Origin of the sequence: Streptomyces huasconensis (assembly GCF_021028635.1) — a bacterium.
Lineage (GTDB): Bacteria > Actinomycetota > Actinomycetes > Streptomycetales > Streptomycetaceae > Streptomyces > Streptomyces huasconensis.
Genome location: NZ_CP086119.1, coordinates 6,589,217 through 6,646,887 on the forward strand (window position 1 = coordinate 6,589,217; position 57,671 = coordinate 6,646,887).

40 protein-coding genes (2 of these 40 running past the window's edge) are annotated in these 57,671 nt (G+C 73.7%); 15 read left to right on the forward strand and 25 right to left on the reverse strand.

Going from position 1 to position 57,671, the window contains the following annotated elements:
* The 7 genes from J2N69_RS29435 to J2N69_RS29465 all read right to left on the reverse strand — a co-directional run.
* A protein-coding gene (locus J2N69_RS29435; protein WP_230903386.1) for a hypothetical protein crosses the window boundary here: on the reverse strand, window positions 1–845 show its 5' portion. Its footprint begins 430 nt before the window's first position; only the first 845 of its 1,275 coding nucleotides appear in the window; the start codon lies at window positions 843–845; the stop codon falls past the left edge of the window.
* Between the two features lie 180 nt (window positions 846–1,025).
* Window positions 1,026–2,336 carry a M28 family metallopeptidase gene (locus J2N69_RS29440; RefSeq protein WP_230903387.1) on the reverse strand — a complete coding sequence of 437 codons (1,311 nt, stop codon included), beginning with the start codon at window positions 2,334–2,336 and terminating at the stop codon, window positions 1,026–1,028.
* A gap of 219 nt (window positions 2,337–2,555) precedes the next feature.
* Window positions 2,556–2,945 (reverse strand): D-ribose pyranase, encoded by a 390-nt coding sequence (rbsD, locus tag J2N69_RS29445; RefSeq protein ID WP_230903388.1) that lies wholly within the window; start codon window positions 2,943–2,945, stop codon window positions 2,556–2,558.
* Complete coding sequence (locus J2N69_RS29450) at window positions 2,942–3,901, reverse strand: ribokinase (RefSeq protein ID WP_230903389.1); 960 nt, start codon at window positions 3,899–3,901, stop codon at window positions 2,942–2,944. The genes rbsD and J2N69_RS29450 overlap by 4 nt, the downstream gene beginning before the upstream one ends.
* A gap of 103 nt (window positions 3,902–4,004) precedes the next feature.
* The gene (locus tag J2N69_RS29455; RefSeq protein ID WP_230903390.1) at window positions 4,005–5,951 is read right to left on the reverse strand and encodes an ABC transporter permease/substrate-binding protein; all 1,947 of its coding nucleotides are present in this window, start codon (window positions 5,949–5,951) and stop codon (window positions 4,005–4,007) included.
* Complete coding sequence (locus tag J2N69_RS29460) at window positions 5,941–7,482, reverse strand: sugar ABC transporter ATP-binding protein (protein ID WP_230903391.1); 1,542 nt, start codon at window positions 7,480–7,482, stop codon at window positions 5,941–5,943. Before J2N69_RS29460 ends, J2N69_RS29455 begins: the two co-directional genes overlap by 11 nt.
* Window positions 7,479–8,561, reverse strand: coding sequence for a LacI family DNA-binding transcriptional regulator (locus J2N69_RS29465; protein ID WP_230903392.1), 1,083 nt, complete (start codon window positions 8,559–8,561; stop codon window positions 7,479–7,481). The genes J2N69_RS29460 and J2N69_RS29465 overlap by 4 nt, the downstream gene beginning before the upstream one ends.
* A gap of 192 nt (window positions 8,562–8,753) precedes the next feature.
* Here J2N69_RS29465 and J2N69_RS29470 point away from each other — a divergent pair, with 192 nt between their 5' ends.
* Complete coding sequence (locus J2N69_RS29470) at window positions 8,754–9,341, forward strand: GNAT family N-acetyltransferase (RefSeq protein ID WP_230903393.1); 588 nt, start codon at window positions 8,754–8,756, stop codon at window positions 9,339–9,341.
* 249 nt (window positions 9,342–9,590) lie between these two features.
* Here J2N69_RS29470 and J2N69_RS29475 read toward each other — a convergent pair whose 3' ends face one another.
* The 3 genes from J2N69_RS29475 to J2N69_RS29485 all read right to left on the reverse strand — a co-directional run bounded on the left by J2N69_RS29475 (window position 9,591) and on the right by J2N69_RS29485 (window position 13,018).
* Complete coding sequence (locus J2N69_RS29475; protein WP_230903394.1) at window positions 9,591–10,859, reverse strand: DUF1266 domain-containing protein; 1,269 nt, start codon at window positions 10,857–10,859, stop codon at window positions 9,591–9,593.
* Window positions 10,860–10,937: 78 nt separating this feature from the next.
* Window positions 10,938–12,230: a cytochrome P450 gene (locus J2N69_RS29480; protein ID WP_230903395.1), complete on the reverse strand. Its 1,293-nt coding sequence runs from the start codon at window positions 12,228–12,230 to the stop codon at window positions 10,938–10,940.
* Window positions 12,227–13,018 (reverse strand): alpha/beta fold hydrolase, encoded by a 792-nt coding sequence (locus J2N69_RS29485; RefSeq protein ID WP_230903396.1) that lies wholly within the window; start codon window positions 13,016–13,018, stop codon window positions 12,227–12,229. The genes J2N69_RS29480 and J2N69_RS29485 overlap by 4 nt, the downstream gene beginning before the upstream one ends.
* 169 nt (window positions 13,019–13,187) lie before the next feature.
* On the opposite strand from J2N69_RS29485, the gene J2N69_RS29490 reads away from it, so the two are divergent.
* From J2N69_RS29490 to J2N69_RS29505, 4 genes are all read left to right on the forward strand, one after another.
* Window positions 13,188–15,677 (forward strand): GTPase-associated protein 1-related protein, encoded by a 2,490-nt coding sequence (locus tag J2N69_RS29490; RefSeq protein WP_230903397.1) that lies wholly within the window; start codon window positions 13,188–13,190, stop codon window positions 15,675–15,677.
* 133 nt (window positions 15,678–15,810) lie between these two features.
* The gene (locus J2N69_RS29495; protein WP_127911390.1) at window positions 15,811–16,470 is read left to right on the forward strand and encodes a vWA domain-containing protein; all 660 of its coding nucleotides are present in this window, start codon (window positions 15,811–15,813) and stop codon (window positions 16,468–16,470) included.
* Window positions 16,467–17,378 (forward strand): protein phosphatase 2C domain-containing protein, encoded by a 912-nt coding sequence (locus tag J2N69_RS29500; protein ID WP_230903398.1) that lies wholly within the window; start codon window positions 16,467–16,469, stop codon window positions 17,376–17,378. The genes J2N69_RS29495 and J2N69_RS29500 overlap by 4 nt, the downstream gene beginning before the upstream one ends.
* A 34-nt stretch (window positions 17,379–17,412) precedes the next feature.
* The gene (locus J2N69_RS29505; protein ID WP_230903399.1) at window positions 17,413–18,762 is read left to right on the forward strand and encodes a serine/threonine protein kinase; all 1,350 of its coding nucleotides are present in this window, start codon (window positions 17,413–17,415) and stop codon (window positions 18,760–18,762) included.
* 21 nt (window positions 18,763–18,783) lie between these two features.
* Here J2N69_RS29505 and J2N69_RS29510 read toward each other — a convergent pair whose 3' ends face one another.
* The 10 genes from J2N69_RS29510 to J2N69_RS29555 form a co-directional block, all read right to left on the reverse strand.
* Window positions 18,784–20,895, reverse strand: a complete 2,112-nt coding sequence (locus J2N69_RS29510; protein WP_230903400.1) for a hypothetical protein — start codon at window positions 20,893–20,895, stop codon at window positions 18,784–18,786.
* A 3-nt stretch (window positions 20,896–20,898) separates the two neighbouring features.
* Entirely contained in the window at window positions 20,899–21,390 is a 492-nt protein-coding gene (locus tag J2N69_RS29515; protein ID WP_230903401.1) for a hypothetical protein, read from the reverse strand.
* Entirely contained in the window at window positions 21,387–22,691 is a 1,305-nt protein-coding gene (locus J2N69_RS29520; protein ID WP_230903402.1) for a hypothetical protein, read from the reverse strand. The genes J2N69_RS29515 and J2N69_RS29520 overlap by 4 nt, the downstream gene beginning before the upstream one ends.
* 99 nt (window positions 22,692–22,790) lie before the next feature.
* Window positions 22,791–24,734, reverse strand: coding sequence for an Hsp70 family protein (locus tag J2N69_RS29525; protein ID WP_230903403.1), 1,944 nt, complete (start codon window positions 24,732–24,734; stop codon window positions 22,791–22,793).
* Window positions 24,731–26,875 carry an Hsp70 family protein gene (locus J2N69_RS29530; protein WP_230903404.1) on the reverse strand — a complete coding sequence of 715 codons (2,145 nt, stop codon included), beginning with the start codon at window positions 26,873–26,875 and terminating at the stop codon, window positions 24,731–24,733. Before J2N69_RS29530 ends, J2N69_RS29525 begins: the two co-directional genes overlap by 4 nt.
* Window positions 26,872–27,333 (reverse strand): nucleotide exchange factor GrpE, encoded by a 462-nt coding sequence (locus tag J2N69_RS29535; RefSeq protein ID WP_230903405.1) that lies wholly within the window; start codon window positions 27,331–27,333, stop codon window positions 26,872–26,874. Before J2N69_RS29535 ends, J2N69_RS29530 begins: the two co-directional genes overlap by 4 nt.
* Window positions 27,326–27,703 carry a hypothetical protein gene (locus tag J2N69_RS29540; protein WP_230903406.1) on the reverse strand — a complete coding sequence of 126 codons (378 nt, stop codon included), beginning with the start codon at window positions 27,701–27,703 and terminating at the stop codon, window positions 27,326–27,328. Before J2N69_RS29540 ends, J2N69_RS29535 begins: the two co-directional genes overlap by 8 nt.
* Entirely contained in the window at window positions 27,700–33,468 is a 5,769-nt protein-coding gene (locus tag J2N69_RS29545; protein ID WP_230903407.1) for a CHAT domain-containing protein, read from the reverse strand. Before J2N69_RS29545 ends, J2N69_RS29540 begins: the two co-directional genes overlap by 4 nt.
* Complete coding sequence (locus tag J2N69_RS29550; RefSeq protein ID WP_230903408.1) at window positions 33,465–35,465, reverse strand: hypothetical protein; 2,001 nt, start codon at window positions 35,463–35,465, stop codon at window positions 33,465–33,467. The genes J2N69_RS29545 and J2N69_RS29550 overlap by 4 nt, the downstream gene beginning before the upstream one ends.
* 691 nt (window positions 35,466–36,156) lie before the next feature.
* Window positions 36,157–36,636, reverse strand: coding sequence for a hypothetical protein (locus tag J2N69_RS29555; RefSeq protein ID WP_230903409.1), 480 nt, complete (start codon window positions 36,634–36,636; stop codon window positions 36,157–36,159).
* Window positions 36,637–36,848: 212 nt separating this feature from the next.
* Here J2N69_RS29555 and cyc2 point away from each other — a divergent pair, with 212 nt between their 5' ends.
* On the forward strand, window positions 36,849–39,014 hold the full coding sequence (gene cyc2 / locus J2N69_RS29560; RefSeq protein ID WP_230903410.1) for a germacradienol/geosmin synthase Cyc2: 2,166 nt from the start codon (window positions 36,849–36,851) through the stop codon (window positions 39,012–39,014).
* A gap of 206 nt (window positions 39,015–39,220) precedes the next feature.
* The gene (phsA, locus tag J2N69_RS29565) at window positions 39,221–41,218 is read left to right on the forward strand and encodes an O-aminophenol oxidase PhsA (protein ID WP_408056826.1); all 1,998 of its coding nucleotides are present in this window, start codon (window positions 39,221–39,223) and stop codon (window positions 41,216–41,218) included.
* Here phsA and J2N69_RS29570 read toward each other — a convergent pair.
* Window positions 41,192–41,929 (reverse strand): CTP synthase C-terminal region-related (seleno)protein, encoded by a 738-nt coding sequence (locus J2N69_RS29570; protein WP_230903411.1) that lies wholly within the window; start codon window positions 41,927–41,929, stop codon window positions 41,192–41,194. The genes phsA and J2N69_RS29570 overlap by 27 nt on opposite strands.
* A 171-nt stretch (window positions 41,930–42,100) precedes the next feature.
* Between J2N69_RS29570 and J2N69_RS29575 the strand changes: the two genes are divergently transcribed.
* The 3 genes from J2N69_RS29575 to J2N69_RS29585 all read left to right on the forward strand — a co-directional run bounded on the left by J2N69_RS29575 (window position 42,101) and on the right by J2N69_RS29585 (window position 45,082).
* The gene (locus J2N69_RS29575; protein ID WP_230903412.1) at window positions 42,101–42,970 is read left to right on the forward strand and encodes a LysR family transcriptional regulator; all 870 of its coding nucleotides are present in this window, start codon (window positions 42,101–42,103) and stop codon (window positions 42,968–42,970) included.
* A gap of 49 nt (window positions 42,971–43,019) precedes the next feature.
* Window positions 43,020–43,793 carry a PDZ domain-containing protein gene (locus J2N69_RS29580; protein WP_230903413.1) on the forward strand — a complete coding sequence of 258 codons (774 nt, stop codon included), beginning with the start codon at window positions 43,020–43,022 and terminating at the stop codon, window positions 43,791–43,793.
* 134 nt (window positions 43,794–43,927) lie between these two features.
* Complete coding sequence (locus J2N69_RS29585) at window positions 43,928–45,082, forward strand: aminopeptidase P family protein (protein WP_230903414.1); 1,155 nt, start codon at window positions 43,928–43,930, stop codon at window positions 45,080–45,082.
* A 9-nt stretch (window positions 45,083–45,091) separates the two neighbouring features.
* Here the strand turns inward: J2N69_RS29585 and J2N69_RS29590 are convergent, their stop codons facing one another.
* Window positions 45,092–46,105, reverse strand: coding sequence for an aldo/keto reductase (locus J2N69_RS29590; RefSeq protein WP_230903415.1), 1,014 nt, complete (start codon window positions 46,103–46,105; stop codon window positions 45,092–45,094).
* A gap of 63 nt (window positions 46,106–46,168) precedes the next feature.
* Window positions 46,169–47,914, reverse strand: coding sequence for a malto-oligosyltrehalose trehalohydrolase (gene treZ / locus J2N69_RS29595; RefSeq protein ID WP_230903416.1), 1,746 nt, complete (start codon window positions 47,912–47,914; stop codon window positions 46,169–46,171).
* 152 nt (window positions 47,915–48,066) lie between these two features.
* Here treZ and J2N69_RS29600 point away from each other — a divergent pair, with 152 nt between their 5' ends.
* A complete protein-coding gene (locus tag J2N69_RS29600) occupies window positions 48,067–48,618 on the forward strand; it encodes a DUF1707 and FHA domain-containing protein (protein WP_127909319.1) in 552 nt (183 codons plus the stop codon).
* A 151-nt stretch (window positions 48,619–48,769) separates the two neighbouring features.
* Here J2N69_RS29600 and treY read toward each other — a convergent pair whose 3' ends face one another.
* Window positions 48,770–51,253, reverse strand: coding sequence for a malto-oligosyltrehalose synthase (gene treY / locus J2N69_RS29605; RefSeq protein WP_230903417.1), 2,484 nt, complete (start codon window positions 51,251–51,253; stop codon window positions 48,770–48,772).
* A gap of 81 nt (window positions 51,254–51,334) precedes the next feature.
* Between treY and J2N69_RS29610 the strand changes: the two genes are divergently transcribed.
* Window positions 51,335–52,639 carry an MFS transporter gene (locus tag J2N69_RS29610; RefSeq protein WP_230903418.1) on the forward strand — a complete coding sequence of 435 codons (1,305 nt, stop codon included), beginning with the start codon at window positions 51,335–51,337 and terminating at the stop codon, window positions 52,637–52,639.
* Between the two features lie 28 nt (window positions 52,640–52,667).
* Here J2N69_RS29610 and glgX read toward each other — a convergent pair whose 3' ends face one another.
* Window positions 52,668–54,776, reverse strand: coding sequence for a glycogen debranching protein GlgX (gene glgX / locus J2N69_RS29615; RefSeq protein WP_230903419.1), 2,109 nt, complete (start codon window positions 54,774–54,776; stop codon window positions 52,668–52,670).
* 157 nt (window positions 54,777–54,933) lie between these two features.
* Here glgX and J2N69_RS29620 point away from each other — a divergent pair, with 157 nt between their 5' ends.
* The 3 genes from J2N69_RS29620 to J2N69_RS29630 form a co-directional block, all read left to right on the forward strand.
* A complete protein-coding gene (locus J2N69_RS29620; protein WP_127909321.1) occupies window positions 54,934–55,722 on the forward strand; it encodes a Tat pathway signal sequence domain protein in 789 nt (262 codons plus the stop codon).
* A gap of 109 nt (window positions 55,723–55,831) precedes the next feature.
* A complete protein-coding gene (locus J2N69_RS29625; RefSeq protein ID WP_230903420.1) occupies window positions 55,832–57,142 on the forward strand; it encodes a copper amine oxidase in 1,311 nt (436 codons plus the stop codon).
* 104 nt (window positions 57,143–57,246) lie between these two features.
* A protein-coding gene (locus J2N69_RS29630) for an SAV2148 family HEPN domain-containing protein (protein WP_127909322.1) crosses the window boundary here: on the forward strand, window positions 57,247–57,671 show its beginning. Its footprint extends 826 nt past the window's final position; only the first 425 of its 1,251 coding nucleotides appear in the window; the start codon lies at window positions 57,247–57,249; its stop codon lies off the right edge, out of view.

The window sequence follows — 57,671 nt, forward strand, 5'->3', positions numbered from 1 at the left end:
ATGCCCCGCCGCTCGGCGGCGGCCAGCCACGACCGGACCTGCCAGTCGCCGTGCCCGGCCCAGACGTTGGGGTGCACCAGGACCGCTATGCGGTACCGCGCGGGTTCCAGCTCCGTCAGGAGCCGGGGCAGGAGGGCGTCCAGACGGTTGAACGACGAGCCGAGCCCCCACGTGGAGGAGACGAGGATCAGCCGCTGCCCGCGGCGCAGGCCGAGGGCCGTGCGGTAGTGGCGGCGCAGCGGCAGGCTCGCCACGACCCGGTCGTAGCTGGCGTCGCCCACCACCTCGCTGACGGGCAGCGCCTCGGGGCAGGTGCGGGCCAAGGTGGCCAGGTCCTCGGAGTGGGCGAGGGCCAGCGCCTTCGGCACCACCTTGCCGTCACGGGTCAGGTACTGCCGTCCCAGCTCCCCGACGGTGCGCGGCGCCCCCGGGTCGCGGTCATCCGTCGTACGGGACAGCTTGATGTGGCCCGCGCCGTGCGGCATCCGCAGGAGGGGGCCGCGCAACCGGTCGATGCCCTGTGAACCGGCCGCGAGCACCAGGTCGAACTCCTGGCGCACCGCCTCCTCCCAGGGCAGGGCGGTGCTGTTCAGCGCGCGCAGGATGCGTTCCGCTCCCGCGTTGAACGCGTGCGGTGCGATGGTGAAGTGGATCTGGATGCGCAGGTCCGACTCCAGCAGCGGGAGCACGTCCCGCAGCCGGCTGCCGTAGACCTCGGTGTGGACGACGACGAGGACGCGCTTGCAGTGGGTCAGGGTCAGCCACTGCGAGCCGTGCCCGGGTCCGGAGAGGGCTCCGGACCCGGGTAACGGCTCCGTGGAGGTGGTGCTGTGCTCAACCGCCATGGTGTCCCCCGGTGGTATGGGCTCCCGTTGGGTGTTCGGGCTTCGGCCGAGGGATGCCCCGAGGTCCGGGCGGAAGGCTTGCACGGTGCTTGCGGAACCCTTGCAGCGCGTGTTCTGGCGGCGGGAGATTCTCGCGGCGCGGCCTCCTCGCGGGGAGGAGGCGCGCTGCCCGGGCGCGGGCTAGAAGGTCAGCTTCCAGCCGTTGAGATACCCGGTGTCCTGCGCCGCCACGTCCTGCACCCGCAGCTTCCACGCGCCGTTCGCGGTCTCGGCGGACGCGTCGACCGTGTACGTCGCGATGACGTTGTCCGCCGAGTCGTTGCTGCTGGAGTTCTTCAGGCGGTACGCGGTGCCGTCCGGGGCGAGGAGGTCGATGACCACGTCACCGCGCCAGGTGTGGCGGATGTCGACGTCCACCTTGAGGGCGGCCGGGGCGTTGCCGGTGCGGCCGGCCACGTTCACCGTCGAGGTCACCGCTGCGCCGTTGTCCGGGATGGCGACGTCCGTGGTGTTCTCGTACGCGTCACCGGGCGGGACCGGGGTGTCGGTGCCGAGGGTCCATACGGCGTGGGCGATGGCGTCGCTGTTGCGGTCCAGGGCGGTGTCGTTGATGTTCGTCGTCGTGTCACACGACGAGTGGTAGCAGCGGTCGAAGGCCTGGCCCGCCGTGCCGCCCCACTTCTGCGCCTGCGCGCTGGACTTGGCGCGCTCGGCGCCGCTGAACAGACCGCCGACGGGGATGCCGACGTTCTTGAACGGGGCGTGGTCGGAGCGGCCGTCACCCTCGGTCTCGATCTCCGTCGGGACGTTCAGAGCGGCGTAGTAGTCCTTGAACGTCTTCTCGATGACCGGGTCGTCGTCGTAGACGAAGTAGCCGGCGTTCGGCGAGCCGATCATGTCGAAGTTCAGATAGCCGCTGACCTTCGAACGCTCCGTGGTGGGCAGGTTGTTGACGTAGTACCGGGAGCCGACCATGCCCAGCTCCTCGGCGCCCCACCAGGCGAACCGCAGGTGCTTGGCCGGCTTGAGCTGGGCGCGGGAGACCGCGAGCGCCGTCTCCAGGACGCCCGCCGAGCCCGAGCCGTTGTCGTTGACGCCGGGCCCGGACGAGACGCTGTCGAGGTGCGCGCCCGCCATCAGGACCTTGTTCGGGTCGCCGCCCGGCCAGTCCGCGACGAGGTTGTAGCCCGTGGCGCCGCCGGACGTGAACTGCTGCACGGTCGTGGTGAACCCGGCCGCGTCCAGCTTGCCCTTCACGTAGTCGAGGGAGGCCTTGTAGCCGGGGCGTCCGTGGGCGCGGTTGCCGCCGTTGGCCGAGGCTATGGACTGGAACTGGGTCAGGTGCGCCTTGACGTTGGCGAGGGGGAGGTCGGGGGCCGCGAGCGTGGGAGAGGGGGCGGCGGGCGCGGCGATGGCGGGAGCGGCGGTGGCGAGCAGGCCGCCGATGGCCACTGCGGCGGCACCGACGGCCGCACGTCTGGAGAGATTCATGTGTGGGGCTCCGTATTCCGAACAGCGAGGGGGACGGAACGTACGAGACGCCCCGCGACGCGGGTGCCGCGGGGCGCCTTTGGAGCTGTGCGTTGCCTGATGTTGAGGGCGGGACGATCTGCCGTCAAGACCGGAAACCGGTCAGAATACGGTCAGCTGCGTTCGTATAGCGGACGGCTCTTCGGTCTCCGCTCGGTGCCGGCCGGCGTTAGAAGAAGATCAGAAGAAGACTCCGCACCTCAACAGCACATTCGCGTACGGTCGGGCCTCGCCGGTGCGGACCACGAGGCGGGCGCCCGCCGAGAGGCGCTTCAGCTCCTCGTGGGCGACCAGCTCCAGCACCGGCAGGCTCTCGCGCAGCAGCAGCGCCGCGTCCGGGTTGGCCTCCTCGATTTCGCGCGCCGCCGTCCCGCCCTCCACCACCAGCTCGGCGAGCAGGCCGTCGAGGACCTCCGCGAAGGCGGGGACCCCGGCGCGGAACGCCAGGTCCACCACGCGCGGCCCCGCCGGGATCGGCATGCCCGCGTCGCAGACCATGACCGTGTCGCCGTGCCCCAACTCGGCCAGCGCGCCCGCGAGATGGCGGTTCAGGATGCCCGACTTCTTCACGGAGCCGGGACCTCCGGAGCGTCCGGAGCGGCCGTGGGGAGTTCCGAAGCCGTCGGGTAGGAGTCCTGCGCTCCCTTACGGGTGACCGCGGCCGCACCCACCCGGGCCGCGTACGCGGCCGCCGCCGGCAGCTCCTCGCCGAGGCCGAGCCGCCAGCCCAGCGCCGCGGTGAAGGCGTCGCCCGCGCCGGTCGTGTCCACCGCGTCGACCTTCGGACTCGGCACCCGTACGACGTCGGAGCCGTCCGCGGTGAGTGCGCCCGCCGCGCCCAGGGTGATCACGACCGACCGGGGGCCGAGCGCGAGCAGCCCCCGCGCCCACTCCTCCGGAGCGTCCCCCGCGTCGGCGCCGAGGATCACGCGCGCCTCGTGTTCGTTGACCACCAGCGGATCACAGGCGGCCAGGACCTCGGCGGGCAGCGGCGCCGGCGGCGAGGGGTTCAGGACGAAGCGGGCGCCGGGCCGCAGCCCGCGGACCACCTCGGCGACCGTCTCCAGCGGGATCTCCAGCTGGCTGGAGACCACCCGCGCCGCCGCGAGCAGACCGCCCGCCGCGCGGATGTCCCGCGGGGTGAGGCGCGCGTTGGCGCCGGGCGAGACCACGATGCTGTTGTCGCCCGACGGATCGACCGTGATCAGCGCGACGCCGGTGGGCGCGCCACCCACCAGGACGCCCGCGGTGTCCACGCCGGCCGCGCGCTGCGCCTCCAGCAGGAGGGTGCCGTGGGCGTCGTCGCCGACCCGGGCGAGCAGCGCCGTGCGGGCGCCGAGCCGGGCGGCGGCGACGGCCTGGTTGCCGCCCTTGCCGCCGGGGTGGACGGCCAGGTCGGAGCCGAGCACCGTCTCGCCGGCCGCGGGGCGCCGCTCCACCCCGACCACCAGATCGGCGTTGGCGGAACCCACGACCAGCAGTTCGAGGTCCGCGCCGCCCGTGCTGCCGGCGTTGTTGTCGTTCATGTGCTGCTTCCTGCTTTCGTACGGTGATGAGGCGAGGGCGGTCACGAGGGGCCGCCAGGTGAAGGGGGCGGTCACGGGAAGGGTCGGTCCTGGGAAGAGGCGGTCAGGAGAAATCCCGCACGTTCTTCGACGTCACGATCTTCACCGGCACCTTCACCATCTCCCGCACCTTCTTGCCCCGCGCCGCCCGCACGGCGTTCTCCACGGCGATCCGGCCCAGCTCCCTCGGCTGCTGCGCCACGGACGCGTACAGCGTGCCCGCCCCGACCGCCTTCAGCCCGTCGGGGGTGCCGTCGAAGCCCACCACCGGCACGGCCTTGCCCGCCTTGGCGCCGAGCGCCTTGACCGCGCCGAGCGCCATCTCGTCGTTCTCGGCGAAGACGCCGTTCACGCCCTTGTGGGACTGGAGGAGGTTGGTCATGACGTCCAGGCCCTTGGTGCGGTCGAAGTCCGCGGGCTGCCTGGCGACGACGTCGATGCCGGGGTACGCCTTGATGCCCTCGGCGAAGCCCTGCCCGCGCTCGCGGCTCGCGGAGGTGCCCGGCGTGCCCTGGAGGACGACGACCTTGCCCTTGCCGCCCAGCTTCTCGGCGAGGGTCTTCGCCGCCAGCCGGCCGCCCGCCACGTTGTCGGAGGCGACGAGCGTGGCCGTCTCCGCCTTGTTCACGCCGCGGTCCGCCGCGACCACCGGGATGTCCTGCTTGTTGGCGCCGCGCACGGCCGGGCCCGCCGCGTCGGAGTCCACCGGGTTCACGATGATCGACTTCACGCCCTCGCCGGTGAAGTTCTGCAACTGGTTGGTCTGCTGGGAGGCGTCGTTCTGCGCGTCGGTGACGGTCAGGTCGATGCCCGCCTTCTCGGCCTCGGCCTGCGCGCCCTCCTTCATCTGCACGAAGAAGGGGTTGTTGAGGGTGGACAGCGACATGCCGACCTTCGGCGAGGTGCCCGGGGAGCCCGAGTTGAAGAAGGAGACGGCACCGATCACCGCCGCGACGACCATGGCGGCCACCGCGTACTTCACCGCCTGCGGCCCCTTGCCCCGCACGCCCCCGGACGCGCCCGCCGAGGCCCCGGGAGTCGCCCCGGCCCGCCTGCGCAACGTATCCAGCAGGACCGCCAGCGCGATGACGACACCGATCACGACCTGCTGCCAGAAGGCGGAGACCGACAGGAGGTTGAGGCCGTTGCGCAGCACCGCGAGGATCAGCGCGCCGATGAGGGTGCCGGACGCCTTGCCGACGCCGCCCGCGAGGCTCGCGCCGCCGATGACGACCGCGGCGATGGCGTCGAGTTCGTACCCCTGCGCGGCCTGCGGCTGCGCGGAGACCAGGCGGGAGGCGAGCACGATGCCCGCGACGGCCGCGAAGAGACCGGAGAGCGCGTAGATCACGAGCTTCTGGCGCTTGACGCGCAGGCCGGAGAGGCGGGCCGCCTCTTCGTTGCCGCCGATCGCGTACATGGAGCGCCCGATGAACGTCCGGCCGAGGACCAGCGCCGTCAGCAGGCCCATCACGACCATCACGATCACGGGGACCGGCAGCCACCCGCCCACCGTGTCACCGAGGTGCGAGACCGCGTCGGGGAACGGGATCGGGCTGCCCTGCGAGATCACCAGGGACAGGCCGCGGGCCACCGACAGCATCGCGAGCGTCGCGATGAACGGCGGCAGCTTCCCGTACGAGACGAGCAGGCCGTTGACGAAGCCGCACGCCATGCCCGTGGCGACGGCGAGGACGACCGCGAGCCAGACCGGCAGCCCCTCCGAAGTCGCCGACCAGGCCAGGACGGTGGCCGACAGCGCGGCCACCGAACCGACCGACAGGTCGATGCCCGCCGACACGATCACGAACGTCACGCCGAACGCGAGGATCGCCGTCACGGCGGCCTGCACGCCCACGTTGAGCAGGTTCTGCGTGGTGAGGAAGTCGCCGGAGAGCAGCGACATCGCCACGACCAGGACGATCAGGGCGCTCAGCGCGCCGTTGTCGAGCAGCACGCGGCGGAGCGTGGCCGCGCCACCCGCGTCGCGCTTCAGGGTTTCAGTGGCCACGGGAGCCCTCCGCTTCTTCTTCGTTCCGTATGTCCGATGGGGCCGCCGTACCGACGGCCAGCGCCATCACCGCGTCCTGCGTCGCCTCGTCCGCGCTCAGCTCACCGGCGATCCGGCCCTGCGCCATGACCAGGACCCGGTCGCTCATGCCGAGCACCTCGGGCAGGTCGCTGGAGATCATCAGGACGGCGTGCCCGGAGGCCGTCAGTTCGTTGATCAGCTGGTAGATCTCGACCTTCGCGCCCACGTCGATGCCGCGCGTCGGCTCGTCGAGGATGAGCACCTTGACGTCCGCCAGCAGCCACTTGCCGATGACGACCTTCTGCTGGTTCCCGCCGGAGAGCGTGCGCACGTGCTGGCCGAGCCCGGCCATGCGCACCTTCAGCTGCTCGGCGATGCGGGCGGCGTCCCTCGCCTGCCCCTTGAGGTCCACGAGCCCGGCCCGGGTCGCCGAACGCAGCGTCACCAGGCCGAGGTTCTCCCGCACCGAGGCGTCCAGGACCAGGCCCTGGCCCTTGCGGTCCTCCGGTACGAGGCCGATGCCGGCGCCCATCGCGGCGTTCACGTCATGCCGGGGCAGGCGCTCACCGCGTACGCCGACGCTGCCCGCGTCATAGGGATCGGCGCCGAAGACCGCGCGCGCCACCTCGGTGCGGCCCGCGCCGACGAGCCCCGCGAGCCCGACGACCTCGCCGGCCCGCACCTCGAAGCTGACGTCGTGGAAGACGCCGTCCCGGGTGAGCCCGTCGACGGACAGCAACGGCGGTCCGACGTCCGGCCGTTGACGCGGATACTGCTGCTCGATGCTGCGCCCCACCATGAGCCGGACGAGTTCGTCCTCCGGAGTGGAGGCGGGCACCTGGTCGACGCTGCGGCCGTCCCGCAGCACGGTGACGCGGTCGCCGAGGGCGGCGATCTCCTCGAGGTGGTGGGTGATGAAGACGATGCCGACGCCGTCCTCGCGCAGCGTGCGCACGATGGCGAAGAGCTTGTCGACCTCCTCGGAGGTGAGGACGGCGGTCGGCTCGTCCATGATGAGCACGCGCGCGTCCAGGCTCAGCGCCTTGGCGATCTCGACCATCTGGAGGCGGGCAATGCCCAGTTCGCGCACCTTGGCGCGCGGCGACACCTGGACGCCGACCCGCTTCAGCAGCTCGTCGGCGTCGGCCTCCATCCTCTTGCGGTCGACCATCCCGAAGCGGCGCGGCTGCCGCCCCAGGAAGATGTTCTCGGCGACCGTCAGATCCGGTACGAGGTTGAACTCCTGGTAGATCGTGGCGATACCGAGCCGCTCGGCGTCCTGCGCGCCATGGATGCGTACCTCCTCGCCGTCCACGACGATGCGGCCGCTGTCGGGGCGGTAGGCACCGGAGAGCATCTTGATGAGGGTGCTCTTGCCCGCGCCGTTCTCGCCGAGCAGGACGTGCACCTCGCCGCGGCGCAGATCGAAGTCGACGGAGTCCAGCGCGACGACCCCGGGGAACGTCTTGCGGATGCCTTCGATGCGCAGCAACTCGCTCTGGTCGCTCACGGGTTGCTCCTTCGGATTCGTACGGGGTTCTCCTCGCCGGGGTGCCGACCGGGGTCCTGACCGCTGTTCCCGCCGGCGCCCTCGCCGCAGGAACGCCGGACGACGAGGCGGGCGGGCAGGGTCACGGACCGGGGGCTCCTGCCCTCGATCCGGTCGATCAGGGCGTGCACGGCGGCCCTGCCCAGGTCGCCGGTCGGCTGGGCGATCGCGGTGACGGGCGGGTCGGTGTGCACGAACCACGGGATGTCGTCGAAGGCCGCGAGCCCGATGTCGTGCGGGACCCGCAGGCCGCGCGCGCGGATCGCGTCGAGGGCGCCGAGCGCCATGAGGTTGTCGGCGGCGAAGACGACCTCGGGCGGCTCGGGCAGGGCGAGGAAGCGCTCGGTGGCGCGGCGCCCGCTGGCGGCCTGGAAGTCGCCCTGGCCGATGTAGGCGTCGGGCAGGGCGATGCCGTGCTCGCGCAGGGCGTCGCGGAACGCCTCGACGCGCTCGCTGCCGGTGGTCGTGGCGGCCGGGCCGGCGATGATGGCGAGCCTGCGGTGGCCGAGGCCGTGCAGATGGGCGACCAGGTCACGGACGGCCGCGCGCCCGTCGGAGCGGACGACGGGCACGTCCACGCCCGGTATCCACCGGTCCACGAAGACCATCGGGGTGCCGGCGCGGACCGCGTCCAGCATCAGCGGGGAACCGCCGTCGGTGGGGGAGACCAGCAGCCCGTCGATCCGCCGGTCCAGGAGGGTGCGTACGTGGTGGTCCTGGAGCTCGGGGCGCTCGTCTGCGTTGCCGATGATCACGCTGTAGCCGAGCGCGCGGGCCGCCTCCTCGACGGAACGGGCCAGCTCGGTGAAGTACGGGTTCAGCACGTCGCTGATGACCAGTCCGAGGGTGCGGGTCTGGTCGGTGCGCAGGGAGCGGGCGACGGCGTTGGGGCGGTACCCGAGCGCCTCGACGGCCGCGACCACGCGGGCCCGGGACGCGGGGCTGACCGAGGGGTGGCTGTTGAGCACCCGCGACACGGTGGCGACGGACACACCCGCCTCGGCCGCGACGTCCTTGATGCTCACCGAGCTTGCGGCCATCGTCGGTCCACCTCCTTGTGGAATCGATTACACGGAGGATTGGAATCGATTACACGGGGCGGTGGCAAGAGGGGAGGGGGAGCTGGGAGGCGAGTGAGATCTGATCGTGATGAATGCGGGGGAGGGGGCTCGCATGAGCGCGCGGGTTTATCCGATTGCCGCGGGACGGCCCGGTCGGATAGGAATCCCCCCATGCTCAAGGGTGACAAGATCGGGCTCAGGGCCCGGTACGAGGACGACATACCGGTGCTGCGGACCGAGCTCTACGACGACGTGGTCATCGGCTCGCGGGCCGAGGCCGGGCCATGGCGGCCGATCACACCCGGCGCGAAGGACCCGCGGCTCTTCGTGGACGACAAGGAGCAGGGGCACGTCCCGTTCTCCGTGGTGGAGCTGGAGGGCGGCGCGCTCGTCGGCACCGCGACGCTGTGGGGCATCGACAACCACCACCGGTCGGCCCACATCGGCCTCGGCCTGCTGCCGTCCGCGCGCGGCAAGGGCTACAGCACCGACGTGGTCGCGGTCCTGTGCCACTACGGCTTCGTCGTGCGCGGCATGCGGCGGCTGCAGATCGAGACGCTGGCGGACAACACCGCCATGCTGCGCTCCGCCGAGCGCAACGGCTTCGTGCGCGAGGGCGTGCTGCGCTCCTCGGCGTGGGTGCTCGGCGAGTTCCTCGACGAGGTGCTGCTCGGACTCCTCGCCGAGGAGTGGCAGCCGTCCCTGAAGGGGTGGGCTGTCGGCCGGAGCGCGGTGGACTCGGTCGCTGCGCTCGGCTGAACGGGATTGTCGCTGCGTGCGGCTGAACGGCTCCGTCGTGGCGCTCGGCTGAACGGCGTCGTCGCCGCGCCGGCTTGAACGGATGCGTCGCCGCGTTCGGCTGAACGGCACCGTCGCTTACTTGAACGCCGAGGAGTGGCAGCCGTCCCTGAAGGGGTGGGCCGTCGGCCGGGGCGCGGCGGAGCCGGGCGCCGCGCTCACTTAAACGGCTGCGTCGCCCCGCTCAGCTGAACGGCCCCGTCACTCCCCTCACGTGAACGGCACCGTCAGCCAAGGGCTGTCCGGGTCCGTGGTCAGGGCGCGGTGGGCGTGCAGGACGTCCGTGTACCAGGAGCCGAACGACTCGTCGTCGAAGTGCAGGCAGCGGCCCAGGATGTATCCCGCCGAGAACTCCTCCCACGACGTGTACGCGGCCTGCGCGGCCCGTGACGTCCGCTCGACGGCGGCGCGCAGCTCCGCCTCGGTCGCGTACCGCGCGCCCCTGCCCCAGCGGGCCATCTTGGAGGCGCGGCCGATGTCCCAGGCCGCGACGGTGCGCACGAAGCCGTCGGGCGGCAGGAGTTCGTCGGCGCGGAAGCGGGCCTCGTAGCGCAGGATCTTCCCGACCAGGCCGCGCATCGCCCGCACGAAGTCATCCAGCTCCGGGTCGTCGCCCGGCCGGTGCGGGGTGTCGGGGCCGCCGGTCTCCACGACACGGTTGCGCAAGGTGACCTCGACGCACTCCCGCCACCGCTCCGGGTCCAGACGGGGGCCGACCTCGGCGATCACCGCGAGCCGGGCGCCGAGGACGAAGTCCCAGTACCAGGGCGAGACTTCGCACGTCAGCAGCCGCTCCTGGGTGGCGAGCCAGTCCTCGCGGCTGTGCACGCCCCAGGACTCCGCCAGGCGGCCCACCTCGTTGTGGTGGCCCGCGCCGTGCCAGTCGAGGGTGTTCCACGGGGCGCCGTTGGCGAAGCACAGGTGCGCCCCGCAGGCCAGGCCGTGCAGCAGCGGGCCCGGTTCGGGCGCCCCGGTGCGGCGCGTCTCGATGCGGTCGCCGAGGCCGTCGTCCCGGTGGTGGCGCTCGTGCAGGTCGGCCCAGACCTCCCGCTCCTCGTCGGTGGTCAGGTAGTACTGCTCGCACGGCGTCGCCGGGTTGATCACCAGGATGTCGACGTCGTCCGGACAGCCCACCGCGAGCGCGCCGAGCGTGACGAACTCGTAGACGACGGCGGGATGCGGGCGCGGCAGCAGCCCGGCGGTGTACACCTGGGCCGCCTTCCGGCCGTCCGGCAGGTCGACGGTGAGCAGCGGGCTCGCGTCCGCGTCCGGGTCCTTCTCGTGCAGCGCCACCGGCCGGTACAGGCCTTCCACGGCGACCGCTCGCAGATACGTGTACGCGTCGTCGGCCTCGCACAGCTCGTACAGATGCTCTTCGAGGTCGGCGGGTGCCTGCCAGCGGCTGCCGTCCTCCGGGGCGGGGACGAAGGGGAAGATCTCGTCGTGGAACTCGTCCTCGGCCTCGGCTGCCGCGTGCATCGTCGTTACTCCGGTCTCGGGTCCGCATCCCGGATGCGCTTCCGGGCGCATCCGGATCGATCTTGGTCGTAGCGCACCTTACGCGGGCACCTCAAGCCGCAGCGACTTCAGGCCGTTGATGAAGTGGGAGACCAGCCGCCGGGGCGGCGCCGCGAGCCGCAGTACGGGCAGCGCCCGGGCCACTTCCGCGTGGAACACCCGCAGTTGGAGCCGGGCGAAGTGCGCGCCCAGGCAGATGTGCGGCCCCTCGCCGAACGCCACATGGGGGTTGGGCGAGCGGGCCAGGTCCAGGCGGTGCGGGTCGGCGAAGACACGCTCGTCGTAATGGGCGGCGGCGTGGAAGACGACGACCTTGTCCCCGGCCGCCACCCGTACCCCCGCCAGCTCTGTGTCGCGGGCCGCGGTGCGCCGGAAGCTGAGCACCGGCGGGTGCGCGCGCAGCAGTTCGTCCACGGCGGTGGCCATGCCGACCGTGCCGTGGCGCAGCCGTCCGTACTCGCCGGGGTTCCCGGCGAGCGCGAGCAGCCCGCCCGGGGCGGCGGACCGCACCGTGTCGTTGCCCGCGACGGTGAGCAGGAAGAAGAACATCTCCAGCTCCGGGACGGCGAGTTCGGCGTCCGTGGCGAGCGTCGTCAGGATGTCGTCGGCGGGGTGGTCACGTTTGTACGCGGCGAGCGCCCGCGCGTAGTCGAACATGTCGCGCAGCATCGCGGGCGAGCGCGGGTTCACGGGAGCTTCGCCGGGCCCGCGGGCCGTCGGGGCCGCCCCAGCCGTTTCGGCCGCCTCGTCGGGGTCCTGGTATCCGATGACGCGCCGCGTCCAGTGCAGCAACAGGCCGCGGTCGTCCGGCGGGACGCCGAGCAGGTCGGCGAGGTTGAGCAGGGCGTAGTCGTCGGTGACGGCGGTGACGACGTCGAAGGTGCCGTCCCCGGCGCGGGCCCGCTCCACGCCCGCGGCCAGCAGGGCGCGCGCCCGCTCGCGGGCCCGCGCCTCGAAGCGCGCGACCCGCTTCGGCGTGAACGCCCGGCTGACCAGCCGACGCAACCTGCCGTGTGCGGGCGGGTCCTGATTGAGCATCATGCGCCGGATGAACGTCAGATCGGCCGGGTCGGGATCGCGGATCTGGGTGGCGCCCAGGTGTGAGGAGAAGGTGGCCGCGTCCTTCAGGACCCGCACGACGTCCGCGTGCCGGGTGACCGCCCAGAACCCCGGGCCCGCCGGCCAGCCCAGTACGCCGGGCTCCTCCTGCCAGGCCACGGGGTGGTGGTCGCGCAGCACGCGGTACCGCTCATGGGGGACACCCGCCGCGTACAGGCGAGGGTCGAAGACGTCGGGGACGGGCGGCGTCGTCGTGCCGCGCCGCGGGCTCACGCCCCGGAGCCTTCCGGGCCGGTGTCGGCGCGCAGGAAGTCCTCGACCGTACGGATGAGTTCCAGGGGCACCTCGTCCATCGCGTAGTGCCCCGCCCCGGGCAGCTCGGCCAGCTCCCCTCGCGGGTACGCGCGCAGCCACGTGCTCCGCAGCAGCTCCGCCGAGAGCGCCGGGTCGAGCGCGCCGGCGACGGCGAGCGCGGGCACGGGCGCCCCCGCGACCTCGGCGTGGAAGTCCTCGCCCGCCCAGGAGTCCAGCCAGGCGCGGAACGCCTTGGCGTCGCTGACCGCGAGCGAACGGTCGACCATGCGGTCCAGCCAGGCGCGGGGGCGCACACCACCCGTGGTGAAGTCGATGATGGCGCGCCGGTTCTCCGGAAGGTGCGCGGCGGAGGCGAACAGCTCCCACTGCTCGGGCGGCAGCCGCAGCCCCGACGCGGGCACGGGCGACACGCCCACAAGACGGCGCACCCGGTGCGGAGCGGCGGCCACGACGCGCTGGGCGACGCTGCCGCCCATCGAGTGACCGACCAGCGAGAACCGCTCCCAGCCGAGCCGGTCGACGAGATCGAGGACATCGGCCGCGCCCTCGCCCGTCGTGTACGCGCCGACCGCGTCCCTGGCCTCGCCGTAGCCGCGCAGGTCCACCACCGCGTACTGGAACGAGTCGGTGTCGAGGTCCGCGAGCACCGGATCGTACGCCGACCGGTCGGCGAACCAGCCGTGTACCGCGACCACCTTGTGCGGGCCTTCGCCGAGCAAAGTGTGGGGGAGCAGGTAGGAGGCCACATCGACTCCGATCGCCGGTACGTCCGGTCGACGCCGGTCGGCGCCGGCCCGCGACCACGGTGGCCGCAACCACCCGGCCGCGCAAGGGGGCGCGGGCCGTACGGGGAGCGCCGGGGGTGAACTTGGCGGACGGCCTGCGGCGCGGCACCACCGTTGGTCAGAATGTGGCATGGCCATCCGCCGCCTCAGCTACCGGCTCGTTCAGGAGCCGGACACCGGAGCCGTCCGTCCGATCCCCGCCGAGCCGCGGGAGACACATCACCGGGAGCCCCTGCCGGAACCACACCAGGAACCCGTGGGGGAGTTCAGCGCCGCCGTCGAGCGGATCATCGGAGGGTGCTCCGAGCTGAGCTACAGCCTGCTGCCGGACGGCGGCCGCCTCCTGTGCGCGGCGCTGCCGGGGCAGCGCGTAGAAGGCGAAGGGCAGCGCGGGGAGGGGGGCGGGCGGCTCGCGGAGGGAGACGGGCAGCGCGTGGAGGCGCTGCACCTGGGGGCCGACACCCCGGGGCCCGGTCCCGTGTGGCCGATCGACACCTGGCGCTCCGCCGCCTGGGAGCCGGACGCCGGTGAGACGCTCGCCGCCGGGTTCGTCGAGTCCGAACTCCCCGTGCCCGAGGCGCACTTCGACCGTGAGCGCCTCGTGGAGTTCGCCAGGGCGCGTGCGGACCGCGTCGCGCCCTTCCTCACCGATGTGCGCCGCCTCTTCGACGACCCCGCGGGCCGCCAGATCGTCCTCGTCGAGGAGGACCCCGAGACCGTGGCCCACTGGGTCGCCCTCGCCTGCGCCTCACTGCCCGACGCCTACGTCTCCGCGCTGACGTTCACCACCTGGACCGCCGACCCGCACGGCGCCCCGCAGCAGATCATCGGCACCGGCCCGGCCGCCGGCTTCGACCGTACGGACGAGGCGACGGTCACGTACCTCTACCGCGTGCACGACGGCACGGGCGGCCCCCAGAGCCCGCCCGCCGCGTTCGACGCCTGGGCCCAGCTGACCGCCGAGCGGTGGCTCTCCGGCAACCCCCCGCGCCCCGCGGCACGCGCCGAGGACGCCTTCGAGCTGCTCCCGCTCCTCTCCGGCGGCAGCCGTCCCGGCCCAGGACCAGGCCCAGGCGCACGAACAGGGGCAGGAGATGAGGGCGAGGGAGCGGTGGGCGCCCCCTCGGGCGCCGACCTCGCGGGACTCGGCGGCGACTGCCTGCGCGCGGTCTTCGACGCCCTCACCCGGTCCGTGGAGCGGGACGAGACCGACTCCCGCACGCTCGACGCACTCGAAGGGCTCTGCCGCGGCCTGGAGGGCGAACAGGCCCGAGCCGCCCAGCCGTTGGCACTCGCCCTGGTCAAGCGCCACCTCGACGCCCCCCGCGCCCGCGACACGCTGCCCGACCTGACCGCCTTCGAAGGGTTACCACTCGGCCAGGAAGCCTGGCGCCAGCTGCGCGAGGAGTACGGCGACCGCGCCGATGCCGCCCTGCGCCGCAGGCTGCGCGACCCCATCCTCACCTGGACCGAACCGCTGCGGCTCGCCCTCGCCGTGGGCGCCGACGGCGGACCCGGGCTCGCCGAGGCCATGGACCGGCTCGCGGGGAGCCTGCTCCGCCCCGACCGGCGCGACTGCGCGCACGCCGTACAGGTCCTCGAAGAGGTCGGCCACCTCCCCTTCACCCACCGGGTGCTGCGCCTGCTCATCGTGGACTTCACCGACCGCAAGCTCGACCGCCTGCGGGAGCTGGCCCGCTCCCCGCAGGGCGACTGGCTGCGGCGGCACATCGACGGCGCCCCGCTCACCATCCGCCTCGCCGAGGCCGCCGCCCGCTGGTCCGGCTCCCCGGACCACCTGCGCGGGGCCGACCTCTTCGAACGGCTCACCGCACTCGTGCCCGGCGGGCGGATCAAGGACGTCACGACGCTGCGGCTGCTGTGGCACATCGTGTGGCGCAACACCCCGCCGGACCGCGCCGAACAGTCCTGGATCGCCCGCACCTGCACGCCCCGCCTGATCGTCGAGGCGGACCTCGGCCGCCGCATCACCGGCTGGATCAGCTATCCGGATCACTGCGACGCCGAACTGGTCGCCTTCGCCCGCGACATGCGCGAGGACGGCCTGCTCGGCGCCGCCGAGCGCCACACCGCCGACCTGCTCGTGACGGCCCAGGACCTCGCCGACGGCCGCCTCCGCGTCGACCGGACCGCGCTCAAACGCCTCGACGAGCTGTTCCGCAAGGTCGCGCCGAGGAGCCAGGTCCTGCGGCAGGGCATCGGCGAGCGGCTGGGCCGCGCCCTCGCCCGGGCGAACCCCCTGGACGTGTGCGACCCCCACGGCCTGCGGCTCCTGTTCACCGCCGGGCCCGAACTGCTCGGCAGCTACCGCGCGTACTTCCTCGACGAGGCCACCCGGGGCCGGCTCCTGCGGGAACTGCCGTACAACGCGGCGGAGTTGGCCGCGTACTTCCACCTCTGGCGGCCCCGCCGGCGGCACGGCGTCAGCGAGGAGTGGCGCAGGACCGCCGCGGAACTGCTCGACGAGGTCCTCGCGCCCGTCCTTGCGCGCCTGGACGACCACCACCTCGGCCGCGTGGCCACCGTCTTCCAGCGCGAGGGCCAGGACCTCCAGGAATGGACGGCGTGGCGCCACCGGATCAAGCAGCGGGACGAGTGACCGCTCCCGGTCCCGTTCCGGGCAAGGCGGCCTGGGGGCCGCGCCCACATGCACCCCGCACGCTCCACAGGAAAGGACCAGCGTGAGCGACACCAGCGAGACCGTCGTCGTCGACAACTTCCCCGGCGGCAGCATGGCCAGCCGCCCCGTGCACTTCATCTGGATGCTCGACTGCTCGGGCTCCATGGGCGTGAACGGCAAGATCGGCGAGCTGAACTTCGCCATCCGCGAGGCCATTCCCGAGATGCAGCAGGCCGCCCAGTCCAACCCGGCCGCCTCGTTGCTGGTCCGGGCCATCACCTTCGCCAGCGGCGCCAGCTGGCACGTCAGCGAGCCCACCCCCGTCGACCAGTTCTCCTGGGAGGACGTCCACATCTACGGCGGCACGGACATGGGCGCCGCCTTCAAGCTGGCGGCCGGCGCGCTGCAGACCCCGCCGATGCCGCAGCGCGCCCTGCCGCCGGTCCTCGCGCTCGCCTCCGACGGGCAGCCCACCGACGACTGGCGGGCCGGGCTGCGCGCCATCGACGCCACCCCCTGGGGCAAGCGGGCCGTGCGCGTCGCCGTGGCCATCGGCGACGACGCCGACAAGAGCATGCTCAAGGAGTTCCTCGGCAACCCCGAACTGGAGCCGCTCCAGGCGAAGAACCCCCGCCAGCTCGCCGCGGCCATCCGCTGGATGTCCACCGCGGTCGTCAAGGACGCCTCCACGCCCAAGGTCGACGACGGCGCGAAGCCCCATGTCCCGATCGACGTCCCGTCGATGACCAAGGGCGAAGACGACATCTGGTGACCGGGCCGCAGACGGTGACCGGACCGCATCCGGTGTCCGGCGCCCCGAGTCCGGCCGCGCCCTGGGCGCTGCTCAGCGGCGCGGTCAAAGGGGTGGCGAAGAAGTACAGCCAGGACCGCGGCGTCGCCCTGCCCGTCGCCGGGGACCGCGCGGTCCTCCTCGCGGTCGCCGACGGGCACGGCAGCGCCGCCCACTTCCGCAGCGACCTCGGGGCGCGCTGGGCCGTCGAGGAGTTCACCGCGTGCGCGCGGCCCTTCGCGTACGAGGCGGTCCGCGTCGGCGGCGACGCGGCGCGCTGGACCGCGTTGCGCGAGGAGGCGCGCCGCCTGCCGCAGCAGGTCGGCCACCGCTGGCACGAACGGGCCCTGCTGCACGACCGCAACGCGCCCGCGCACGGCGCCCGACCCCGGCCGCCGCGGCGCGGCGCCGCGGCGCGCGACCGGGCGGAGCCCCCGGACCTCGCCGCCTACGGCAGCACCCTCATCGGCGCCGTCCTGACCGAGGACATGGTGTTCTGCTGGCAGTTGGGCGACGGGGACATCGTCTTCGTCGACGACACCGGCGCCCCGCACACCCCGCTCTCCACCGGCCCCGACATGGGCGACGAGACCGACTCGCTCTGCGAGCCCGAGCCGTGGCGCAAGACCCGCTCGCACTGGCAGCCGTTCACCGGCGGCGCCCCGCCGTGCCTGCTGCTCTCCACCGACGGGCTCTCCAAGAGCTTCGCCGACCACCAGGGGTTCCTGGACTTCGCCACCGGCGTCGGCGACCGGGCCGCCCGGCACGGCGCGGCGGCCGTACAGGAGCAGCTCCCGGACTGGCTGGCGCGCGCCGCCACGTACTCCGGGGACGACACGACCCTCGTGGGCGCCGTCGCGGCGCCCCCACAGCACAGCCACGAGACGTGAGGCCGCGCAGGCCTCGCGGGCAGAGAGGAACAGCATGGTGAACGGCATGCTCGCCGCCGGAAAGACCCTGGTGGCCGAGTCGGGGGAGAAGCTGAAGGTCGCCGAGCTCTTCGGCTCCGGCGGCCAGGGCGAGGTCTACCGCGTCACGACACCCACCGGCGACCAGGCGGTGAAGTGGTACTACCCCCAGCTGGCCGACGCCCGCCAGCGGGAGATCCTCGAAGGGCTCATCGCCAAGGGCTGGGACGACCCCCGCTTCCTGTGGCCCCGCTCCATCGTGATGGACCCCGAGGGCAAGCAGCCCGGCTTCGGGTACGTCATGGACATACGCCCCGCCCGCTTCTGCGACCTGCCCGCGCTCTTCCGCCGCGACCCCTCGGTGTCCGCGGCGACCATGCGCACCCTGGTGACCGTGGCGCTGCACACCGTCGAGGCCTACCGCGCCCTGCACTCCCGCGGCATCGCCTACCGCGACATCAACTGGGGCAACATCTTCTTCGACCCGCGTACCGGCGACGTCCTGATCTGCGACAACGACAACGCGGTCGTGGAGGGCGCCGAGGCCGGTGTCGCGGGCACGATGGACTTCATGGCGCCCGAGCTGGTCCGCGGCGACAAGGGCAGACAGCCCGGCACCCAGAGCGATCTGCACTCCCTCGCCGTGCTGCTCTTCCTGCTCCTGATGAACGACCACCCCTTCAACGGCGCCCTCGCGCTGAACATCCGCTGCATGGACGAGGCCGCCAAACGCAGGCTGTACGGCACCGACCCGGTCTTCGTCTACGACCCGTCCGACACCCGCAACCGCCCCGTGCCCGGCGAGCAGCCGACCGTCGTGGCGACGTGGGCCGCGCTGCCGCAGATCCTGCGCGACCTCTTCATCGACACCTTCACGAAGGGGCTGCGCAACCCGGCGGTGCGGGTGCGCGAGACGGTGTGGCGCGACGCGCTCAGCCAGGTCCTCGACGCCATCACCCAGTGCGGCGTCTGCGGCAAGCAGAACCTCACCCAGCCCGACGGCGCGCCGCCGGACTGCTGGAAGTGCCACACCACCCTCAAGCTGCCGCCCCGCCTGGAACTGACCACCGGCGCCGGCAGCCTGCGCACCCGCCGCGGCATCAGGCTCGCCCCGCACGCCCGCGTCTACGCCCACCACCTGCGGGACGACCCGGAGCGGCACGACTTCTCCGCCGTGGTCGGCGAGGTCACCGAACACCCGCAGCAGCGCGGCCGGTTCGGCCTCACCAACCGCACGAAGGCGGTGTGGACGGCGCGCAAGGAGGACGGGACCGTACGCGACGTGGAGCCGGGCAAGACCATCGCGCTGCGGTCCGGTCTGCTCATCGAGTTCGGCGGCGGGACGGAGGCCGTGGTCAAGGAGTGACCCCGGGCCCCCGGCACCCCCTCACGGCCGTTGCCGCCACCGGTGCCACCAGCCGCGCCACCAGGGAGGTGCGGGCGGCAGCGGAGGCGGAGGCGGCGGTGGTGCCGCGGGCAGGACCGCGTGGGCCGGTGCCGTGGCGATGGCCACGGCGTCGGGGCGCGGCAACGGCACCGCGGTGAGCGCGCACTCCTCGGCGGAGACCGGGATCTCCACCCGCCCGGCGAGCAGCGCGCTGCGTGGCACCCGGCGCTCCCCGCCCCGCGTCCCGTCGCTCCACGCCACCCGGACGAGGACCGCCGGTTCGGGCCACGCGAAGCGCACCTCGGCCCGGTCGGCGCCCAGTCTCCGTACCGCCAACTCCGTGATTGGCGCCGGGTGTTCGATGACAAGGCTCGGCCCGGAGACGGCCCGCTCGCCGAGCACGCTCACCGCCGTGACGCGGACGCGCCGCTCGGGCGGCGGGACCAGCTCCGCGCACGACTCGGCGCCGACCGAGATCGCGGGGATGCGGTCCGCCGCCCCCACGAGGCCCGACACGTCGGCGCCCGGCGGCACCGGCCCCGCCGTCCAGGGCAGCAGCACCCCGTCGCCGACCGCGGGCGGCCGCCACGCGATGGTCAACCGCCCGCCGTCCGCGTGCCGCCGCACGGTCAGCTCCTCCACCGGCGAGGGCCACCGCTCGGCGCGCGCGTCGATGGTGACACCGCGGGACCACACGAGGCCGCCGTCCGGATCGCGGTAGCCGCAGCGCACCTCGTACGTGTACGTCCCCGGGGCGAGGGGCGTGTCGAGCAGCCGGTCGTGGGCGCAGGGCACGCGCACCAGCGACCGCCCGCCCCAGCCCGTGGCGTCGTCGGCGGCGCCGGAACGTGTCACCCGCACCTCGGCCGCCGCCGGGTCGGGCCGCCAGCGCAGCCGTACGCCGCCCGGCACCACGTCGGCGCACAGCTCCGTCACGACGGGGGTGAGCAGCACCGGGCGGGTGACGCGCGGCACCCCGGCGATGCGGTCGCGGCGGCGCAACGGGAAGACGGCGTACCGCAGCGGGCGGCCCACGGGCGCGTCGGCGTCGACGCTGCCCGGTGCCGTCTCGCCCGCCGCCGTCTCGACCGCCAGATGCGGGGCGCCGTCGGGGAAGCGCAGGACGCGGTAGGTGACATCGTCGGCCGGGCGCCGCGGCGGGCACCAGGACAGCCGTACGTCCCGGTCGTCGGGCACGGCGCTCACCTCGGCCTCGGCCGGGGCGAAGGGGTCGTCGGCCAGCAGCGCGGCCACCCGCAGCAGGCCGGTCTGGGCGTCGGTGTCGTCCCGGGCCAGGCGGAGCGCCTCCAGCCAGGCCCGGGCGGACGCGCGCAGGGCGCCGGTGGCCTCCGATTCCGCGGCCTCGGTGGTGAGCCGGTCCACGTCCGCGGCCCGCGCGCGCACGGAGCCGACGAGCGCGGCCAGATGGTGGTCGTCGGGTCCGTCCGGGTAGACCGAGGCGCGCGGCAGCCGCGCCACGACCCGCTCCGCCTCGCGCAGCCGTTCGCCCGGCCAGATGTCGTCGAGGCTCTCCGCGGCGTGCCGGGCGGGCCCCGGCCCGGGGAACCCGGCGGCCACCGCGGCGGCGAGCTGCGCCGCCTCGCCGCGGTGCACGCCGAGCGCGACGGCCTCGGCGGCTCCCGGCGGTCCGCCGCCCCGGGAGCCGCCTTCGGTGAGGAGGCAGCACAGCTCCCACAGGACGAGGCGGCGCAGCCCCATCGCGTCGTCCACGAGGACCGTCGCCAGGACGGCCAGCAGGGCCGTGGCCCCGGGGGCGCGCGGGTCCGGCGAGGCCTGCCAGCGTGCCATCGCGTCCTGGACGTACGGGTGGTCGACGCGCCGCCAGATGCCGCCGCGGCCGGGGAACCAGAGTCCGTCGAGGACCCGGAAGCCGTCGTCCGTGGCGGCTCTCGGGAGCGTGCCGAAGAGGGAGTCCGTCGCGGGCGCCGCCGCCGGGGCGCGCAGCACGTCCGCCGCGTGCCGGAAGCCTTCCTTCCGTAGGGCGTCGCGCAGCGCGAGGTACCCCCGCATGCCGGGGGTGCGGGGCAGGGCGGGCAGGGGCGGGCGGGCGCCGCTCGCCGTCGGGTGTTCGCCGGGGCGCAGGACGGCCATGGCTCAGCCGCCCGGCGCCGTGTAGAAGTACACCCGGACCTCGGCGGTTCCGGGCCGTTCGCCGAGGTTGTGGAAGTCGTCCGTCGCCGTCTTCTTGGTGAACATGTCCGGGCGGCCCTTGCCGAGCAGGCCGTTGACGCGGTGGGCGTAGGCCGTGCCGCTCTGGCCGCCGCCGAAGGTCAGCACGAGTGCGGCCGTGCGGCCCGACCACTTGCGGGTGCGCCGCGAGATCTGCGAGACGAGGTCGCCCTTGTCCTTGCCCGACACCTTGAACTCCTCGGGGTGGCGGTCGACGGAGCGGGGCCCTGCCGGGGTGGGGGAGGGGGAACCGCCCTTGGACGGCGAGGGTTTGGGCCGGTCGTCGGCCTGCGGGTCCGGGCGGTCGGCCATCGACACCAGCGCGAGCACGAGCAGCAGGTCGGCGAAGAGCCATCCCGCGAGGGCGACCACCCCGAGCCGCCCGCCACGCCCACGCCCCGGCCGTCCTCGCGTCACGCGGAGCCTCCGTCCCGGGGAGCGGGCGGCGGGGGCACGGGACCGCTCTCGGGGAGCCCGCCGTCGGAGTGGCCGTTCCCGGCGTACGGGCCACCGTGGGCCGCGGCCGGGGCGGGCGCGGGGACCGGGCCCGGGGCCGCGGCCGGGGAGGACGCGAGCGGGGGCAGCGCCCCCGCGAGGGTGTCCATGCGGGCGTCGAGGCGGGCCGCCGCGTCCTGCCAGTGGGCGGCCGCCGCGTCCCACCGCTCCGTGGCCTCGCGCATGCCGTCCACCGCGTCGCCCGTGCGGCCCGTGCTGGACACCAGGGCCTGCGAGGCCGCCTCCGTCGCCTTCACCACCGACTCCGACCGCGCGACGAGTGACTGCTGAGCGGCGACCAGGGCCTTGAGGGAGGCCTCGACCGTGTCACCGGCGGCCTTGACGTGGTCGGCGATCCCGCGGGCCGCGAGCGCGTTGGCCCGGCCCGCCTTGGCGGTCGCCGCCGTGCCGTCGCGCAGGGCGGTGTCGATGCGGTCCGCCACGGCACCGAGCTTCGGCACTTCCTTGGTGAGGGAGAGCGCCGCGCTCTTCAGCGCGTCCGTGGCCTGCCCGACGGACGCCGTCGCGCCGCTGAGCGCCTTGTGGCTCCGCTCGGCCTTCACCGCCAGGTCGCCCATCTCCTTGGCGGCCTTCGTCAGCTCGGCGGTGAACTGCTGCGGGGAGGCGCTGCGGTGCGGCGCGAGCAGCATCTGCGTACGGGTGAGCACCGACGCCAGCTCGGCGAGCAGCCGCTCCTTCTCGGCCTCCCGCGCCGCGTCGTCGCGCTCCGCACGGGCCCGCACGCGCGCGTGCCACACCGAAAGGCCCACGAGCAGGGCGATGAGCACCACGGCCGTCAAGGCCACGTTCTCGAACCGTCCGAGCGACGACAGGTGCCCGCCGAAGCCCGACTGCCACAGCTGGAGGAAGGGCCGCGTGGCCTGCTTGCGGTTCTCCTCGGCCAGCTCGCCGTAGGCCCGCACGGCTTCCCGCAGGCCGAACCAGGTGATCAGGAGCGGCACGAAGACGAGGATGCCGAGGGCCGCCTCCAGGAGGCGGTCACGGCGCCCCGACGCCGGTTCCTCCGGTGTCCGCACGCTCTCCGGGCGTACGTATGTCTGTACGAGGTCGAGCTCCGCCCAGCTGTCGAGCCGGGTCATCGAGCCCAGGTCCCGGTGCAGAGCGGTCAGTTCGGCGCCGCGCGGCTCCAGGGCCGGCAGGGCGGCGAGCCGCCGCAGTTCCTTGATGACCAAGGCCTTGTCGAGCAGTTGTGCGGGCGTCAAGCGGGTTCTCCCATGGCTGGCGGGGTGGCTGCGAGGTGGCGTGCCGAGTGGCTCACGAGGCGGGGCATGGGGCGGGGCACGGGGCCGGCCGCAGGCCCTCTACCCGAGGACGTCACCCCTGCCCCGCCGGTTCCTGCCGTCACGGTTCAGTCGGCGCAACAGCTCCTCGGCGTCGGCGTGTTCAGGGTCCCACGTCAGGCACTTCCGCAGAGCCTCGACGGCCTCGTCCCGCTCGCCGCGCCGGTCCAGCTCCACGGCGTGCCGATAGGTCCGCTCGGCGAGCAGGCCGCGCACGCGGACGTTCGTCGGGTCGTGGTTGTACGCGCAGTTCAGCCACCGCTCGGCGTCGGCGAAGTGCTCGGGGGACATGTCGGCCATCGCGGCCGCGCAGTGCACGTCGATCATCGCGTCCAGCATGTCGGCACCGGCCGGTCTGGTCGCCGCGTCCTGCCAGGCGACGTGCGCGGCCTGCACGGCGTGGTCGTACCGGCCGAGCGACAACAGCGCTTGCGCACGGGCGAGTTGGCGCCGGGAGGCGTAGTCGAGCACCGGCGCGGGCGCGGACTCCGCGGTGGGCGACGTCGGCAGTGCGGTGGTGGAGCCGGGCGCGGGGCGGTCCGGCCGGTCCAGGTCGTCGAGCAGCTCCCGCGCCTCGGCGATGATCTCGCGCAGCAGGGCGGCGGCCGCCTCCCGCTGCCCCTGACGGGCGAGCAGCCGTGCCTGCCCGACGTCGCGGCCCCCGCCCCGGGGCTCCCGGCCGGCACGCTCTCCGTGCGATGCCACGGCCTCGCGGGGGTCACGCGCGGCCCAGAAGGCAGGAGCGGCGGCGCCCGCATCCCGTACACCCCCGGGCTCCCGTACCGTGTCGGCGTCCACCAGTGTCGCGGTGAGCGGCGGTGCGTCCGAGAGGGTGTCGTGGGTGGGGGCGGCCGGTTCCAGCGGGCCCTCCTCCAGGGCCGAGGGGCCCGCGGACGCCGCGCCGCCCGCAAGCCGCACCGCGTGCTTCAGCGCGCCGAGCGCCAGCAGCTCGGGCGGCGCGAGAACGCTCTGGCCGCCGAGCCCCTCGACCCGCGAACGCACCTGTTCCATCCGGGTGTTGCCGCCCACCAGCAGGACCGTGTCGACGTCCTCGGACCGCATCCCGGCCTGGTCGAGCAGGGTCCGGGCCCGGTCGAGCGTGCGTTGCACATGCCGGTCCAGGTACGCGTCGAGGTCGGGCCGCGCGATCCGCACCCACAGCGGGGGCCCCGCCCCCAGTTCCAGGTCCAGTACCGCCGCCTCCGGGCCGCCCGGCGAGCCGAGCGCCTCCCGCGCCTCCTGCCCCCGCGCGCGAAGCCCCTGCCACATGGCCGCGTCGAGCGCCTTGACCGAGCCGGGACCGCGGTGCCTGCGCAGCAGCCTGACCGCCGACGACAACAGCTCGGCGTCGAACGCGCGACCGCCCGACGTGGCCCCGCCCTCGTACCCCAGCGAGCGGAAGTGGCCGCGCACGCTGCGGATCAGGCCCAGCTCGAACCCCTCGTACCCCATGCCGTAGACCAGGCACGTGCCGCTGTCCCGCTCCGTCATGTGGCCGATCACCGCGGCCATGGAGTCGCTGACCAGCCGCGCCGGATCGAGCCCCGCCTCGCGCGCCGCGTCCCGCAGCGCCGCACGCTGCGCCGAGCCGTACCGCGCGGGCACGCTGATCACGGTCTGCGTCACCCGCCCCGGCGCCGCCGCCTCCACACGCTCGCGCAAGGACCGCAGCAGCCGCACCACGAGCCGGTCCGCCTCGACCGGCGTACCGCCCGCCCGCACCGGACGCCTCCCGCCGAGCAGACTCTTGACGCTGGGGAAGGTCACCGGCAGCTCACCCGTCTCGGCGGGCTCGCACAGCAGCCACGGCCCGTCCTGCGCCCCCGCGTCCAGGCGCCGCCCCGGCCGGTCCTGCGGCGCGTACAGCGCCCGCAGTCCCGTGGCGCCGAAGTCGATGCCGAGACTGACGGGGAGCGCCCCCGGCGCCGGGCGGTCCCCGTGATCGTCCCGCCGGTCCCGTGTCATCCGCCTGCCGTCTCTTCCGCGAACCGCAGGATGCCTTCGTAGTCCGGCTTGTCGGGGAGCCTCGGCACGGCCCGCTCGGACTGGGCGATCGCCACCAGGTTCACGAGGTTGCGCGCCTGCTGGGCGGTCTGGACGCGGTTGCCCTGACGGTGGGCCTGCTTGACGTACTCGACCGCCTCGTTGATCTGCCGGACCGTCTCCGGAGGCGCGCCCTCCGAGGCCAGCTCGGCCTGGCGGAACTGGCTCGCCAGACCGCACTGGCGGTACATGTCGTCGAGCAGCAGCTCGGTCAGGCGCTTGTACTCGCCGCTGTCGCCCATCGCGACCGCCCGCTGCGCCTGCTCGATGTCGCGGCGCACCTTCATCGCCTGCACCGGCTCGATGTAGGGCCCGTACCGCTTCAGGAAGTGGTCGGCCTCCCGCTCGGCGAACGCCAGCTGCTCGCGCAGGACCGCGCTGTCCACCAGCTCCTCCACCGGCTCGGGCGGCGGGGTGCGCGGCTTCTCCCGGTTCGGCGTGGCCTCCAGGACCATGTCGGTGCCGCGCACACTGATCTTCACCGTGATGATGCGGTCCGCCGAGTAGTTGAAGGAGACATCCACCTGGCGGTTGATCTCGATCTCCTGCGGCAGCTCGAACTCCACCACGCCCTGCTCGTGGTTCTCGCTCGCCACCTTGCTGTCGCCCTCGTACACCGGCACCCGGATGCGGCGGCTGTCCGTCGCGTGGAAGGTGCGCCGGCGCGGCTCGGAGAGCGGGTACGGCGAGCCCGCCTCGATGATCTCGACGAACACGTCGCTCTGGCTGCCCTTGATCGCGGCGATGCCCATCGCCATGGGCGTCGACTCGTACAGGCCGGTGTCGCCCTTGGACCGGCCGTCGGCCAGGCTGCGGCCGCACGCCGCACAGGCGCTCGCCCCGTAGTCGTTGACCTTCGCGCACCCGGCGTCCGAGCACTCCACGCCGCGCAGCGTCTCGGCGAGGACACCCGCGCCGAACGCCACACACTCCATCGGGTTGATGTTCCTGCGCACCTTGTCCGCGCCGAAGAACGCCTCCACCGCCTCGTACACGGACCGCGTGAGGGTGCCGCCGCCCACCAGGAGGACGTCCGAGATGTCGTCCGGGGACAGTTCGTACCGCGCCAGGGTCTCCTGGACGAGTGACATGGTCCGGCCGACCAGCGGCGCGATCATGGCGTTGAACTCGGCGCGCGTCAGCTTCATCTCGACGTCGATGACCCCGTCCGCGCCCCGGTACGCGGCCGGGACCACGATGTACGTCTCCTCCATGTCGTTCAGCTCCCGCTTGGCACGCTCGGCGACCTTCTTCGCGTGGAAGAGGAACGCCTTGTCACCGGCCGGGTCCACGTGGTGCTGCTCGCGCATCCACGTGATGATGTGCTCCACGATCGCGAGGTCGAAGTCGTCGCCGCCCAGCCAGATGTCGCCCGCCGAGCGCAGCACCTGGAACTGGCTGCGGCCCTCCTGGTCCTTGACCGCGTTCAGGACGGAGATGTCGAAGGTGCCGCCGCCGAGGTCGTACACGAGCACCCGGCTGCGCGCCCCGCCGGGCTTGTGCAGGCCGAAGGCGACCGCGGCGGCCGTCGGCTCGTCCACGATCTTCTTCACCACCAGGCCCGCCTTCTCGGCGGCCTCGCGCGTGGCGGCGCGCTGCGCGTCACGGAAGTAGGCGGGCACGGTGATCACGGCGTGCGTCACCGGCTCGCCCAGCGTGCGCGAGGCGTCCCTGACCAGCTTGTCCAGGATCACACTGGAGATCTCGGCCGGGGTGCGGGCCCGGCCGCCGAGCATCACATGCGCCCGGGGGTCCGTCTCGGGGCCCGCGACGATCTCGTAACTCATCCGGTCGCGCGCCTGGACCACGGAGGCGTCGGCGAAGTCCCGCCCCATCAGGCGCTTCACGGAGGCGATGGTCTCCTTGGGCTGCCTGATCGCCCAGTTCAGCGCGTCCTCGCCGACCAGCGGCTGGTCCTTGCCGTCCCGGTGCGCCATGCCGACGACCGACGGGGTGAGCCGTTCGCCCTTGCTGTTGGTGAGCACCGCGATGTCCGCGCGGTGCGGATCGTGGGCGGCCACCGCGCTGTTGGTGGTGCCGAGGTCGATGCCGATGGCCTTCATTCCCGCTCCGTCCCTTGCTCCGTGCCATGTTTCACCGTGCCGCCGTCCACCGTGTCGCCGTCCACGGCGACGACCACCCGGGCGGCGCGCAGCACGTGCCCCCGGAATCGATACCCGCGCTGAAGGACCTCAAGGACCTCGTCGTCACCGGCGCCGGGCGGCGCGGGGCGCACCTCGGTCACGTGGTGCGTCGCCGGCTCCGCCCGCTCACCGACCCGGCCGACCCCTTCCATCCCCTCCTCGGTCAGCGCCGCCTCCAGCTGTCCGGCGATCAGCGCGAGGCTGCCGCGGTACGTCCGGACGTCGCTCGCCGCGCCGTCCGCGAGGAGCCGGTCGAGGGAGTCCAGTACGTCGGCGAAGCGCAGCAACAGCCGTTCGGTGAGCGCCTGGTGGGCCGCGTCGCGGGCGGCCAGGTCGCGGGCGTGCTCGTAGGCGAGCCGTGCCGTCGGATCAGACATCGAAGCGGATCAGGTCGTCCAGGAGCCGCGTGGTGTCCTCCGGGAGCGGGGCGGGCGGAACGCCGGACGGCTCGGCCACGGGTTCCGGCGGCGGGAGCGCGGCCAGCAGACGCTCGAACTCGGCGTCGGCGCGTGGCAGTTCGACGTCGATGTCCACGTCGTACAGCAGCAGGTCGACGAGCAGTCTGCGGCGTACGCCGCGCAGCTCGTCCCACGCCTGCTGGGTGACCGGCGTCATCAGATGCCGGGCGAGCAGCTCGAAGGAGACGTCCCGCATGGCGGCGTGCGTCGTCCAGGGGGTCACGCCGGCCGGGGCGAGCACGTCGTAGGGGAAGGGGCCCTCCCAGCTCGCGTCGGGGTCCTTGATCACGCGACACTGCCTCCTGCTTCGGTCTCGGGGGTTCTTGGCGGGGTCGTGCTCCGGGTCCGTCCGGGCCGCAGCTCGGCGAGCCAGCGGCGCACCGCGTCGAGCAGGGCCTGTCTGACCCGGCTGTCGGTGGGGTCCGCGCGCGTGGCGCGGATCAGATGGTGCAGCGCCCACAGGGTCTCCCCGCGGCACAGCGCCCGCTCCGCCTTCTCCGTCAACTCCGCGGCCCAGGAGGGCAGATCGTCGTCGTCCGGCGGCGTCTCCTGGCCGTCGCTGCGGATCAGGTCGCCCATGCCGCCGACGCCGAGGTGCCGGGTGAGGAGCTTCTCCATCTCGTCGAGGGCCTCGCCGAGCGTCTCGCGGTAGCGGTGCGTCAGGGCCTGCCCGAGGCCGACGTCCAGCAGGCCCAGCGCCTCGCGGAGCAGCTCCAGACGCGCGGGCACCTCGTACGTCCGCTCGTCCAGGGTGAACACCAGGGCCCGCGCGAGGTTGTCGCGGGCGTGGCTGGACTCCGGGTTGAGGGCGAGCGCGCGGCGCAGGTCGGCCTCCGCGCCGTACACGTCGGCGCGCATGCCGTGCTTGGTACGGGTGTAGCCGCGCCACACGCCCCGCATGGACAGCAACGCCGAGAGCTTCGCGTGCAGTTGGCCGAGCACGTCGCGGTCCAGGGGGTGCAGCACCTCCGCGGTGGACTCGACGAGCGTGACGGCCTCGTCCAGGCAGGGGCCGAGCTGGACACCGTCCTCCCCGGTGAGGGCCTCGACCCGGCCGAGGACCGTGCGGATCACCGCCTTCTTCGAGCGGGCCTGCATGCCCGCGTCACGGGACACCCGCACCAGCTCCCGCCAGTGGCCGAGGGCCTCGTCCAGCCCGCCGCCGCCCCGCGTCAGGGCGGCCTTCGCCAGCGCGAGCCGGACGTGCACGGCCAGTTCGACGCCGTCCTGGAGCAGGCGGGCGTGGCGGCGCGGCAGCCGTACGTACGCGGGGTTGCGCAGCAGGAAGTCACGGCAGTGCGCGCAGTCCTCGGCATGCCCGGCGGCCGCGGCGGGGCCCGCGCAGTCGTCCGGCAGGGTGCTCAGCGTGCGCAGGGCGGGCAGCGCGCGCAGGGCGGGGCCGAACTTGCGCACCTCCGACAGGGCGAAGCTCCGCGCCAGCTCCGAGAAGGCCCAGCGCAGCTCGCGCACCGCGTACTCGCCGGGGTCCCTGCCCTGCTGGGCCGCCGTGTCGAGGCTCGCGACGAGATCTCCGAGGGGTTCCTGGAGGCGCAGCAGCCGCAGATAGCGCGGGCCGCAGGCCAGGGTGGCGCCCGCGCCCGGCACGGCCGGCAGACCGCCCACGTCCTTCAGTACGCGGGCCCCGCCCAGCTCGGACTCCAGGAGGCCCGCCAACGCCTGGTAGGCGGCGGCCTGTTGCGGCCGGTCCTGCTCGATGTGCCGCTGCTCGTAGGCCGACAGCTGGCCGAAGAGGTGCCGGCTCAGCTCCCAGCGCAGCGCCGCCATGTCCTCGTGGGTGACGTCCCGTACGTAACAGGCGGCGCGTTCGGCGCGCCAGCCGTCCCAGTACTCGTCGTCGCTCAGCAGCGTCGCCCAGTACGCGAGCGCCGCCTCCCAGGCGCTCACCGCGTGCTCCCAGGCGCCGGTCTGCTCCAGCTCCTGCGCCTGCCACAGCCGGGCCGCGGCCAGGCCGTGCACCACGGCCATGTCACCGGGGGCCTCCTTCAGGCGCCGCTCCCACTCGGCCGCGGCGGCCTCCCGGTCCCGCGCGAGGAGCAGCAGCAGCGGGGCGTCGCGCGGGAAGCGCTCGCACAGGGCGTCCAGCACGCCGGGCCCCTCGTCCGGGGAGAGCGCGGCGAGGGCGTCGCGCAGGGCCTCGGGGGAGTGCCACCGGTAGAGCAGGGCGTCGAGCCGCAGCCGCCGGCCCGGCAGCCGCAGCCGCTCCAGGGCGACGCGCTCGTGCCAGGACATGGAGCCGCACTCCAGCAGCGCGTACGAGGCGTTCTTCACGGCGTCCATGGAGGCGCCGGGGTCGACGCCGGCGTCCCGCAGGGCGAGATAGGGGAAGGCCTGGTCGCGCAGCGCGAACGGGTCGGCGACCAGGGGAGCGCTGATGAGACCGTCCGCCCAGGGGAGCAGCCCGAGGAGCCGCCGCAGCCTGCGGCACCGCACGTCGGCGCGGTCCAGCACACCGCGGGCCCGCTCATACGCGGCCACGGCCGCGCTCCACATGCCCGTGGACTCCAGCAACCGGCCCTGCGCGTACGCCAGATGGGCGTCGGCGTCCCGGTGCCCCGGGCACTGCCGGAGGGCGTCGGCGGCCCGCTGCCAGTCCTGGTGCGCGTCGGCGAGGCGTCCGCGCGCGTAGGCGGCGACGGCGGACGCGTCCCGGTGCGCCCCGAGCGCGTCGGCCTCGGCGACGACACGGGCCCAGTCCCCCTCGGCCTCGGCGAGCCGCACGCGCGCGTACCGCCCCCGGGCGGCGGCGTCGACGCCCACGCTCCGGGCTTCGGCCCGCTCCAGCTCCTCGTACGCCGCCACGACCCGCCGCCAGGCCTCGGCCCCTTCGGCCTCACCCTCGTCGATGCGGGCGCGCGCGTACCGCCGCCGCGTGGCGACGTCGGCCCACCGCGCGTCCATCGCTTCGTGGACGCCGAGCGCGTCCGGCCAGCGTCCGGCCAGTTCGTGGGCGCGGGCGAGGGCGTAGAGGTAGAGGTGGGCGGCTTCGTCGGGCGGGGTGTCGCAAGCGGGGTTCGCTGCGTCTTGCGGGTCGTCGCCCGGCGCGGGGGCGCGCGGCGCGGGCGGCGTGCCGTCCGGGAAGGCGCGGGCGTAGATCGCGCACGCCGACGCCCAGTCACCTGCCTCCTCCGCCTGGCGGCCCTCCGCCTTGCGCCGCAGCGCGGCCACCGCGCCCTCGCGCGCCGCGTCCGGGACCCCGGTGAGCAGACTGAGGACCGCCGGCCAGTCACCGCGCAGATCGGCGGCGACACGCGCGCGTGCGTAGAGGCGCCGGACGCCCACCTCGCCGTCCGCGTAGGTGTCGGGCAGCCGCCCGAAGCCGTCGATGACGCCGGTCCACTCGCCGCGCTCGTCGGCGGCCCGCCCGCGGGAGTACAGCACCCGGTCCGGTACGTCCGCCAACTCCGACGGCAGCTCCGCGAAGTGCGCGAGCGCCTCGGTCCAGTCACCCCGCTCCTGGCAGAGGCGGCCCAAGGCGTACCCGCGGAGGTGGGGCGCGTCGGAAGGCAGGCGGTCGCGGGGCACGTCGGCTCCGGCCCCCGGGCCGTACCCCTCGGCGGCCTCCCCGAAGGCCTCCGCCGCCCCCGCCCAGTCGCGCGCGGCCGCCGCCAGCTGCCCCTGCACGTACCGCAGGAGCGCCCCCGCGGCGCGGTACCCGGGCGGCAATGGAGTCAGGTGGGCGAGCGCGGTCGCCCAGTCGGCGGACTCCATCGCGCTAAGCGCCGCCTCGAACACGCCGCGCCGCAGCTCCCCGAGCCACGGCTCCGCGTCCCGGCCCCGCGCGGACGCCGCCGACAGAGCGGTGAGCGCCTCGACGAGGTGACCGGCGTCCGCCGCGCCGCGCCCGCGCGCGTAGAGGAGCCGTACAGCGCTGTCGAGGAACCCGTCGGCCGCCGCGTACCCCTCCACCGCCGCGTCCCACGCGCCGCCCGCCTCCGCCGCCCGCCCCGCCGCGTACGCACCCCACGTGGCCCACGCGACCGGCTCGGGCCCCGCCTGCGCGAAGGCCTCGCGCGCGGCAGGCCAGTCCCCGTCCCGCGCCGCCGCCCGGCCCCGCGCGTACGCCGCCCGCCCCGCCGCGTCCTCCAGCTTCGGGCACGCCGCGTACGCCGACTCGGCCGCCCGCCAGTCCTCGGCCGCCTCGGCGGTGCGCCCCTCGACGTACGAGGCCCACGCGGTGGCCGTCGCGTGCCCCGGGCGCAGCGCGAGGACCGTGGCGTAGGCGCGGGCGGCCGTGGCCCAGTCGCCCGCCCGGCGCGCCCGCTCCGCCGCCTCGCAGGTGCGGGCCACGTGGAGTTCGTCGCGGGCGGCGGCCAGCCGCTCCGCCACGTCCCGCAACCCGGCGGGCCGCGCGGCGAGGACTTCCTCGTAGTGGCTGATGGCGGCGGCCCAGTCGGCCGACCCCTCCGCGGCCCGCGCCCGCCCGACGAGCGCGGTCAGCCGCTCCAGCTCGGCGACCTCCGCCGCCAGGCAGCCCGGAACGGCACCCGGCAACTGTTCGCACAACGAGCCGAGTTGGTCCTTCGCGCCCGCGGCGTCCCGCTCCCCGGCGAGCAGCTCGCACAGCTTCTCCATCGCGGGCCAGGCCAGCTCGAAGGCGGCTTCGGCGCGCATCCGGTGCTGCTCATCGGCGTAGCTCCGGGTCGGTGTCCGCAGGATGCTCAGCACCTGCGACCAGTTCCCGAGGTCCCGCTGAAAGCGTGCCGCGCCGATCAGGACGGCCGAGCCGACGTGCCCCACCGGGCTCTGGAACGTCCGCAGCGCGTCCGCTCCCTCCCGCAGCGGGTCCGCCACCGCCCCGGGCCCGAACTCGTCGTCCCGCACCTCACGCGCCTTGAACAGCCAGCCCTGCCGGCACTCCTCGTGCAGGAACAGCGCGGGCGTCGCCCACTCCACCGCCGTGTGGTCCGGCTGGTGGGAGATGTGCAGCCGCGCGGCGGCCATCGACTCGTCGACGGTCCTGTTGGCCGCGATACCCTTCAGGAGTTCGGGGCTGAAGGCTCCCGCCGAGGCGTCACTCACCGGGCCCCGCATCGCCACCACCGCGGGCACGCCCCCGCCGATGAGCGCCTGCGCGAGCCCGGAGAACGGTTCGAGGTGCGAACTGTCGGCCCCGAAGCAGAGGTTGAGGGCGACGAGGCGGAGCCGCTGCGCCTTCAGGAGCATCCCGCCGAGCAGATCCGCCGGCACCCGGTCGACGCCGCCGCTGTCCGTCTCCAGCGCCACCACGCCCTTGCCCAGCTCGTGGTCGTACGCCCCGTGCGCGATCAGCAGGACGGCCGTGGGGAGTCCGGGGTCCGCGGCGAGGGCCGACTCCAGGCTCGCCCGGGTGGCCCGCTCCACCACCGTGGTCTGCACGGCCACTTCGGGCAGGTCGTGGCGGAGGGCGGCCACCTCCGCCGAGGCCCGCAGCCGCGCCAGGCCGCCGGGTGAGGCGCAGGCCACCAGGAGCCGGATCACGCTCGGCTCGTCCGCGGGGTCGGGCAGCCGCTGCCCGAGCGGTCCGCCCGGCAGTGAACGCGCCAGCGAGTAGCCGTGGTGGAGGGCGAGCGACTGCTGAGGGCCGCCGGGCGGTGCGCACAGCGCCTCCAGCGGCAGGTCACGCAGTTCGGGCGGCAGATCGAAGCGGAGCCGCAGCCCGCGCGGCGGGCGCATCCGCTGGGCGCGGTCGAGCGCGGCGTCGACGCAGGCACCGATCCCCCCGGTCGCCGCGCCGCGGTCGCTCGCGCCCTCACCGGGCTTCGCAGTGTGCCCCTTGCCCGGATCCGGGGCCTGCCCCTCGCCGCCGAACAGCAGGCGGAACACCCCGCGGCCGAGTTCCCGCAACTGCCGCACGGTGTGCTGCTCACCCATCGGCGCCAGCCCCAGCTCCGCCGCGATCAGCCGGTCCCACCGCTCACGGAACACCGCCGGCTCCCCGCCGACCGCGATGACCTCGGCCGCGCACGCCGGGCCGTTGGCCGTCACGAGATAGCGGGCGGCGCCGACGCGGCGGACCCGGATGCGCAGTTCCTCGTAGGCGAGCACGGCCGTCACTGCTCGCTCTCGTCGGGCTGCCACATGACGTGGTCGAGATCGGCCACCGCCGCGTCCCGCTGTTCCAGCAGGTCGGGGTCGTCGGGGAAGAGCACGAGAGCGGCGGTGAGCTGGTCGATCGCCTCGCGCAGCATGTCCCGCGCGCCGGACAGGCTCCCCGACCTCCAGCGCGCCGCGGCGAGCCCGCGCAGCACGACGCCGAGACTGACCTGAGCCCGCAGCAGGTGCGGGTTGAACGCGACCGAGCGGCGCAGATCGGCGGCGGGCTCGTCGAGCAACGCCTCCTGGTCGTTGGCCACGGAGATGCCGCGGTCCGCCAGGACGCGCGCCAACTGCCCCTCCAGGCGGCCGCGTTCGTTGGCGCCGATCACCGAACGCGCCGTCTCCAGGGTGGACACCGCGAGGCTGAGCCGTCCCGCGCGGTGGGCCGCGCGGGCCGCGCCGAGCGCCATGTCGACGATGGTGGTCTGGGTCTCGCGGTACCGCGCCAGCTCCCGGCCGTGGACCAGGGCCCGCCGCCAGTACGCGGCCGCCGCCGCGAAGTCCGGTGGCCGGGCGGTGAGTTCGGCGCGGCCCATGCTGAGCCGAGCCTCCAGGGCCAGGCCGCGCGCGTCGCGGGACAGCCTGCGGTGCTTGTCCGGAAGCCCGGCGTACCCGGGGTTCAGCTCGTCGAAGCGCGCGCACTGCGGCTCGCACACGGCCGCCGCCCCCGGCCCGCCACGCGCCGCACGGCAGTCGGAGCAGCGCAGCTCGGAGAGCGCGGCCAAGGCGTCACCGGGCTTGTCCGTCCCCAACAGCATGTGCGCGAAGCCGAGTTCGGAGAAGGCGTACATGAGAGAGGCGTACGTGGGAGAGGCGTACGCCGATGCCGTGCTGGAAGCGGCAGAGGCATCGGCTCCGGGGACGCCGGACGGACCGCCGCCCGGCCCGGCGGCGCCCTGGAGCTGGAGCGCCCGGGCCTCCTGGGCGGCGGCGAACGCGCCGAACTCCGCCGACCTGCCCAGCTCCGCGATGCGCAGCGGCCCGCAGAACAAGGGCACCCCGCCGCCCTCGGCCGAGGGGAAGCCCCCGACGGCGGCGAGCAGCTGCGCCGCGTCGGCCTCACGCCGGAGCAGCGGCCCCGGAGCGACGCGCGTACCGGCGTCGTCGTCGGGCATGCGCCGCTCCACTGCCTCGCGCAGCCCCGCCCGCAGCGCGGGGACGAGCGACGCCTCCACGGCCACGCCGTACCGCCGGGTGGCGTTCGCCCGGACCCGCTCCCAGAACCCGGCGTCGTGCAGCAGGGCCGCCCACGCGGCGACGCACCGCTCTACCCGTGAACCGCCCTCGGTGGCGGGCGAGTTAAGCAGAGCCAGCGCCAGGGTGTGGGTTATCCGGTGGTCGGCGGGGTCGTGCCGGACGGCGTCTCCGAGCAACTCCACGGCAGCCGCACGCCGGCCACCGCGGATGAGGGCGACGGCGGCCAGCGGGACGAAGGGGCCCGGCTCCCCGTCGAGCCGCCGGGCCGCGTCGATCAACGCCGCGGCCCGCGCCCACGCGTCGTTCCGCCGCCCCTCGGGACGATCGTCCCCGCAGAGACCGGGACCGCCGCCCGTGCCGTCGCCGTGCTGCTCGCGGCCGACGCCCATCAGCACGGTGACCGCGGCCTTGCGCAGCCGCAGGGCCACCTCGCGCGCGGGGCGGCCCGAGAGCGCCGCGAGGACCCAGCGGGCCTCGTCGTCCAGCGGGGCGATGCGCGACGCGGCGCGCAGGTCGGCGAGGGCGGCCTCCCGATCGCCCGCGCGGGCGTGCACGTAGGCGCGCTGGACCAGGCTGCGGCGGTGCGGTGTGCGGCAGGCCAGGGCCGCGGTGAGGTGGCTCCGCGCGGCGGCGAGATCCCCGCGGTGCGCGGCCGCGCAGCCCAGCCAGTGCAGCGGCCCCGCGGCGGCGGGCCGCAGCCGCCGCGCCCGCTCGAACTCCGCCACGGCCTCATCGACGTCCCCGCGGGCGAGCCGCACCCGCCCCACACCCGTACGGGCCCGCGCGGCGATCCGCCGCGCGGCTTCTTGGGGACCGGGATCGGGGGCGGCACCGGGGCTGGCGCTGGGGGCGGGGCCTGGGGCGGAGGCGGGGTCGTGTCCGGGGCCGGGACCGCGTCCAGGGTCGTGTTCGGGGCGGGGACCGGGGGCAGGGGCTTGTGCGGGGTGGGGGCCGGGGGCTGGGTCGGCGATCAGGTCACGGGCAGGTGCAGTCCCAGGGGTAGTCGCAGGTGCAGTCGCGAGCGCAGTCCGAGGGCCAGTCGAAGGTGCGGTCCCAGGACCGCGGCCCTGCCCGGCCCCCTCACCCTGTCCGTGCACCGCGTCCCGGGCGTCACGGCAGCCACCGCCGCCCTCCTCAGCACCGCCGTCCCCCGCGCTGTCCTCCCCAGCACAGTCCTCCCCAGCACAGTCCTCACCCGCACCCTCGTCACCCGCACCCGCCTCACGATCACCCCCGAAGTCGCCCCCGGCCCCACCCGCGACCAACCCCAGCGCCTCCCGAAAGCACCCCTCCGCCACCCCGCCGTCCCCGCGCGCCAACGCCGACTCCCCGTCGGCGCAAGCCCGTTCGGCGCGGCCCAGCTCCGTGCCCGCGGCGTCCGCGGTCTGCGCAGTCACAGTCAGCCCCCGATCCGCGGCGGTCGTCCCGCCGCGCCCTCCTGCCGGCGCGTCAGCCGGCGGCCTCGTCAAGGACCGAGCGCCAGCGGCCCTGCGCACGGTCGTAGTGCAGCGGCCCCACCGTGAACTCCGCCAGGTCCAGCCCGACGAGCAGCTCGTACGCCTCCGCGGGGAGGTCGGGCTCCAGGACGACGCTCACCCCGCCCGCCGGGTCCTGGAGCACCAGGGGCCGGGCCACGCCGCCGTCGGAGGACCCCGGGCGCGCTGTTCTGCGTACGACACCCTTGAACGCGGTGTACGCGTCCTTGACCGCCTCCGCGCCCAGCCCGCTGAGGAACGCCTGAAGCGGCAGGGACGCCAGGACGATCCAGGGGATGTCGGCCACCCCGCGATGCGCGAGGGTGCGGCGGACGCGGACCGGTGGGGCGCCGAGCCCGTCGAGCGCGGCGACCAGCTCCAGGCCGAGGTCCTCGGGGACGTCCTGGTCCAGCAGCAGCTCCGCTCGCAGCGGCGCGTCGAGCGCATCGGTCATGGAGGTGGTTCCTTCCGGGGAGGTGGACCGCAGCCTAGAGGCGTGACGCGTACGGACGCGGGGAAACCGGTGTTTCGGTGCGGCGCATCAGGGCCGCCGCCCCCGCCTCCATGCGCCCCCCTCGCGCCCCCGGTGCGCCCCCGGTTCACGCGATGGTGCGATCATGTGCCGCCGTCCGGATGGCGGGGGAGGGGCACGGGTAGGGCGGGGCCATGACGCAGCCGTTCGAACTGCCGCACTTCTACATGCCGTATCCCGCGCGGCTCAACCCGCACCTGGAACAGGCGCGCGCGCACTCCACCCAGTGGGCGCGCGACATGGGCATGCTGGAAGGCTCCGGCATCTGGGAGCAGAGCGACCTCGACGCGCACGACTACGGTCTCCTGTGCGCGTACACCCACCCGGACTGCGACGGCCCGGCGCTGTCGCTGATCACCGACTGGTACGTGTGGGTCTTCTTCTTCGACGACCACTTCCTGGACATGTACAAACGCACCCAGGACCGGGCGGCCGGCAAGGCCCACCTGGACCGGCTGCCCCTCTTCATGCCCATGGACCTCGCCACGCCCGTCCCCGAGCCGCGCAGCCCGGTCGAGGCGGGCCTCGCCGACCTGTGGGCGCGCACGGTGCCCGCGATGTCCGCCGGCTGGCGCCGCCGTTTCGCGGAGGCCACCGAGCACCTCCTCAACGAGTCGCTGTGGGAGCTGTCCAACATCAACGAAGGGCGGATCGCCAACCCCGTCGAGTACATCGAGATGCGCCGCAAGGTCGGCGGCGCCCCCTGGTCGGCGGGTCTCGTCGAGTACGCGACCGCCGAGGTGCCCGCCGCCGTCGCCGGTTCCCGGCCGCTGCGCGTGCTCATGGAGACGTTCTCCGACGGCGTCCACCTGCGCAACGACCTCTTCTCGTACCAGCGCGAGGTGCAGGACGAGGGCGAGCTGAGCAACGGCGTGCTCGTCCTGGAGACCTTCTTCGGCTGCACGACCCAGCAGGCCGCCGACACCGTCAACGACATCCTGACCTCGCGCCTGCACCAGTTCGAACACACGGCGGTCACCGAAGTGCCCGCCCTCGCCCTGGAGAAGGGGCTCACGCCGTCCGAGGTCGCCGCTGTCGCCGCGTACACCCGGGGGCTCCAGGACTGGCAGTCGGGCGGCCACGAATGGCACCTGCGCTCCAGCCGGTACATGAACGAGGGCGCGCTCACCACCTCACCGCTCGCGGGGCCCACCGGCCTCGGCACGTCCGCCGCCGACGTGGGCGCGCTGCTCGCGGCCGCCGGGGCGGAGCGGCTGCGCGCCTTCACCCACGTTCCGTACCAGAAGGTGGGCCCCTCGATCCTGCCCGACTTCCTCATGCCGTTCCCGCTGCGGCTCAACCCGCACCTGGACGCGGCGCGGCCCCGGCTCACCGCGTGGTCGCACGCGATGGGCATCCTGCAGGAGGGCGTCTGGGACGAGGACAAACTCGACGCGTACGACCTCCCGCTGTGCGCGGCCGGCATCGGTCCGGACGGCACGGCGGACGCCCTCGACCTCAGCTCGCAGTGGCTGGCCTGGGGCACCTACGGCGACGACTACTACCCCCTGGTCTTCGGCCACCGCCGTGACTTCGCCGCCGCCAAGGTCTGCACGGAACGGCTCGCCGGGTGCATGCCGATCGAGGGTGCGCCGGCCACCGTGCCCGTCAACGGCATGGAGCGCGCACTCGCCGACCTGTGGGCGCGCACGACCCGTGACATGACCCCGGAGCAGCGGCGCACCATGAAGAACACCGTGGTGGTCATGACGGAGAGCTGGCTGTGGGAGCTGGCCAATCAGTTCCAGAACCGCATCCCGGACCCGGTCGACTACCTGGAGATGCGCCGCGCCACCTTCGGCTCCGAACTCACCATGAGCCTGTGCCGCATGGGCCACGGCCCCGCCGTGCCCCCGGAGATCTACCGCAGCGGCCCGGTCCGCTCCCTCGAGAACGCCGCGATGGACTACGCGATGCTCCTGAACGACGTCTTCTCGTACCAGAAGGAGATCGAGTACGAGGGCGAGGTCCACAACGGCATCCTGGTCGTGCAGAACTTCTTCGGCTGCGACTACCCGACCGGGCTCGGCATCATCCACGACGTGATGACCCAGCGCATGCGGCAGTTCCAGCACGTGGCCGAGCACGAATTCCCCGTTCTCTACGAGGACTTCGGGCTGTCGGCCGAGGGGTGCGCGGTCCTGGACGGGTATGTCGAGGAACTCCGGAACTGGCTTGCGGGCATCCTCAACTGGCACCGCGGCTGCCGTCGTTACGGCGCCGAGGACCTGGCGAGGCGGGCCCACGGCTTCGTACCGGACCGGGCGCCGAGCGTTCCTTCGATCGCCGGGCTGCGCTGACGCGCTCTGACGGAAGCGGCTTGGTGGAGGCGGTCTGGCGTGCGCGGCCCGGCGGACGCGGGCGGGTCTTGTGGACGGTCTCGTTCGGGTGGTTTATCCGGAATGCTGGATTCGCGGAACCCTCGTGACGTGTCGGGAGTCCTCTTGAGTGAAGGCGGCCCACGACCGGGCCGCGACATGGGGGAAGAACACGGGGGTGTTCGATCTTGACCGACATCATCGAGCGTGTCACGGACCAACTGCCGGGCGGCCCGCCGGGGGACGTGACGGAGGTAGCGGGAGCGGCCGCCGTCAACGCCTCCGTCAGGGAGGGCGAACTGGAGCCGTTCGTCGCGCCGTTGACCGTCCCGCCCGTCCTGCGTCCCGACTCCGCCGATGTGCGCGAGGAGACGGAGATCGCGCTGCGGCCGACCTGGGTGCGCCTGCACCCGCAGCTGCCGCCGACCCTGATGTGGGGGTATGACGGATCGGTGCCGGGGCCCACCATCGAGGTGCGGCGCGGACAGCGCGTCCGTATCGCCTGGACCAACCGCATCCCGACCGGCGGCGAGTATCCCGTCACGGCCGTCGAGGTCCCGCGCGGCGACCCGCGCAAGGACCCGCCGCCCAGCACCGAGCCCGGCCGCGCGGGCATCCCGCCGAACAAGGACGTGGCGGCACTGCCCGCCTGGTCGGTGACCCACCTGCACGGAGCCCAGACCGGCGGCGGCAACGACGGCTGGGCGGACAACGCCGTGGGCTTCGGCGACGCCCAGCTCTCCGAGTACCCGAACGACCACCAAGCGGTCCAGTGGTGGTATCACGACCACGCCATGAACATCACCCGGTGGAACGTCTTCGCGGGCCTGTACGGCACCTACCTCGTCCGGGACGACGAGGAGGACGCACTCCAACTCCCGTCCGGTGAGCGGGAAATACCCCTGCTGCTCGCCGACCGCAACCTCGACACGGACGACGACGGCCGGCTCAACGGCCGCCTCCTGCACAAGACCGTCATCGTCGACCCGAAGAACGCGGAGACGGGCAAGCCGGTCTCACTGCCCTTCACCGGCCCCTACACCACGGTCAACGGCCGCATCTGGCCGTACGCGGACGTGGCCCCGGCCTGGCACCGCTTCCGCCTGGTCAACGCGTCGAACGCGCGCACCTACGACCTGGTGTTGATCGACGAGGACGACCGCCCCGTCCAGGGCGTCCTGCACCAGATCGGCAGCGACGGCGGCCTCCTGCCGCGCCCCGTGCCGGTCGACTTCGAGGGCGCGCTCCCCACCCTGACCATCGCGCCCGCCGAGCGCATGGACCTCCTCATCGACTTCCGGGACCTCGCGGGCCGGCGGCTGCGCCTCGTGAACAAGGGGCGCGGCCAGGCGCCCGGCGTGCCGGACGTGGCCAACGACGTGCGGTATCCGCAGGTCATGGAGTTCCGTGTGGGGGAGTGCGCCGAGCCGGACACCTTCGAACTGCCGCAGGTCCTCTCGGGTTCGTTCCGCCCGCTCACGCACGACATCGAGCACGGCCACCGGCTGATCGTGCTGACCCCGCCCGCCACCAAGGGAGGCGGCGGTCATCCCGAGATCTGGGAGATGGCCGAGGTCGAGAAGCCGGGTGACGTCCGCGCCCCGGCCGAGGGGATCATCCAGGTGCGCGGCGAGGACGGGAAGACCAAGACCTACCGCCGGATTGCCCGCACCTTCAACGACGGCCTGGGCATCACCATCGCCGAGGGCAGCCACGAGCAGTGGAGCTTCCTGAACCTCGCGGTGAACCCGCCCGTGCTCCACCCCATGCACATCCACCTGGCGGACTTCCAGATACTCGGCCGGGACGCGTACGACGTATCGGGCTTCGATGTCGCCCTCGGCGGCACCCGCGCCCCGATCGCCCCCGACCCGAAGACCGACATCCCGCTGGCCCCGAACGAGCGCGGCTGGAAGGACGTCTTCCGGGTGCCGGGCGGGCAGATGCTGCGCGTCATGGGCAAGTTCGACGGCGCGTACGGCCGCTTCATGTACCACTGCCATCTGTTGGAGCACGAGGACATGGGCATGATGCGGCCCTTCGTGGTGATGCCGAAGGAGGCCCTGAAGTTCGACCACGGGGCGGGCCACGGCGGCGGCCACGGCGGTCACGATGGCGGCCATGAGGGCGGTCACGGTGGTCATGGCCGCCCTGACGGGTCAGACTCCGGCGGGCACTCCGGCTAGCTCCGCGTGCCGTACGGCGGCCCGCGCCAGCGCCCGCACCACCGGGTGCGGGCGCGAGCCGTCGCCGAACAGCTCGGGCTGGAAGAGCGTGGCCAGGAAGAAGGGGTGGCCGGGCAGTTCGACGACCCGCACCTCGCCGTTCTCGTCCGCACCGGTGAAGCGCAGGCCGTGCGCGCGCAAGGTGTCGAGGTGGCGGCCGGGGCCGTAGGAGCAGTGGTAGCGCTCGACGGACCGGTCGGCGCCGAGCACCGACTCGGCGAGCGAACCGGGGGCGAGCGTCACGGTGCCCTCGTGGCCGACCAGCGAGCAGGCGAGCGGCTCGATGAGCAGGTCCTCCGCGTCCGGGGCGTGCTCGGCGTGCGCGACACCGGTCAGGCCGCACACGTTCCGCGCGTACTCGAGGAGCACGTGCTGGAAGCCGCCGCAGGTGCCGAGGAAGGGAATGCCCTCCTCACGCGCCGTGCGGATGGCGGCCAGCGCTCCCGCCTCACTCCGGTAGGGACTTCCGGGCACCACCCACACCGCGTCGAAACCGCGTACGGCGTCCGGCTCCTCGGCGTCGTCCGTCCCGATCCAGTAGGCGTCGAGGACCAGCCGGTCGTCATCGGCGAGGGCTTCCAGGAGGCGGGGGAGGCGCCGGTGCGCGGTCACGTTCGGCGAGCGGTCGCCCACGAGGGCGATACGGGCGGGCGTCTGGGTATGCGTGGTCATGACGAGCATCCTGTGCGGGGCCCACCGTTCACGTCCAACGATGAAATCTGCACCTCTCATAAGCGTTCCTGATGGGCATTCCTGACAAGCGTTCCCGCTGGGCATTGCTGATGGGTAGTGCTGGTACGTGTTTCTGATGGGTGTCCCTGATGGGGTGGAATCCTTGCCCGCATGGACCCGCACCTCCTGCGCACGTACGTGACGGTGGCCCGCCTCGCCTCCTTCTCCGAGGCCGCGCGCGAGCTGGGCTACACCCAATCCGCCGTCTCCCAGCACATAGCCGCCCTGGAGCAGGACCTCGGCGCCGCCCTGCTGACCCGCCGCCCCGTGGCCCCCACCCCGGCCGGCACCCGCCTCCTGGAACACGCGAGCCCCTTGCTGCTGCGCCTCGACGCGGCCCGCGCGGAGGTCATCCGCATGGCCGCCGCGCCCGAGCAGGGCCTGACCCTGGCCGCCGCCCCCGCCGCGCTGACCCGGCGCACCGCCGAGGCGCTGCCCCCGACGGGCGTCACCCTGTCCGTGCTGCCCCGCGACGAGATCCCCGCTGCCGTCGCGACCGGCGCCGTCGACCTCGGCCTCGTCGACGGCCTCGCCGCGCCGAACGACCCGCTGCGCCTGCCCGATGTGGCGCCCCTCACCGCGCGGGGCGTCGGCCAGGAGCCCGTGGCCGTCCTGCTCCCCGCGGACCACCCGCTGGCCCGCCGCTCCGGGCTCCGCCTCGGCGACCTCGTCGACGCCCGCTGGCTGGACGCGCCCGCGACCGGTGTGCCGCTGGCTCAACTCCGCGCCGCCAGCGGCACGTCGGGCTTCCGGCCCGCACTGCGGTACGACGGTACGGACGTGCGGACCCTCACCACGCTGGCCGCGGCGGGGCACGGCCTGACGCTGCTGCCGCGCTCGGTCGCGGTCGGCGTGCCGGGAACGGTCGCCGTGCCGCTGACCGCGCCCCGCGTCGTCCACCGCACGGAACTGCTCCACGCGGGCGCCCTGCGCGGGCCCGCCGCCGCGCTCGCCGCGCGGCTGGACGTCACCCGTTCGTGAGGCATCGCGGCCGGGTCGCGCCGGGTAGAGCTGTGGCCGGAGGCGAGCCATGGAACAGACCACGTTGCGTCCCAAGCCGATGCCGGGCCGGGGCACCGGCGGTGGCAGCGGTGAAAGCCCCGGCCAGAGCCTGTGCCGGGACCCTGAGGACCATCCCGACGAGAGCGGCCGTCCGCACACCGCGGGGCGTCGCGGCAAGCGGCTGGCGGCCGTGGTGTCCGGCGTGCTGCTGGCGGTGCTGCTGGTGCTCTCCGGAGTCGGCATCGGGACCGTGGGTGCCACGGTCATCGGGATGAGCGCCCTCGCGGAGATGCGGCAGTCGGCACCCCCGCCCGGCGCGGCCCAGCCGCCCGCCGACGCCGACCCCCCGGCCCAACACCCCGACGGGCCACAGCCGGGCGCTCCAAGGCAGGACGCTCCGAGGCCCGGCACCGCGAGGCCCGGCACCGCGAAGCCAGGCGCCGTGAAGCCCAGCGCCGCGAAGCCCGGCACCGCCGCCCTCGCGGCTCCCGGGTCCGCGCCACCGAAGCCCGGCCCTGCGCGGCCCGCCGGGGCCGCCACCCTCGGCATCGAGGCCGTCGACGCACCCGGGGCCTCCGCCGGCGCCCTGATCGTCGGCCTGCACCTGCCCGGCCCCGGCCAGGCGGCGGGCCTCGTGCGCGGCGACACCCTGCTCACGTTCGACCGGACCCGCGTGGGATCGGCGGCCGACCTGGCCGCGGCGGTCGCCGCCACGCGCCCCGGCAAGAAGGTCACCCTGACGGTGCGCCACAAGAACGGCACCCGCCAGACCCTCCCCATCAGGCCCGGCGTCGTGACCTGACCCTGATGGGGCAGGGGGCCACCGGAGCCGCCTCCCCCTCCCCCCCCGAAAATCGGGCTCGCGCCCGCCGTCCCCCGAGGGGAGGATGCTCGCGACAGCCAACAGGAGCCAACAGAACGGCAACAGGAGGCCCCATGAGCACCGCGCCTGCTCCCACACCCGCCGCCCTGCCCACGCCCGCGCCCTTCACCGCCGACGACTACAAGGCCCGTATGGAACGCGCCGCGGCGTCCGCCGCCGACGCGGGGCTCGCGGGTCTCCTCGTCGCGCCGGGACCCGACCTGGTCTGGCTCACCGGCTACCGGCCGACGGCGCTCACCGAACGCCTGACTGTCCTCGTGCTCGCCGCCGGGCGGGACCCCGTGCTCGTCGTGCCCACCCTGGAGGCCCCGGACGCGGAGCGGGCCGTCGGCGCGCCCGCGCTGACGTTGCGCGACTGGACCGACGGCAAGGACCCGTACGCCGTCACCGCCCCTCTCCTCGACGTCTCCGGCCGCTTCGCGGTGAGCGACAACGCCTGGGCGACGCACCTCCTCGGCCTCCAGAAGGCACTGCCGGACACCTCCTACGTCGCCCTCGGCGAAGCGCTGCCCATGCTCCGGGCCGTCAAGGACGACGCCGAGCTGGCCCGCCTCACGGCGGCGGGCGCGGCGGCCGACGCGGCGTACGAGGAGATTCAGAAGGCCGCCTTCGCGGGCCGCAAGGAGACGGAGGTCGCCGCCGACCTGGCCGAGCTGCTGCGCCGGTTCGGGCACTCCCAGGTCGACTTCACCGTCGTCGGCTCAGGACCCAACGGCGCCAACCCCCACCACGAGGCGGGCGAACGCGTCATCGGCCACGGCGACATGGTCGTCCTTGACTTCGGCGGCCTGCTGCACGGCTACGGCTCCGACACCTCCCGCACGGTCCACGTAGGCGAGCCCACCGACGAGGAACGCCGGGTGCACGACATCGTGCGGGAGGCCCAGGCCGCGGGGTGTGCCGCGGTGCGGCCCGGCGCCACCTGCCAGGACGTGGACCGGGCCGCCCGCGCCGTGATCACCGACGCGGGCTACGGCGAGTACTTCATCCACCGCACCGGCCACGGCATCGGCGTCACCACCCACGAGCCGCCCTACATGATCGAGGGCGAGGAGCAGCCGCTTGTGCCGGGCATGTGCTTCTCCGTGGAGCCCGGCATCTACCTGCCCGGCCGCTTCGGCGTGCGCATCGAGGACATCGTGACCGTCACCGACGACGGCGTACGGCGCCTCAACGCCACCGCCCGCGAGATGGCGATCGTCGGCTGAGGCCACCGGCTAGGCGAAGTCCGTGCGGGGCCCGCTGCGCGGCTCACGCCCCGGGTAGTAGGCCAAGACGTCGTACGGGTACGGCAGCGGCCGCGCACTCGCCGACGTCAGCCGTTCCTGCTGCTCGGCCGTCAGCTCCCACTCCACGCACCCGAGGTTGGCGGTCAGCTGCTCCACGGACCGCGCCCCCACGATCGGCGCGGTCACCCCGGGCCGCTGGAGCAGCCACCGCAGCGCCACCTGCGACGGCGGGCGGCCCACCTCCTCGGCGACCGCGAGGAGCGCGTCGACGACCCGCCAGGTCTCCTCGGTGTCCCGCTCCCGCCAGGCCCCCGACCCCCGCGCCCCCTCGGGCGGCGCCGCCATGCCGCGTCGGAACTTGCCCGTCAGCCACCCGCCCTGCAAGGGGCTGTACGGGATGACGCCGACGCCCTCCGCCTCGCTGAGCGGCAGCAGCTCCCATTCGCTCTCCCGCGCGAGGAGGTTGTACAGCGGTTGCAGGCAGCAGTACGGCTCCCAGCCGCGCGCCCGCGCCACGTCCAGGGCCTTCTGGAGCTGGGCGGGGGAGTGGTTGCTCGCCCCGAGGTAGCGCACCTTGCCCGCCCGCACGAGGGTGTCCAGGGTGGACAGCGTCTCCTCGACCGGCGTCGTCGCGTCCCATACATGGGTCTGATAGAGGTCGATGTGGTCCGTGCCCAGGCGGCGCAGGCTCGCGTCCACCGCCGACAGGATGTGCTTGCGGCTCAGACCGCCCGCGTTCGGCGCCTCGCCCATCGTGCTGAACACCTTCGTGGCGATGACGAGTTCGTCCCTGCGGCGGCCCTTCAGCCAGCGGCCGAGGATTTCCTCCGACACCCCGCGTCCGTACATGTCGGCGGTGTCGATGAACGTGCCGCCCGCCTCCGTGAACGCGTCCAGCATGCGGTGCGACGTCGCCTCGTCGGCGCCGCTGCCGAACATCATCGCCCCGAAGCACACCTCGCTGACGCGCAGCCCGGTACGGCCCAGAAAACGCTGCTTCATGGTCTGTGTCCCTCCCCTTGGCGGTCCCGTGCGGGACCTCTGGCAGACGGACCCGCCGCGCCCCTACGCGGGGCCCACCACGGCGGACGACCGCGCCGGCAACCGCAGCACGCCGTCCGCGTCCGGCGGCGCGACGGGCTCCCAAGCGCCGAGGATACGCGCGTGGTTGTGGCCCAGCGGGACGGCCGCGGGCTCCTCGCCGAGGTTCACGGCGATCTTCAGGTCCCCGCGCCGGAAGGCGAACCAGCGCGCCTGTTCGTCGTACGCGACCCGCACCGCCGCCAGGTCGGGGTCCATCAGGTCGGCGCGGGCGCGGCGCAGGGAGATCAGTTCGCGGTGCCAGGCCAACAGGCGCGCGTGGTGGCCCGACCGTGGCTGCGACCAGTCCAGGCAGGACCGCTCGCGGGTGGCCGGGTCCTGCGGGTCCGGGATGTCCTCCTCCGCCCAGCCGTGTTCCGCGAACTCCCGCCGCCTGCCCCGCCGCACGGCTTCGGCCAGCTCGGGGTCGGTGTGGTCGGTGAAGAACTGCCAGGGCGTGGTGGCCCCCCACTCCTCGCCCATGAACAGCATCGGCGTGAAGGGGCCCATGAGCGTGAGGGTGGCCGCGCAGGCGAGCAGGCCGGGGGGCAGGGACGCGGAGAGCCGGTCGCCCTGCGCGCGGTTGCCGATCTGGTCGTGGGTCTGGGCGTAGCCGAGGAAGCGGTGGGCGGGCGTCCGCGCGCGGTCCACCGGGCGGCCGTGGCAGCGGCCGCGGAACGACGAGTACGTCCCGTCGTGGAAGAAGCCACGCGTCATCGTCTTGCCGAGCGCGGCCAGCGGAGCCCGCGCGAAATCCGCGTAATAACCCTGCGACTCGCCGGTGAGCGCGGTGTGCAGCGCGTGGTGGAAGTCGTCGTTCCACTGCGCGTGCAGGCCGAGGCCGCCCCGCGCGCGCGGGGTGACGACCCGGGGGTCGCCCAGGTCGGACTCGCCGATCAGGAACAGCGGCCTGCCCAGCTCATCGGCCAATCTGTCGACCGCGGCGGACAGTTCCTCCAGGAAGTGCAGCGCCCGCGTGTCCCGCAGCGCGTGCACCGCGTCGAGCCGCAGCCCGTCCAGGCGGTAGTCGCGCAGCCAGGCCAGCGCGCTGCCGATGAGATACGCGCGGACCTCGTCCGAACCCGGCGCGTCCAGGTTTACGGCCGCGCCCCACGGCGTCTGGTGCCTCTCCGTGAAGTACGGCCCGAACGCGGGGAGGTAGTTGCCCGAGGGGCCCAGGTGGTTGTGGACGACGTCCAGGACCACGCCGAGACCGTGGCCGTGCGCCGCGTCGACAAATCTCTTCAGCGCCTCGGGTCCGCCGTACGGCTCGTGCACCGCCCACAGCGACACCCCTTCGTACCCCCAGCCGTGCCGCCCCGGGAAGGGGCACAGCGGCATCAGCTCCACATGGGTGACGCCCAGCTCCGCGAGGTGCCCGAGGCGGGCGGCCGCCGCGTCGAGCGTGCCCTCGGGCGTGTACGTCCCGACATGCAGTTCGTACAGCACCGCCTCCCGCACGCCGCGCCCGGACCAGGGCTCGCGCCACGCGTACCGGTCGTGCTCGACGACCGCGCTGAGCCCGTCGGGGCCGTCGGGCTGACGCCGCGCACGGGGGTCGGGCAGGACGGGGCCGCCGTCCAGCGAGAACCCGTACCGCGTGCCGTCCTGCGCCGCGGCCTCCCCGGTCCACCAGCCCGCGCGCTCACCGTCGCGCTCCAGCGCCCGCGTGGCACCCGCGCACTCCAGCGCGACCTGCTCGGCCTCCGGCGCCCACACCTCGAACCTCACCGACGTGCCCCCTCGTCCGCTGTTCGCCTGTCTCGCCACACCTGCGTCCCCATGGTGCGTCAGAAGTGCTCGGTCCGTGGGCGGAAGTGATCAATCGGACCTCGCCCCGCCCATTCTGGACACCCGGGCCGACGTTGCCCGACAATCCATGAGTGACATCCTCTTTCGAGTTCTCCACGTACCCCGCGCGGGTGACGGACGCCGAGCGCGACCGGGCGCTGGACGCACTCAAGGAGGGTGCGGCCGTCGGCAGGCTCTCCCACGACACCTTCGTGCGCCGCATGGAGCTGGTGCTCGCCGCCCGCAAGCCCGAGGAGCTGGCCGCCCTCACCGCCGACCTGCGGACCGAGGGCCGCTGGTCGCGCATGGTGCTCGGCGGTGTGGGCGCGGTCTCCGGCTTCACGATGAAGCTGCGCAGGGCCTGGCAGGCCGAGCGGCTGCCGAAGCTGCTGCTGCCCTCGCCCGACAGCCCCCACCCGCTGCGGATAGGCCGCGACCCCGCCAACGGCCTGCGCCTCAGCCACGACACCGTCTCCCGTGTCCACGCCGAGCTGAGCCGCCAGGGCGGCATGTGGGTACTGCGCGACCTCGGCTCCACCAACGGCACGACGGTCAACGGCCGCAGGGTGACCGGCGCGGCCCTCGTCCAGGACGGCGACCTGGTGAGCTTCGGCCGGATGGGTTTCCGCCTCGCCGTCAGCTGATCCCGGGCGGCCAGGGGCCGCCCGGCGCGCGAGGATCCGATCAGACGCAGGGCGCCCAGAGCCGGGCGCGGACTGGTCATGGTCCGTCACTGATGTGCTCCGCAGTACGTCCCGGGCCCGGGCAGGCGCCAAGGACGTGCGCGGCGGCCCCTCAGAGCGCCTCCTCCGAGGCCTCCGCCCCGCGCCCCGCCGTCTCCTCCCGCACCCGTTCGAGCAGCGCCACCGGTGACGCGGCGAACAGCTCCGACAGCCGCGCCCGCCCCTCGAACACCCGGCCGGGAGCCAGCAGATCGGCCCACCGCCCCTCCGGAAGCGGAAGTTCCGTATCCCGCCAGCCCGCCCCTTCCTCTTCCAGACGCAACGACAACCGCGTCACCGCCACCACGACCTCCCCGCCACGCGCGTACGCCACACAGTGCGCGCCCCCCGGCCCCTCCGCCGCCAGCGGCACGTACGTCCCCGCGTCCCCGAACAGCTCCGGGCGCCGCCTCCGCAGCCGCAGCGCCGCCGCCGTCAGCGCCAGCTTCTCCTCCGACAGGTCGCCGGGCGCGCGCCGCGTGTCGCGCCGCGTGTCGAGCCGCTCCAGGACCTGCCCCTGGAAGCGCGCCGGCCGCCGGTTGTCCGGATCGACCAGTGCGCGGTACTCGCCCTCCGTCCCCTGGTAGAGGTCGGGCACTCCCGGCATGGTCAGCTGCAGGAGCGCCGCCCCCAGGATGTTCGCCCGTACATGGGGCGCCACGTCCCGCGCGAACGCCGCCACCGCGTGCTGGGGCGGCCCGCACGGCCCGGCCGCCACGAAGTCGCCCACCGCCTTCTCGTACGCCTCGTTCGGCTCGGTCCAGCTGGTGTGCAGACCCGCCTCACGCACATGCTTCACCAGCGCGTCCCGCAACCGCGTCTCTTGGGGGAAGCCGAAACCGACCGCCGTCTGCCAGGCCGCCCACGCCAGCTGCTGATCGGGCGCACACACCCCGCCCGCGCGCACCGTCTGCTCGGTCAGCTCCACGAGAAGATCGGCCCAGCGGCCCGGACACTGCGTCAGGACGGAGATCCCCGCCCGCACATCGGCGCTGCGCTTGGTGTCATGCGTCGTCAGGACCGTGCCCGTGCAGGGCCAGTCGCGCTGCACGCGCGCGCAGTAGGCGTGGAACTCCTCCACCGAGACCGCCGGACGCTCGGGCGCGCCCCCCACCTCCGCGGCCGACAGGACCGGGGCGTGCCGGTAGAAGGCGGTGTCCTCCACGGCCTTGGCGCGCAGCGCCGACGCCACTTGCGCGAACCGCGCCCGGAACCCCGCCACGGCACCCTCCCGGTCGCCCCGCGCCCCGACCCGGCCCAGCGCCAGGTCCCGCACGACATCGACCGTCTCGGCCTCCTCGGGCACCGTGAAGACGGCCTTCGCCTCCTGGGCGGCCTGCTCGGTCAGCACCGTCTCCGGGACGGCGCCCCCGGACACGTAGGGCCGGTACACCTCAAGCCGCACCAGCAGCTCCCGCAGCGCCGTGCGCACCGCCCACGGCGCGTGGTCGCGCAGCGCCGGGTCTGCCGCGCAGACGGCCACCGCCTCGCGCGTCAGCCGGTCGACCTCCGCGGCCAGCTCCCGTGTGATCACCTTGTACGCGGCGCGGCGCACCGTCGCGTCCCACTCGCCGCCCCGGTCCGCCGGCGGCGCGGCGAAGCGGCGGTACTGGCCGAGCAGCTCCCCGGCGCCCGCCGGATCGACGAAGACGCCGTCGAGGTGGCGCAGCGCGTCATAACCGGTGGTGCCCGCCACCGGCCAGGCGGCGGGCAGCCGCTCGCCGTCGGCGAGGATCTTCTCCACGACCGTCCAGCACCCACCGGTCGCCTCGTGCAGCTTCCGCAGATAGGCCCCCGGGTCCGCGAGCCCGTCAGGGTGGTCGATCCGCAGCCCCGCGACGACTCCCTCGCGCACCAGCTGAAGGATCTTCCCGTGCGTCGCGTCGAAGACCTCCGGCTCCTCGACCCGCACCCCGATCAGATCCGAGATGGTGAAGAACCGCCGGTAGTTCAACTCCGTACGAGCCAGTCTCCACCAGGACAGGCGGTACCACTGGGCGTCCAGCAGCTCGGGCAGCGGCAGTCCCTCCGTGCCCTCGCGGAGCGGGAAGGCATGGTCGTGATAGCGCAGCACGTCGCCGTCGACCCGCAGGGCCGGCAGCTCGGCGCCGAGCCTGCCCCCGAGGACCGGCAGCAGGACACGCCCGCCGCCCGCCTCCCAGTCGATGTCGAACCAGCGGGCGTACGGCGACCCGGGCCCCTCGCGCAACACCTCCCACAGCGCCCAGTTGTGGCGCGGCGGCGCCGCCATGTGGTTCGGCACGATGTCCACGATCAGGCCGAGCCCGGCCTCCCGGGCGGCGCGCGCCAAGGACCGCAGCCCGTCCTCACCGCCCAGTTCGTCCCGCACGCGCGCGTGGTCCACCACGTCATAGCCGTGCGTCGAGCCGGGCACCGCCTCCAGGACCGGCGACAGATGCAGGTGCGAGACGCCGAGCGAGGCGAGGTGGGGCACGGCGGCCTCCGCGGCGGCGAAGGGGAACTCCGGCTGGAGCTGGAGCCGGTAGGTGGCGGTGGGCGAAGGCGGCACGGAGGGCCTTGCATGCTCTGGCGTCATGCGAAAGTACGTACCCGCCCCGCGGGCTTTCGTGTCATCCGCTGCTGCACGCTCCCGCGACCGCGTCGCTAGCGTCGGACGATGGCTGACAGCACGCGGGGCAATACGCAGGACGGCACGAGCGACAGCACGCGGGACGCGTATCGCACGGTGCTCGGCATGACGGGGGCGGCGCTGCCCGTCGTGTCGTTCTTCGGCAGGCTGCCCGTGGCCATGATCCAGTTCGGCAGCGTGCTCCTGGTCACCGAGACCAGCGGCTCGCTGGCCACCGGCGGCATCGTCGCCTGCGCGCTCGCGCTCGGCCAGGTCACCCTCGGGCCGTACGTCGGCCGCCTCGCCGACCGGCACGGCCAGCGCGCCGTCGTGCTCGCCTTCTCGCTCGTCAACGCCGTGGCCATCGCCGCGTACACCGCGGGAGCCGTCGCGGACCTGCCCACCCCGGCCCTCGTCGCCCTGGGCGTGCTCGCCGGCGCGACGATCCCCGGCATCGGCCCCCTGTCCAGGGCCCGCGTCGTCCCGCTGATCCGTGCCAAGGGCGGCGACGACCGCCTCGCGAACACCGTGCTGTCCCTGGAGAGCACCATGGACGAGCTGTCCTTCGTGCTCGGCCCCGCCCTGGTGGGCCTGGCGGCCGTCGCGGGCCACCCGGCGTACGCCTTCGCCGCGGCGGCGCTCCTGGTCGCCGGCTGCGGGACGGGCTTCGCACTGCACCCGACGGGACGCACCGCCGAGCGCGACGCCCCCAGGGCGGACGCCCGCCGCGAACCGGCACGCGCGCGTGGGGCGGTGGTACGGCCCCGGCTGCCGCGTTCGGTGTACGTGGTGCGGCTCGGCCTCGTCTTCCTCGGCGTGCTGCTCGGCGCCTGCGGAGCGGGCATCACGGCCCTCACGCAGGAGCTGGGCCGACCGGGCCAGGCCGGGCTCGTCTACGCGGCGATGGGTGTCATGAGCGCCGTGGTGGGGCTCTCCATGGCCGCGCTGCCCGACCGCTTCGGGCTGCTCGCGCGCTGGCGGGTGGCGACGGCCGCCGCCGCGCTCCTGTCGCTGCCCCTGGTGTGGACGGACAGCCTGATGGGCCTCTACGTAGTGGTCACCTTGTTCGGCGCGATCTACGCCCCGAACCTCATCACCGGCTTCGCGCTGACCGAGCGCGCCGTGCCGAGGGAACGGCTCGCGGAGGGCATGACGTTCGCCGCGAGCGCGTTCGTCGGCGGGCAGGCGGTGACGCTGGCCGTGGCGGGGCGCCTGGCGGAGTCGCACGGCGCGGGGGCGGCGTTCGCCCTCGGTACCTGCGCCGCGGCCGTGGCGTTCCTCATCGCCCTCGCCGCCCGCCACGAGAAGCCCGCCGAGGCCCCCGAAGAGGCCCCCGCGAGGGCGGCGGCCTGAGCCACCGCCCCCGGGACAGCGCCGCGCCTCACGCAGGCCGGTGCAGCACCGTCAGGCTCCGGTCCGTCAGTGTCAGCCGGTCCCCGGCCCGCACCTTCGCACCCTCTCCCTCCGGCACGCCTGCCGGGCACGCCGTGTCGACGACGACCTGCCACTGACGGCCGTGGTTGACCGGCACCACGAACTCCAGTGGTTCCGGCGAGGCGTTGAACAGCAGCAGGAACGAGTCGTCGGAGATCCGCTCGCCGCGCGGCCCCGGCTCCGAGATGGCGTTGCCGTTCATGAACACGGTCAGCGCCCGCATGTGCGAGGCGTTCCAGTCGCTGTCCTCCATCTCGGTGCCCGCCGGGGTGAACCAGGCGATGTCGGACAGTTCGTCGCGCGTGCCCTGCACCGGCCGGCCGTGGAAGAACCGCCGCCTGCGGAAGACCGGATGGTCGCGCCGCAGCATCGCCATCGCGCGCGTGAACTCCAGGATCGGGCTCTCGCCGTCCGGCCAGCGCACCCACGCCACTTCGTTGTCCTGGCAGTACGCGTTGTTGTTGCCGCCCTGCGTGCGCGCGAACTCGTCGCCGTGGCTGATCATCGGCACGCCCTGGGAGAGCATGAGCGTGGCGATGAAGTTCCGCATCTGCCGCTCGCGCAGGGCGAGGACGGCCGGATCGTCCGTCTCGCCCTCGGCCCCGCAGTTCCACGAGCGGTTGTGGCCCTCGCCGTCCTTGTTGCCCTCGCCGTTGGCCTCGTTGTGCTTCTCGTTGTACGAGACGAGGTCGTGCAGCGTGAAACCGTCGTGGCAGGTGGTGAAGTTGATCGAGGCCAGCGGACGCCTCCCGTCGTCCTGGTAGAGGTCGGAGGAGCCGGTCAGCCGGGACGCGAACTCCGCGAGGGTGCGCGGCTCACCCCGCCACAGGTCGCGCACCGTGTCGCGGTACATGCCGTTCCACTCGGTCCACAGGGGCGGGAAGTTGCCCACCTGGTAGCCGCCCTCGCCGACGTCCCAGGGCTCGGCGATCAGCTTCACCTGGCTGACCACCGGGTCCTGCTGCACCAGGTCGAAGAACGACGACAGCCGGTCCACCTCGTGGAACTGCCGCGCGAGCGTCGCCGCGAGGTCGAAGCGGAAGCCGTCGACGTGCATCTCCGTGACCCAGTACCGCAGCGAGTCCATGATCATCTGGAGGACGTGCGGCGAGCGCATCAGGAGCGAGTTGCCCGTCCCCGTGGTGTCCATGTAGTAGCGCGGGTCGTCCATGAGGCGGTAGTACGAGGCGTTGTCCAGCCCCTTGAAGGACAAGGTGGGGCCCAGGTGGTTGCCCTCGGCGGTGTGGTTGTAGACGACGTCGAGGATCACCTCGATGTCCGCCTCGTGCAGCGCCTTCACGGCCTGCTTGAACTCCAGGACCTGTTCGCCGCGGTCGCCCCAGGAGGCGTAGGTGTTGTGCGGCGCGAAGAAGCCGATGGTGTTGTAGCCCCAGTAGTTGTTGAGGCCCATGTCCACCAGGCGGTGGTCGTTCACGAACTGGTGCACCGGCATCAGCTCCAGGGCGGTCACCCCGAGCTTCGTCAGGTGCTCGATGATCGCCGGATGCCCGAGCGCCGCGTACGACCCGCGCAGCTCGTCCGGGAGCTCCGGGTGCAGCATCGTCAGGCCCTTCACATGGGCCTCGTAGATCACGGTCTCGTTGTACGGGGTGCGGGGCGGCCGGTCGTCGCCCCAGTCGAAGTACGGATTGACGACCACCGACGTCATCATGTGCGGCGCCGAGTCCAGGTCGTTGCGCCTGCCGGGGTCCTCGAAGTGGTAGCCGTACACCTCCTCGCCCCAGTCGACGCGTCCGCTCACCGCGCGCGCGTACGGATCGAGCAGCAGCTTCGCGGAGTTGCAGCGGTGCCCCTGCTCGGGTGCGTAGGGGCCGTGCACCCGCAAGCCGTACCGCTGTCCCGGCATGACGCCGGGGAGGTAGGCATGCCGCACGAACGCGTCGGACTCGCGCAGCTCGACGGCCGTCTCCGACCCGTCGTCGTGCAGGAGACACAGCTCCATGCGCTCTGCGGCCTCGGAGAAGACCGCGAAATTCGTGCCGGCTCCGTCATACGTGGCACCTAAGGGGTACGCCTGCCCAGGCCAGACCTGCATGAATACGACTCTTTCACTAATGCCCCCTCGGGGCGGGGCCACTTTGGCCAGAGTCTCCCCGAAAGTGGAGCAACCACCCCTGAGTTGAAGCCGTCTAACCGTCTGACCACATACTCGGCATGCCCAACCATGGGGCGCCAGGGGAGTAGGGGGAGCAGTGCGAGAGATAGTCAGACGCCACCTCGGGAAGGTGGTGGCGGGCGCGGCGGTCGCGGCGACCGCCACCGCCGTACTGGTGGGCGTCAACCTGCCGGGGTCGGAGGCGGGCGAGTCGGGGGACCGCCGGGCCAACGCGGCAGCGGCGAAGCAGGACGCCGTCGCCAAGGACGGTGTCATCGAGGCCGCGCCCGAGGAGGGCGCGAAGGGGATCGGCAGCGACCCGCTGACCGACGAGGAGATCGAGCGCGCGGAGAAGGCCTCGGTCAGCGGGCAGCTGCGCGCCAGTGCCCGGGACGTGGAGGGGGACCGCGGCCCGCAGCTGCTGTCCACGAACCTCAGCGAGCCCGACCCGAACGACACCGGGGCCGCGCCGCGCCGGGCCGAAGTCGTCTACTACGACTACAAGAAGGACGCCGTCGTCACCAAGACGGTCAACCTGGAGACCGGCAAGGTGGACGACACGACCACCGCGCAGAACGTCCAGCCGCCGCCCAGCCAGGACGAACTCGTCGAGGGCGCCAGGCTGCTGATCGCCGATCCGCTCGGCAAGGGCCTGAAGCAGGACTTCAAGCACGCCACCGGCAAGAAGCTGACCGGCCCGGACCAGTTGCAGCTGAGCGGCATGGTCTTCCGCAAGGAGACCGTCGAGCGCGTGCCGTCCGGCCTCACCGAGTGCGGCAAGCACCGGTGCCTCCAGGTCGTCACGAAGGTCAAGAACGGCCCGTGGATCGACACCCGGTCCCTCGTCGTCGACCTGAGCACCCGCAAGGTCGGCCGCCTCGGCTGATTCGGCGACACGCCGACACGCCGACACGCCGACACACCGACATGCCGACACGCCGGTCCACCGGCACACCGACATCACCTTCTCCTCGTACGAGGGAGTCCACTCCGCAATGCACGTCAACAGAGTCTCGCGCGCCCGCAAACAGGCCACCATGGCCCTCGCGGTCACCGCGCTCCTCGGCGGCGCCCTCGGCCTCGCCGCCCCCGCCTCCGCCGCCCCGAAGGCGCCCGACGCGCCCGCGGCCGACTGCAGTGACGCCTACAAGATCGAGCAGACCGTCGACGGCGGCACGACCTGGCGCATGTGCTGGCACTACAACACGCTCTCCGGCCTGATACTCGACAAGATCAGCTACCAGCCGAAGGGCGAGGCCAAGCCCATACCCGTCCTGACCAGCGCCCGGCTCGCCCAGGTGCACGTCCCCTACGACGACGGCGAGGCCGAGTACGACGACGTCACCGGCACCGACTTCGGCCAGGCCCTGCAGAACCTCTCGCCCGGCGAGTGCCCCGGCGGCACCATCAAGACCGTCAAGGTCCCGCACCGGGGCGACGTGAAGGGCCTGTGCACCACCACGCGCGCGCGTGGGCACGCGTACCGCCTGAACGACGACGAGAGCACCGGCGGCACCGGCAAGGTCTACACCGGCCAGGGCAAGGACCTGCTCGTCTACACCGTCAACAAGGCGTCCTGGTACGAGTACATCACCGAGTGGCGCTTCTCGTCGGACGGCACCATCACCTCCAACGTGGGTGCGACCGGCAGCCTCTCCCCGTACGACTACGACGGCGGCGACAGCCGTGGCTGGCCGATCGGCAAGGGCGACCAGGCCAAGGCCGAGAGCCACGCGCACAACGTCTTCTGGCGGCTCAACTTCGGCCTGGACGGCTCCCCGAAGGCCAAGGTCGAGCAGTACGACTCCACGGTCACCCCGCCCACCGGCCAGGGCAGCCCCACCACCAAGACCACCCGCACCAAGGTCACCAAGGAGCTGGCGGGCGACCGCAAGGACATGCGCTGGTGGCGCGTGGTCAGCGGCGCGGGCAAGAACAAGGACGGCCACCCCAGGTCGTACGAGATCGTGCCCGGCCCCAGCAACAAGCACGCCGGACGGCCCTTCACCAAGCACGACGTGTACTTCACCGAGTACAAGAAGTGCGAGCAGTACGCGAGCAACAACATCGGCTGCCCGGCGGGCACTCCGTCCAGTGTCGACAAGTGGGTGAACGGCCAGAGCCTCACGCACCCCATCACCTGGGTGCACATCGGCTTCCACCACATCGCGCGCGACGAGGACCAGCAGCCGATGCCGGTCCACTGGCAGGGCTTCTCGCTGGCAGCGCGCGACGTCACCGCTATGAGCCCGCTCACTCCGCAGGATCTGGCCGGCCAGAACGGCCAGCCTCCGACGGGCGGTTGAGAAAACACCCTGTGCATCCGGCTGCACCGTCCGCCGCTCCCGGAGTACCCTTCCTTGATCGTTGACCGGGGGAGTGGCCAGGGGGAGCGGAAGGCGGTGCGCGGGTGAGCTCGGGTGGGCGGGAGCTGCCTCCTGGTGACGAGGGTCACGAGGGGGGCTCCGCGGACGTACCCGCCGGAGCGGTGTCGCTGGCCCGGCCGATGGAGACGGGATCTCAGATCGGACCGGAACTGGACTGGGGCACCGACGCCTGGCGCGAGGTCCGTACGCGCGCCCAGCGTGCCGGGCGGGCCTACATCTGGCTGAATCTCGTGGAACAGCGGCTGCGCGCGGTCGTGGCCGCTGTGCTGCGTCCCGTCTACGAACCCGTCCACGCCGACGAGTGGGTGGTGGCCGCCGCCGGCCCCGCGGGCCAGGAGTGGGTGCAGCGGGCCGTCGCCGTACGCGAGGTGAGCCGGCGCAAGGGCTACCTGCTCGACCCGGCGGACGACAACGTCCTCAGCTTCCTCACCCTGCCGCAGCTGCGCGA

Excerpts from the sequence above, each read along its gene's own strand:
- J2N69_RS29585 (WP_230903414.1), top strand. The coding sequence starts at position 43,928 with ATGAGCACCGCGCCTGCTCCCACACCCGCCGCCCTGCCCACGCCCGCG.
- J2N69_RS29470 (WP_230903393.1), top strand. The coding sequence starts at position 8,754 with ATGCTCAAGGGTGACAAGATCGGGCTCAGGGCCCGGTACGAGGACGAC.
- J2N69_RS29570 (WP_230903411.1), bottom strand. The coding sequence starts at position 41,929 with ATGACCACGCATACCCAGACGCCCGCCCGTATCGCCCTCGTGGGCGAC.
- J2N69_RS29610 (WP_230903418.1), top strand. The coding sequence starts at position 51,335 with ATGGCTGACAGCACGCGGGGCAATACGCAGGACGGCACGAGCGACAGC.
- J2N69_RS29475 (WP_230903394.1), bottom strand. The coding sequence starts at position 10,859 with ATGCACGCGGCAGCCGAGGCCGAGGACGAGTTCCACGACGAGATCTTC.
- J2N69_RS29505 (WP_230903399.1), top strand. The coding sequence starts at position 17,413 with ATGGTGAACGGCATGCTCGCCGCCGGAAAGACCCTGGTGGCCGAGTCG.
- J2N69_RS29525 (WP_230903403.1), bottom strand. The coding sequence starts at position 24,734 with ATGACACGGGACCGGCGGGACGATCACGGGGACCGCCCGGCGCCGGGG.
- J2N69_RS29465 (WP_230903392.1), bottom strand. The coding sequence starts at position 8,561 with ATGGCCGCAAGCTCGGTGAGCATCAAGGACGTCGCGGCCGAGGCGGGT.
- J2N69_RS29490 (WP_230903397.1), top strand. The coding sequence starts at position 13,188 with ATGGCCATCCGCCGCCTCAGCTACCGGCTCGTTCAGGAGCCGGACACC.
- glgX (WP_230903419.1), bottom strand. The coding sequence starts at position 54,776 with ATGCAGGTCTGGCCTGGGCAGGCGTACCCCTTAGGTGCCACGTATGAC.
- treY (WP_230903417.1), bottom strand. The coding sequence starts at position 51,253 with ATGACGCCAGAGCATGCAAGGCCCTCCGTGCCGCCTTCGCCCACCGCC.
- J2N69_RS29440 (WP_230903387.1), bottom strand. The coding sequence starts at position 2,336 with ATGAATCTCTCCAGACGTGCGGCCGTCGGTGCCGCCGCAGTGGCCATC.
- J2N69_RS29510 (WP_230903400.1), bottom strand. The coding sequence starts at position 20,895 with ATGGCCGTCCTGCGCCCCGGCGAACACCCGACGGCGAGCGGCGCCCGC.
- J2N69_RS29580 (WP_230903413.1), top strand. The coding sequence starts at position 43,020 with ATGGAACAGACCACGTTGCGTCCCAAGCCGATGCCGGGCCGGGGCACC.
- J2N69_RS29495 (WP_127911390.1), top strand. The coding sequence starts at position 15,811 with ATGGCCAGCCGCCCCGTGCACTTCATCTGGATGCTCGACTGCTCGGGC.
- J2N69_RS29575 (WP_230903412.1), top strand. The coding sequence starts at position 42,101 with ATGGACCCGCACCTCCTGCGCACGTACGTGACGGTGGCCCGCCTCGCC.
- J2N69_RS29450 (WP_230903389.1), bottom strand. The coding sequence starts at position 3,901 with ATGAACGACAACAACGCCGGCAGCACGGGCGGCGCGGACCTCGAACTG.
- J2N69_RS29530 (WP_230903404.1), bottom strand. The coding sequence starts at position 26,875 with ATGAAGGCCATCGGCATCGACCTCGGCACCACCAACAGCGCGGTGGCC.
- J2N69_RS29590 (WP_230903415.1), bottom strand. The coding sequence starts at position 46,105 with ATGAAGCAGCGTTTTCTGGGCCGTACCGGGCTGCGCGTCAGCGAGGTG.
- cyc2 (WP_230903410.1), top strand. The coding sequence starts at position 36,849 with ATGACGCAGCCGTTCGAACTGCCGCACTTCTACATGCCGTATCCCGCG.
- J2N69_RS29555 (WP_230903409.1), bottom strand. The coding sequence starts at position 36,636 with ATGACCGATGCGCTCGACGCGCCGCTGCGAGCGGAGCTGCTGCTGGAC.
- J2N69_RS29625 (WP_230903420.1), top strand. The coding sequence starts at position 55,832 with ATGCACGTCAACAGAGTCTCGCGCGCCCGCAAACAGGCCACCATGGCC.
- J2N69_RS29535 (WP_230903405.1), bottom strand. The coding sequence starts at position 27,333 with ATGTCTGATCCGACGGCACGGCTCGCCTACGAGCACGCCCGCGACCTG.